The sequence below is a fragment of the Micromonospora sp. NPDC047812 genome (genome assembly GCF_040704175.1).
In the GTDB taxonomy this organism is placed as follows: Bacteria; Actinomycetota; Actinomycetes; order Mycobacteriales; family Micromonosporaceae; genus Micromonospora.
On the sequence record NZ_JBEYRY010000006.1, the window covers coordinates 1 to 55,621 of the forward strand.

Annotated in this window: 55 protein-coding genes, 1 rRNA gene and 1 pseudogene (1 of these 57 cut by a window edge); 26 read left to right on the forward strand and 31 right to left on the reverse strand. The window is 74.8% G+C overall.

The genetic code is table 11. The features are described 5' to 3' along the window. A 5S ribosomal RNA gene (gene rrf / locus AB0883_RS21940) occupies nt 1–93 on the forward strand; the annotation flags it as partial. A 64-nt stretch (nt 94–157) separates the two neighbouring features. Here the strand turns inward: rrf and AB0883_RS21945 are convergent. After that, nucleotides 158–1,234, reverse strand: coding sequence for a spore photoproduct lyase family protein (locus AB0883_RS21945; protein ID WP_366643032.1), 1,077 nt, complete (start codon nt 1,232–1,234; stop codon nt 158–160). A gap of 86 nt (nt 1,235–1,320) precedes the next feature. Here AB0883_RS21945 and AB0883_RS21950 point away from each other — a divergent pair, with 86 nt between their 5' ends. Next, nucleotides 1,321–2,070: a DNA-formamidopyrimidine glycosylase family protein gene (locus AB0883_RS21950; RefSeq protein WP_366643033.1), complete on the forward strand. Its 750-nt coding sequence runs from the start codon at nt 1,321–1,323 to the stop codon at nt 2,068–2,070. Nucleotides 2,071–2,162: 92 nt separating this feature from the next. On the opposite strand, the gene AB0883_RS21955 is transcribed toward AB0883_RS21950, so the two are convergent. The 3 genes from AB0883_RS21955 to AB0883_RS21965 are packed head-to-tail and all read right to left on the reverse strand — an operon-like array spanning nt 2,163 to nt 3,533. Then, the gene (locus AB0883_RS21955) at nt 2,163–2,462 is read right to left on the reverse strand and encodes a BON domain-containing protein (RefSeq protein WP_366643034.1); all 300 of its coding nucleotides are present in this window, start codon (nt 2,460–2,462) and stop codon (nt 2,163–2,165) included. 58 nt (nt 2,463–2,520) lie between these two features. Next, complete coding sequence (locus tag AB0883_RS21960) at nt 2,521–3,165, reverse strand: STAS domain-containing protein (RefSeq protein ID WP_366643035.1); 645 nt, start codon at nt 3,163–3,165, stop codon at nt 2,521–2,523. After that, nucleotides 3,162–3,533: a hypothetical protein gene (locus tag AB0883_RS21965; RefSeq protein ID WP_366643036.1), complete on the reverse strand. Its 372-nt coding sequence runs from the start codon at nt 3,531–3,533 to the stop codon at nt 3,162–3,164. The genes AB0883_RS21960 and AB0883_RS21965 overlap by 4 nt, the downstream gene beginning before the upstream one ends. A 172-nt stretch (nt 3,534–3,705) precedes the next feature. On the opposite strand from AB0883_RS21965, the gene AB0883_RS21970 reads away from it, so the two are divergent. The 4 genes and pseudogenes from AB0883_RS21970 to AB0883_RS21985 all read left to right on the forward strand — a co-directional run. Then, a complete protein-coding gene (locus AB0883_RS21970; RefSeq protein WP_366643037.1) occupies nt 3,706–4,380 on the forward strand; it encodes a response regulator transcription factor in 675 nt (224 codons plus the stop codon). After that, entirely contained in the window at nt 4,377–5,732 is a 1,356-nt protein-coding gene (locus AB0883_RS21975; RefSeq protein ID WP_366643038.1) for a HAMP domain-containing sensor histidine kinase, read from the forward strand. Before AB0883_RS21970 ends, AB0883_RS21975 begins: the two co-directional genes overlap by 4 nt. A 122-nt stretch (nt 5,733–5,854) precedes the next feature. Beyond that, complete coding sequence (locus AB0883_RS21980; protein ID WP_366643354.1) at nt 5,855–6,391, forward strand: GerMN domain-containing protein; 537 nt, start codon at nt 5,855–5,857, stop codon at nt 6,389–6,391. Nucleotides 6,392–6,549: 158 nt separating this feature from the next. Beyond that, nucleotides 6,550–6,645 (forward strand): annotated as a pseudogene (locus tag AB0883_RS21985) (deaminase); the annotation flags it as partial. On the opposite strand, the gene AB0883_RS21990 reads toward AB0883_RS21985, so the two are convergent. Next, the gene (locus AB0883_RS21990) at nt 6,612–7,748 is read right to left on the reverse strand and encodes an FUSC family protein (protein WP_366643039.1); all 1,137 of its coding nucleotides are present in this window, start codon (nt 7,746–7,748) and stop codon (nt 6,612–6,614) included. The pseudogene AB0883_RS21985 and the gene AB0883_RS21990 sit on opposite strands and share 34 nt — an antisense overlap. Nucleotides 7,749–8,093: 345 nt before the next feature. Between AB0883_RS21990 and AB0883_RS21995 the strand changes: the two genes are divergently transcribed. Next, on the forward strand, nt 8,094–12,617 hold the full coding sequence (locus AB0883_RS21995; RefSeq protein WP_366643355.1) for a HAMP domain-containing protein: 4,524 nt from the start codon (nt 8,094–8,096) through the stop codon (nt 12,615–12,617). A gap of 73 nt (nt 12,618–12,690) precedes the next feature. Here the strand turns inward: AB0883_RS21995 and AB0883_RS22000 are convergent, their stop codons facing one another. From AB0883_RS22000 to AB0883_RS22015, 4 genes are all read right to left on the reverse strand, one after another. Then, a complete protein-coding gene (locus tag AB0883_RS22000) occupies nt 12,691–13,257 on the reverse strand; it encodes a GNAT family N-acetyltransferase (RefSeq protein ID WP_366643040.1) in 567 nt (188 codons plus the stop codon). A 135-nt stretch (nt 13,258–13,392) separates the two neighbouring features. Further along, nucleotides 13,393–14,220 carry an ABC transporter ATP-binding protein gene (locus tag AB0883_RS22005; RefSeq protein ID WP_366643041.1) on the reverse strand — a complete coding sequence of 276 codons (828 nt, stop codon included), beginning with the start codon at nt 14,218–14,220 and terminating at the stop codon, nt 13,393–13,395. A 47-nt stretch (nt 14,221–14,267) separates the two neighbouring features. Further along, nucleotides 14,268–15,293 carry an iron chelate uptake ABC transporter family permease subunit gene (locus AB0883_RS22010; protein WP_366643042.1) on the reverse strand — a complete coding sequence of 342 codons (1,026 nt, stop codon included), beginning with the start codon at nt 15,291–15,293 and terminating at the stop codon, nt 14,268–14,270. After that, complete coding sequence (locus tag AB0883_RS22015) at nt 15,290–16,240, reverse strand: iron chelate uptake ABC transporter family permease subunit (protein WP_366643044.1); 951 nt, start codon at nt 16,238–16,240, stop codon at nt 15,290–15,292. The genes AB0883_RS22010 and AB0883_RS22015 overlap by 4 nt, the downstream gene beginning before the upstream one ends. 217 nt (nt 16,241–16,457) lie before the next feature. Here AB0883_RS22015 and AB0883_RS22020 point away from each other — a divergent pair, with 217 nt between their 5' ends. Together AB0883_RS22020 and AB0883_RS22025 are read left to right on the forward strand one after the other, a co-directional pair. After that, on the forward strand, nt 16,458–17,495 hold the full coding sequence (locus AB0883_RS22020; protein ID WP_366643045.1) for an ABC transporter substrate-binding protein: 1,038 nt from the start codon (nt 16,458–16,460) through the stop codon (nt 17,493–17,495). Further along, the gene (locus tag AB0883_RS22025; protein WP_366643046.1) at nt 17,492–18,337 is read left to right on the forward strand and encodes a siderophore-interacting protein; all 846 of its coding nucleotides are present in this window, start codon (nt 17,492–17,494) and stop codon (nt 18,335–18,337) included. Before AB0883_RS22020 ends, AB0883_RS22025 begins: the two co-directional genes overlap by 4 nt. Nucleotides 18,338–18,413: 76 nt before the next feature. On the opposite strand, the gene AB0883_RS22030 is transcribed toward AB0883_RS22025, so the two are convergent. Continuing rightward, nucleotides 18,414–18,899: a GNAT family N-acetyltransferase gene (locus AB0883_RS22030; RefSeq protein ID WP_366643047.1), complete on the reverse strand. Its 486-nt coding sequence runs from the start codon at nt 18,897–18,899 to the stop codon at nt 18,414–18,416. Nucleotides 18,900–19,099: 200 nt separating this feature from the next. Between AB0883_RS22030 and coaD the strand changes: the two genes are divergently transcribed. Further along, nucleotides 19,100–19,564, forward strand: coding sequence for a pantetheine-phosphate adenylyltransferase (gene coaD, locus AB0883_RS22035; protein WP_366643048.1), 465 nt, complete (start codon nt 19,100–19,102; stop codon nt 19,562–19,564). Between the two features lie 137 nt (nt 19,565–19,701). Here the strand turns inward: coaD and AB0883_RS22040 are convergent, their stop codons facing one another. Next, entirely contained in the window at nt 19,702–20,199 is a 498-nt protein-coding gene (locus AB0883_RS22040; RefSeq protein WP_366643049.1) for a DinB family protein, read from the reverse strand. Between the two features lie 102 nt (nt 20,200–20,301). On the opposite strand from AB0883_RS22040, the gene AB0883_RS22045 reads away from it, so the two are divergent. Further along, nucleotides 20,302–20,742, forward strand: coding sequence for a hypothetical protein (locus AB0883_RS22045; protein ID WP_366643050.1), 441 nt, complete (start codon nt 20,302–20,304; stop codon nt 20,740–20,742). A 146-nt stretch (nt 20,743–20,888) separates the two neighbouring features. Here AB0883_RS22045 and AB0883_RS22050 read toward each other — a convergent pair whose 3' ends face one another. Further along, nucleotides 20,889–21,176, reverse strand: coding sequence for a hypothetical protein (locus AB0883_RS22050; protein WP_334523733.1), 288 nt, complete (start codon nt 21,174–21,176; stop codon nt 20,889–20,891). Nucleotides 21,177–21,472: 296 nt separating this feature from the next. On the opposite strand from AB0883_RS22050, the gene AB0883_RS22055 reads away from it, so the two are divergent. Then, complete coding sequence (locus AB0883_RS22055; protein WP_366643051.1) at nt 21,473–22,171, forward strand: class I SAM-dependent methyltransferase; 699 nt, start codon at nt 21,473–21,475, stop codon at nt 22,169–22,171. 65 nt (nt 22,172–22,236) lie between these two features. Here the strand turns inward: AB0883_RS22055 and AB0883_RS22060 are convergent, their stop codons facing one another. Continuing rightward, on the reverse strand, nt 22,237–23,790 hold the full coding sequence (locus AB0883_RS22060; protein WP_366643052.1) for an NAD(P)/FAD-dependent oxidoreductase: 1,554 nt from the start codon (nt 23,788–23,790) through the stop codon (nt 22,237–22,239). 259 nt (nt 23,791–24,049) lie between these two features. On the opposite strand from AB0883_RS22060, the gene AB0883_RS22065 reads away from it, so the two are divergent. Then, on the forward strand, nt 24,050–25,303 hold the full coding sequence (locus AB0883_RS22065) for a hypothetical protein (protein WP_366643053.1): 1,254 nt from the start codon (nt 24,050–24,052) through the stop codon (nt 25,301–25,303). On the opposite strand, the gene AB0883_RS22070 is transcribed toward AB0883_RS22065, so the two are convergent. After that, complete coding sequence (locus tag AB0883_RS22070; protein WP_366643054.1) at nt 25,296–26,342, reverse strand: LacI family DNA-binding transcriptional regulator; 1,047 nt, start codon at nt 26,340–26,342, stop codon at nt 25,296–25,298. The two genes, AB0883_RS22065 and AB0883_RS22070, sit on opposite strands and share 8 nt — an antisense overlap. Nucleotides 26,343–26,638: 296 nt before the next feature. Here AB0883_RS22070 and AB0883_RS22075 point away from each other — a divergent pair, with 296 nt between their 5' ends. The 6 genes from AB0883_RS22075 to AB0883_RS22100 all read left to right on the forward strand — a co-directional run bounded on the left by AB0883_RS22075 (nt 26,639) and on the right by AB0883_RS22100 (nt 33,001). After that, the gene (locus tag AB0883_RS22075; RefSeq protein ID WP_121398816.1) at nt 26,639–27,790 is read left to right on the forward strand and encodes a Gfo/Idh/MocA family oxidoreductase; all 1,152 of its coding nucleotides are present in this window, start codon (nt 26,639–26,641) and stop codon (nt 27,788–27,790) included. 55 nt (nt 27,791–27,845) lie between these two features. After that, entirely contained in the window at nt 27,846–29,003 is a 1,158-nt protein-coding gene (locus tag AB0883_RS22080) for a dihydrodipicolinate synthase family protein (protein ID WP_366643055.1), read from the forward strand. Between the two features lie 38 nt (nt 29,004–29,041). Next, nucleotides 29,042–29,863 (forward strand): sugar phosphate isomerase/epimerase, encoded by an 822-nt coding sequence (locus AB0883_RS22085; protein ID WP_366643056.1) that lies wholly within the window; start codon nt 29,042–29,044, stop codon nt 29,861–29,863. Between the two features lie 54 nt (nt 29,864–29,917). Then, nucleotides 29,918–30,361, forward strand: coding sequence for a hypothetical protein (locus AB0883_RS22090; RefSeq protein ID WP_366643057.1), 444 nt, complete (start codon nt 29,918–29,920; stop codon nt 30,359–30,361). 127 nt (nt 30,362–30,488) lie between these two features. Beyond that, the gene (locus AB0883_RS22095) at nt 30,489–31,874 is read left to right on the forward strand and encodes an FAD-linked oxidase C-terminal domain-containing protein (protein ID WP_366643058.1); all 1,386 of its coding nucleotides are present in this window, start codon (nt 30,489–30,491) and stop codon (nt 31,872–31,874) included. After that, nucleotides 31,871–33,001 carry a (Fe-S)-binding protein gene (locus AB0883_RS22100; protein WP_366643059.1) on the forward strand — a complete coding sequence of 377 codons (1,131 nt, stop codon included), beginning with the start codon at nt 31,871–31,873 and terminating at the stop codon, nt 32,999–33,001. Before AB0883_RS22095 ends, AB0883_RS22100 begins: the two co-directional genes overlap by 4 nt. A 55-nt stretch (nt 33,002–33,056) precedes the next feature. Here AB0883_RS22100 and AB0883_RS22105 read toward each other — a convergent pair whose 3' ends face one another. Genes AB0883_RS22105 through AB0883_RS22115 form a run of 3 tightly spaced genes read right to left on the reverse strand, consistent with a single transcriptional unit; the run spans nt 33,057 to nt 36,528 of the window. Continuing rightward, nucleotides 33,057–35,330 (reverse strand): ABC transporter permease, encoded by a 2,274-nt coding sequence (locus AB0883_RS22105; RefSeq protein ID WP_366643060.1) that lies wholly within the window; start codon nt 35,328–35,330, stop codon nt 33,057–33,059. Then, nucleotides 35,327–36,007 carry an ABC transporter ATP-binding protein gene (locus AB0883_RS22110; protein WP_366643061.1) on the reverse strand — a complete coding sequence of 227 codons (681 nt, stop codon included), beginning with the start codon at nt 36,005–36,007 and terminating at the stop codon, nt 35,327–35,329. The genes AB0883_RS22105 and AB0883_RS22110 overlap by 4 nt, the downstream gene beginning before the upstream one ends. Beyond that, nucleotides 36,004–36,528 carry a PadR family transcriptional regulator gene (locus AB0883_RS22115; protein ID WP_366643063.1) on the reverse strand — a complete coding sequence of 175 codons (525 nt, stop codon included), beginning with the start codon at nt 36,526–36,528 and terminating at the stop codon, nt 36,004–36,006. Before AB0883_RS22115 ends, AB0883_RS22110 begins: the two co-directional genes overlap by 4 nt. 82 nt (nt 36,529–36,610) lie before the next feature. On the opposite strand from AB0883_RS22115, the gene AB0883_RS22120 reads away from it, so the two are divergent. Next, nucleotides 36,611–37,186: a GNAT family protein gene (locus AB0883_RS22120; protein ID WP_366643064.1), complete on the forward strand. Its 576-nt coding sequence runs from the start codon at nt 36,611–36,613 to the stop codon at nt 37,184–37,186. On the opposite strand, the gene AB0883_RS22125 is transcribed toward AB0883_RS22120, so the two are convergent. From AB0883_RS22125 to AB0883_RS22135, 3 genes are all read right to left on the reverse strand, one after another. Then, nucleotides 37,157–37,744, reverse strand: coding sequence for an ATP-dependent endonuclease (locus tag AB0883_RS22125; protein ID WP_366643065.1), 588 nt, complete (start codon nt 37,742–37,744; stop codon nt 37,157–37,159). The two genes, AB0883_RS22120 and AB0883_RS22125, sit on opposite strands and share 30 nt — an antisense overlap. Nucleotides 37,745–37,951: 207 nt before the next feature. After that, nucleotides 37,952–39,511, reverse strand: a complete 1,560-nt coding sequence (locus AB0883_RS22130) for a cellulose binding domain-containing protein (RefSeq protein ID WP_366643067.1) — start codon at nt 39,509–39,511, stop codon at nt 37,952–37,954. A gap of 180 nt (nt 39,512–39,691) precedes the next feature. Continuing rightward, nucleotides 39,692–40,477, reverse strand: coding sequence for an RNA ligase family protein (locus tag AB0883_RS22135; protein ID WP_366643068.1), 786 nt, complete (start codon nt 40,475–40,477; stop codon nt 39,692–39,694). Between the two features lie 168 nt (nt 40,478–40,645). Between AB0883_RS22135 and AB0883_RS22140 the strand changes: the two genes are divergently transcribed. Continuing rightward, a complete protein-coding gene (locus tag AB0883_RS22140) occupies nt 40,646–41,071 on the forward strand; it encodes a type II toxin-antitoxin system Phd/YefM family antitoxin (RefSeq protein WP_366643069.1) in 426 nt (141 codons plus the stop codon). A gap of 21 nt (nt 41,072–41,092) precedes the next feature. Here the strand turns inward: AB0883_RS22140 and AB0883_RS22145 are convergent, their stop codons facing one another. Genes AB0883_RS22145 through AB0883_RS22160 form a run of 4 tightly spaced genes read right to left on the reverse strand, consistent with a single transcriptional unit; the run spans nt 41,093 to nt 44,188 of the window. Further along, nucleotides 41,093–42,157, reverse strand: a complete 1,065-nt coding sequence (locus tag AB0883_RS22145) for an ABC transporter ATP-binding protein (protein WP_366643070.1) — start codon at nt 42,155–42,157, stop codon at nt 41,093–41,095. After that, entirely contained in the window at nt 42,154–42,969 is an 816-nt protein-coding gene (locus AB0883_RS22150; RefSeq protein WP_366643072.1) for an ABC transporter permease, read from the reverse strand. Before AB0883_RS22150 ends, AB0883_RS22145 begins: the two co-directional genes overlap by 4 nt. Then, nucleotides 42,966–43,727: a molybdate ABC transporter substrate-binding protein gene (gene modA / locus AB0883_RS22155; RefSeq protein WP_366643356.1), complete on the reverse strand. Its 762-nt coding sequence runs from the start codon at nt 43,725–43,727 to the stop codon at nt 42,966–42,968. Before modA ends, AB0883_RS22150 begins: the two co-directional genes overlap by 4 nt. A 35-nt stretch (nt 43,728–43,762) precedes the next feature. Continuing rightward, complete coding sequence (locus tag AB0883_RS22160; protein WP_366643073.1) at nt 43,763–44,188, reverse strand: TOBE domain-containing protein; 426 nt, start codon at nt 44,186–44,188, stop codon at nt 43,763–43,765. A 199-nt stretch (nt 44,189–44,387) separates the two neighbouring features. On the opposite strand from AB0883_RS22160, the gene AB0883_RS22165 reads away from it, so the two are divergent. Together AB0883_RS22165 and AB0883_RS22170 are read left to right on the forward strand one after the other, a co-directional pair. Further along, nucleotides 44,388–45,515 carry a transporter substrate-binding domain-containing protein gene (locus AB0883_RS22165; RefSeq protein ID WP_366643074.1) on the forward strand — a complete coding sequence of 376 codons (1,128 nt, stop codon included), beginning with the start codon at nt 44,388–44,390 and terminating at the stop codon, nt 45,513–45,515. Beyond that, nucleotides 45,407–46,513: a hypothetical protein gene (locus AB0883_RS22170; protein WP_366643075.1), complete on the forward strand. Its 1,107-nt coding sequence runs from the start codon at nt 45,407–45,409 to the stop codon at nt 46,511–46,513. Before AB0883_RS22165 ends, AB0883_RS22170 begins: the two co-directional genes overlap by 109 nt. A gap of 64 nt (nt 46,514–46,577) precedes the next feature. On the opposite strand, the gene AB0883_RS22175 is transcribed toward AB0883_RS22170, so the two are convergent. The 3 genes from AB0883_RS22175 to AB0883_RS22185 form a co-directional block, all read right to left on the reverse strand. Then, complete coding sequence (locus tag AB0883_RS22175; protein ID WP_366643076.1) at nt 46,578–46,970, reverse strand: SCO5389 family protein; 393 nt, start codon at nt 46,968–46,970, stop codon at nt 46,578–46,580. A gap of 273 nt (nt 46,971–47,243) precedes the next feature. Beyond that, complete coding sequence (gene smpB, locus AB0883_RS22180; protein ID WP_366643078.1) at nt 47,244–47,738, reverse strand: SsrA-binding protein SmpB; 495 nt, start codon at nt 47,736–47,738, stop codon at nt 47,244–47,246. Between the two features lie 46 nt (nt 47,739–47,784). Continuing rightward, nucleotides 47,785–47,964, reverse strand: coding sequence for a hypothetical protein (locus AB0883_RS22185; protein WP_366643079.1), 180 nt, complete (start codon nt 47,962–47,964; stop codon nt 47,785–47,787). A 68-nt stretch (nt 47,965–48,032) separates the two neighbouring features. Here AB0883_RS22185 and AB0883_RS22190 point away from each other — a divergent pair, with 68 nt between their 5' ends. Next, the gene (locus AB0883_RS22190) at nt 48,033–48,572 is read left to right on the forward strand and encodes an RNA 2'-phosphotransferase (protein ID WP_366643080.1); all 540 of its coding nucleotides are present in this window, start codon (nt 48,033–48,035) and stop codon (nt 48,570–48,572) included. 10 nt (nt 48,573–48,582) lie between these two features. Here AB0883_RS22190 and AB0883_RS22195 read toward each other — a convergent pair whose 3' ends face one another. The 4 genes from AB0883_RS22195 to AB0883_RS22210 form a co-directional block, all read right to left on the reverse strand. Next, on the reverse strand, nt 48,583–49,095 hold the full coding sequence (locus tag AB0883_RS22195; protein ID WP_366643081.1) for an NUDIX domain-containing protein: 513 nt from the start codon (nt 49,093–49,095) through the stop codon (nt 48,583–48,585). Between the two features lie 123 nt (nt 49,096–49,218). Then, complete coding sequence (locus AB0883_RS22200; protein WP_366643082.1) at nt 49,219–49,767, reverse strand: NADAR family protein; 549 nt, start codon at nt 49,765–49,767, stop codon at nt 49,219–49,221. 144 nt (nt 49,768–49,911) lie between these two features. Next, nucleotides 49,912–50,553, reverse strand: a complete 642-nt coding sequence (locus AB0883_RS22205) for an SRPBCC family protein (protein WP_366643083.1) — start codon at nt 50,551–50,553, stop codon at nt 49,912–49,914. Then, nucleotides 50,550–50,930 (reverse strand): metalloregulator ArsR/SmtB family transcription factor, encoded by a 381-nt coding sequence (locus tag AB0883_RS22210; RefSeq protein WP_366643084.1) that lies wholly within the window; start codon nt 50,928–50,930, stop codon nt 50,550–50,552. The genes AB0883_RS22205 and AB0883_RS22210 overlap by 4 nt, the downstream gene beginning before the upstream one ends. Nucleotides 50,931–51,115: 185 nt before the next feature. Between AB0883_RS22210 and AB0883_RS22215 the strand changes: the two genes are divergently transcribed. Together AB0883_RS22215 and fxsT are read left to right on the forward strand one after the other, a co-directional pair. Continuing rightward, the gene (locus AB0883_RS22215; protein ID WP_366643085.1) at nt 51,116–52,348 is read left to right on the forward strand and encodes a TIR-like protein FxsC; all 1,233 of its coding nucleotides are present in this window, start codon (nt 51,116–51,118) and stop codon (nt 52,346–52,348) included. A 22-nt stretch (nt 52,349–52,370) separates the two neighbouring features. Next, nucleotides 52,371–55,621: the 5' portion of an FxSxx-COOH system tetratricopeptide repeat protein gene (gene fxsT, locus AB0883_RS22220; RefSeq protein ID WP_366643086.1), read on the forward strand. The gene runs 655 nt beyond the window's last position; the window shows 3,251 of its 3,906 coding nt (coding positions 1–3,251); its start codon is at nt 52,371–52,373; its stop codon lies beyond the right edge, outside the window.

Genomic DNA, 55,621 nt, shown 5'->3' on the forward strand with positions numbered 1-55,621 from the left:
ACGCCCGGTTACATTCCGAACCCGGAAGCTAAGCCCTCCAGCGCCGATGGTACTGCACTCGGGAGGGTGTGGGAGAGTAGGACACCGCCGGACAATCTTTCAGTTCAGGGCCACCCTTCGGGGTGGCCCTGAACTGCATTCTGTGGAAGAGCGCCGGTCAGAACGCGTAGCGGACGCGGCAGTACGGCGCCTTCGCGGCGATCAGGTCCGTCAACGCCGCCACGTAGGCGCCCTTGCTGCCGGTGCGGTACCGCACGTTCCAACCGCCGGTCTGCGACCGCTTCGGCTGCTGGAGATCCGGCCGCCAGAGGATCTCCTCGGCCTTCGGATGCCACCCGAGGTTCACCTCGTGCAGCCGGTCGTTGTGGGTAAGGAAGATGACCTCGGCGGCGAGCTGCGCCTTCGCGCGGGGCCCGAGCGCGTCGTCGAGCTGGTCGAGCAGCTCCGCCCAGTCGTCCAGCCACCCGTCGCGGACCACCACCGGGCTGAGGTTGACGTGCACCTCGTAGCCGGCCGCGACGAAGTCGTCAACGGCGGCCAGCCGCTCCGCGACCGGAGAGGTCCGGATGTCGAGCAGCTTCGCGTCCCGGGCCGGCATCAGCGAGAACCGGACGCGGGTCCGGCCCCGGGGATCCCAGTCGAGCAGGTCGCGGTTGACGTGCTTCGTGGCGAACGTGGCCTTCGCCGTCGGTAGGTCCCGGAACAGCGTCACCAGGTCCCGGACGTTGTCGGAGACGCGGGCGTCCAGCGAGCAGTCGGAGTTCTCGCCGATGTCGTACACCCAGGCGGCGGGGTCGCACTGGTTCGGCTCTCCCTTGACGCCCTGGCGACCCACGTGCCGGCCCAGGTAGCCGGTGATCCGGTCGATGTTGGCGAAGACCGTCACCGGGTTGCTGTAGCCCTTGCGGCGCGGCACGTAGCAGTAGGCGCACGCCATCGCGCAGCCGTTCGCCGTGGACGGGGCGATGAAGTCGGCCGAGCGGCCGTTCGGGCGGGCGGTGAGGGACTTCTTGACCCCCAGCACCAGGGCCTCCGTCTTGATCCGCACCCACCGGGCCACGTTGGTCTCGTCCCCGTACAGCTCCGGGATGCGGGAGTGGCTCTCGACCTCGACGCGCTCCGCGGCGGGAAAGCGCTCCAGCACCGCCCGCCCACGGGGCAGCGCGGCGGCCTCCGGCTCCACGTAGATCCGCCGGATGTCGAACAGCCGGGAGTGCGGGACAGCGTCGGTCATGAAAGGGGACAACTGCGGACCGATCGGCGTTGTTCCCGCGCCCGGGGCGCGCCGTTTCCGCGCCCGGGCCGCGGGTACCCGGACGCATGCCCGAGGGCCACCTCGTCCACCGGTACGCGCGCGAGCAGCACGCCGCGCTCGCGGGGCAGGTCCTCGCCGCCTCCAGCCCGCAGGGTCGCCTGGACACCGGCCCGTACGACGGGCGGCGGTTGCGCGCGGTGGAGGCGTACGGCAAGCACCTGCTCTACCACGTCGACGACGCGCCGGCCCTGCACGTGCATCTCGGCATGCGTGGGCTGTTCCTGCGCCACGACGACCCGGCCGTCCCGCCCCGTGGGGGCGTCCGGCTGCGCCTGGCCGGTGCCGGCGTCGCGTACGACCTGATCGCGCCCATCCGCTGCGAACCGCTCCCGGGCGACGGCGAGCGCGCGCTGCGGGCCTCGCTGGGCCCGGACCCGCTGCGCGCCGACGCCGACGCTGAGGAGGCCGTACGACGGCTCGGCGCCGCCAGGGGCGCGGTCGGCGCGGCGCTGCTGGACCAGGCGGTGTGGGCGGGCCTCGGCAACGCCTGGCGGGCGGAGCTGCTCTTCCTCGCCGGCCTCGACCCGGACGCCCGGGCGGTCGGGCCGGCGCCGGCCCGCCGGCTGTGGGAGCTGGCCGTCGGGTACCTGGCGCTGGGCCGCGACGCCGGCCAGGTGGTCAGCGACCCGGCGGCACCCGACGAGCGGTGGGTCTACAAGCGGCCGACCTGCCGGCGCTGCGGCGCCCGGGTGCGCACGTGGCAGCTGGGCGGTCGCACGGCGTACGCCTGCCCGGTCGACCAGCCCGCGGCCTGACCCGACCCGCGGACGCCGGTCCGCCGGGCTCTCCTTCGACCGGGAGAGACCCACCTGGCCCGGACGCCGTCGCCGTTCGTCGGGGCCGGCGCTCAGCGGCGGGGCCGGCGGGGGCCGGCGAGCCGCAGGGCGTTGCAGACGTCGACCACGCCCTGAACGTCCCAGGCGATCTCGCCGGCCACCCGCCGGGTGTCCGGGCCGGCCACGATGCCCGCGAGGATGACGACGCGGTTCTGCACGGTCACCACGATCTGCTGGCGACGGGTGGTCCAGTCGCTGCTCAACCGCTGGGCGACCAGCGCCGCCAGCCGGCCGTCCCCGTCGTCCGGCGGGGGGTCCGGCGGCCCGGCAGGCAACCCGCCCTCGTCCGGGTACGGCCAGGGGATGAGCATGGCGCGCTTCCTCTCGATGGTTCTGCCGACCGGGGGCCGTCCGGGCCCGGCGGTCGGGTCAGCGGGACGACGCCTCGGACACCGCCGCCGGGGAGAGGCGGCGCGGATCCGGCCCGGGCGTGTCACCGGCACCGCCCGGGGACAGCCGGCGGACCGCCTCCTGCGGGCTCGCGAAGACCGGGAACAGCCCGTCGAGCCGCATGGTGTGCAGCACGGTGCGGATGAAGCGGGACGGAGCGGCCAGGCAGAGCACGGCGCCCCGCTCCCGGGCGTCGCGGTGGGCCCGGACGAGCAGCCCGAGCCCGCCGGCGTCGATGAGGTGCACCCGGGTCAGGTCGACCACCACGTGCCCGTGGACGTCCACCGCCTGCCGCAGGGCGGCCCGCAACTCGTCGGCGGTGTCGACGTCGATGTTCCCGGTGGTCGTATTCACCGCGACGTCGTCGAGGTGGTCGACGCCCAGCACCCCGCCCCCCGACTGACCGCCCTGGGCGGCGGCGTCGCCGCCGATCCCGAGACCCGGCAGGCTGCACCGGGGACAGCGGTGCGGGCCCGTGGCGAACGGCGAGCCGCTCCAGCCGTGTTCGGCCACCAGGGTCCAGACGACCTCGGCGTCGGGCAGGACGCAGGCGGTGCCCGTGGTCGTGTCCCCGCAGCTGTCGCAGATCAACGTCATCAGGTGCTCGTCCGGTACGACGGTCATCGTGTCTTCCTCCACGGGAGGTCGGGCCGTGCCACGCGCCGGCCCGCGACCGGCGGCGTCTGGGCGGTGTCGAGGTCCGGCCCCGTCCCGCCCGGCGGGGCGTCGGCGCGCCGGGGACCGGCCGTGGCCGTCACCAGGGCGACGCCGACGACGGCCGAGCCGGCCGGCACGCCGACGCGCCACGCGGCCGACCCGTCGGTGTCGAGGCCGACGATGCGGGCCAGGATGACGCCGGACAGCGCGGTGACGATCCCCGCCACGAGGGCCAGCCAGACCGGCACCCCCCGCCGGCGCGGGTTCACCCGCCAGCCCGCCCCGGCGACGAGGAGGCCGACGGCGAGCGCGGTGAGGAGACCGGCGACGGTCATCTGATCCCTCCTGCGGGCCGGCCGGCCGACGGCAGCCGGCCCACGGTTGTTCCCCACCACCCTCGGCGTCGCCCGTGGCGCCGGTCACGCGGTTGTATGACAGTTGCGTGACAAAACCGCCGGACGCCGGACACGGTTGGGCACCCGCCGCCGCCTTGGGGATGATGCCGGTATGACGGACGTGCTGGTGATCGAGGACGACGACCGGATCCGTCTGGCGTTGCTGCTCGCGCTCGAGGACGAGGGCTACCGCGTCCGGGGCGTGGCCACCGCCGAGGAGGGCCTGCTGCGGCAGCGCCGGGAGCCGGCCGACACCGTACTGGTCGACCTGATGCTGCCGGGCGTCGACGGCTTCGAGTGCATCCGGCGGCTGCGCCGCGACGACGACGTGCCGATCGTGGTGGTCAGCGCCCGCGACGACACCCACGACATCGTCGCGGCACTGGAGGCCGGGGCCGACGACTACGTGGTCAAGCCGGTGGCGGTCAAGGAACTGTCGGCGCGGCTGCGCGCCCTGCGGCGCCGGGCCCGGGCGGCGCCCGACCCCGTACCGGTGCTCACCTTCGGGCAGCTGGAGATCAGCCCGGACGCCGGGGAGGTACGCCTGGGCGGGCGGCCGGTGCCGGTCACCCGCACCGAGTTCCGGCTGCTGTGCGAGCTGGCCGAGCACGCCGGCCGGGTGCTGTCGCGCCACCAGCTGCTGCAACGGGTCTGGGGCTACGACACCGGTGACGAGCGGCTCGTCGACGTGCACGTGGGTCGGCTGCGGCAGAAGATCGAGGACGATCCGGGCAACCCCCGGCACCTGGTGACCCTGCGCGGCCTCGGCTACAAGCTGACCCGGTGAGGCGCCTCGGACTGCGGGCCCGGGTGTCCGCCGGGTTCGCGGTCGGCGCGTTGCTGCTGTCCGCCTCGATGGCGCTGGTCTCGTACGAACTGACCAGGCGATCCCTGCTGGACGAGCGGGAGCGCACCGCCGTGCGGGCGGCGTACTTCGACGCGGCGGTGGTGCGTGCCGGCCTGGACACGGACGCGCCCGACGTGGTGGAGGTGCTGCGGTCGCTCGACACCGGCGGCATCCGCCGGCCGCTGCTGCACCGTGGCAACGACTGGTACGCCCGCACGGCCGACGCCGGCCTGACCGCCGCCATCCCGGTCGACCTGCAACAGCTCGTCCACGCCGGGGAACCGGCCGTGCAGCGGGTCCGGGTCAACGGCCAGCCCACCCTGCTCGTCGGCCTGCCGTTGGCCCCGTCCACCAGCTACTACGAGCTGACGTCGCTGCGGGAGCTGGACCAGACCCTGCGGGTCCTGGCGCTGGCGCTGACCGCTGTGGCCATCGTGGTCGCCGGGTCCGGCGCCGCCCTTGGCTGGTACGCCACCCGGCACAGCCTGCGGCCGCTGACGGCGGTGGCAGACGCCGCGCAGGAGATCGCCGCGGGCAACTTCTCCGCCCGGCTCGCCGCGACCACCGACCCCGACCTGACCCGGCTCTCCACGTCCTTCAACCACATGGTCGACCAGCTCTCCCGGCGCATCGAGCGGGACCGCCGCTTCGCCGCCGACGTCAGCCACGAGCTGCGCTCGCCGTTGCAGACCCTCTCGGCCGCGGCCAGCGTCCTGGCCCGTCGCCGGGCCCACCTCGACGAGCGCACGGCCACCGCCGCGGGCCTGGTGGCCGACGAGATCACCCGGTTCCAGCAGCTCGTCAACGACCTCATCCAGCTCGCCCGCAGTGACCAGCCGGTCGACCGGGCGCCGGTCGACGTGGCGGCGCTGGCCCGCCGCGCCTGTCAGGTCCGCGGGCTGCCGGACACGCTCGTCCGGGTCGACGCGGGTGTCGCCCCCACCTGGCTGGTCGACGAGCGTCGGATCGAGCAGATCCTGGCCAACCTGGTCGACAACGCGCTGCGCCACGGTGGCGGCCCGGTGGCCGTGCGGCTGTCGCAGCGGGACGGGACGGGGATCGTCGAGGTCGACGACGAGGGGCCGGGCGTGCCGCCGGAGGACCGCGACCCCATCTTCGACCGCTTCGTCCGTGGCCGGGCCGCGCACTCGCGTGGCTACGGCGACGGCACCGGGCTCGGGCTGGCCATCGTCGCGCAGCACGCCGCCGCGCACCGGGGGCGGGCCGGCGCGGGCGACCGCCCCGGCGGGGGAGCCCGCTTCCGGGTCGAGCTGCCCGGGGTGCTGCCGTGATCCGCCGCGCGCCCGGGCGTCCGCCGCCCGCCGGGACCGGCCGCGACCCCGCGAGCCCTGTGCCCGCGTCCCGCCGGCGGGGCCGGTGGCCCGGCGTCGGCGGCGCGCTCGTCGTCCTCGGGCTGCTGGGCGGCTGCGGCGTGCCGACCGAGGGCGCCCCGCGCGCCGTGGCACCTCCGCCCGGGCCGTTCCCCTCGCCGGGGGCGGTCGTGGCGACGCCGACCCCCACCCTGACGGCCGGGCGGACGACGGAGGTCCTCTGCTTCGTACGCGACGACCGGCTGGTCCGTGTCGAGCGGCGGGTCGACGGCACGCCCACCGTCGACGCCCAGCTCCAGCACCTGCTGGCCGGCCCGAGCACCGCCGAGCGCGACGACGGCCTCACCACGGCGCTGCCCGGGGCCGTGCCGGTCGCCGCCGCCCGGCCCCGGGGCAACGAGGTCGACGTGGAGCTCGGCGGGGCCGGCGACGAGACGGGCCGCAGCGACGAGGTCCTCGCCTTCGGGCAGATCGTCTGCACCCTGACCGCCCGCTCCGACGTCGACACCGTGGCCTTCTTCCGGGGCGGGGCCCCGCTGGGGGTCCCGCGTGCCGACGGGTCGCTGTCCCGGCGGCCCCTGGCCGCCGACGACTACGCCGGCCTCGTGGCCCCCCGCTGACGGGACCGGCCCGTGCCGCCGCCACCCCCCTCCGGCCAGGGCCGGGTGACGGCCGGCATCACGCCCACCGTGCGCCAGTCGGCCCGCCGGAAGGCGCCGCCCAGCGTCAGCCGGTCGCTGGCCAGCAGGCTGCGGTGCCGCTGGTCGTCGTCCACCCGCATCCCGGCCACCGGGCGCGGGTGGCGGAGACCCGCCAGATCGGCGACGTCGTGCTGGTCCGCTACGCGCTGTCGGAGCGCTGCGACGCGGGCTGAGCGGGCACCACCCCGAGCGCCTCGTCCACCCGCTCCAACACGGCCGCGTCGTCGTGGCCGACGCCGCGCAGCAGGTCAATGGCGGTCGCCCGGATCTGGCCGACGATCATCGTGGCGGGCAGCGCCGGGTCGGACGCGAGCAGCCGGCCGGCGACGCGTACCGCCGTCATGGCCGCCTCGTCGGCCCGCGCCGCGTGGCGGTCGGCGTCCTCGCCGGTGAGGTCGGTCGCCACCGCCTCGCCCGCGGCGCGTACGGCGGCGGCCAGGGCGGGCAGCGCGTCGCCCAGCTCCGGCGGCGTCCCGGTGTGCAGCCGGGTCAGCGTCACCCCGGCGCGGGCCAGCACCCGGACGTTGCGCACGGCGTAGTCCAGCTGCCGGGTGGTCGCCTCCACGTCCCGCACCTGCCCGGCGTGCCGCCGCCGGCGGACGTGGAACCGCAGCGTCTCCCCGGTGGCCCGGACCGCCGTGCGCAGCCGGTCCACGCAGTCGTCCAGCTCCCGGGCCCGGTCCAGCGCCGCCCGGGCGGCGGTCTCGTCGCAGCGGGCGAGCGCGTCGTCGAGCGCGTCGAGCACCCCGGCCAGGTCGGCGAAGCTCTGCCGGGCCTGGCTGATCAACGGGGCGAGCGGGTCGCGGGACGCCAGGAGCTGGCTCGCGGCCAGCGCGACCGCGCCGCCGATCAGCGCGTCGACGAACCGGAAGGGCATCAGGGTGCCGCTGGGCGCGGCCACCGCCACCAGGTACATCGCGGAGACCGCCGCCTGCACCACGAGGGTGGTGCGTGCCCCGATCGCCACCATCAGGCCGGTGGTCAGCGTCAGCACCAGCAGGACGGTGCCGGTGCCGGGGCCGAGCGCGTAGACCAGCAGTTCGGCGACGAGCACGCCGGCCGCGACCCCGAGCAGGATCTCCACCGTCTGCCGGACCCGCCGCCCCCGCGCCTCGCCCAGGACGACCAGCGCCGCCGTGGGGGCGAAGAACGGGTCCGGGTGACCGATCACCCGGGCGGCGAGGATCCAGGCCACCGTCGCGGCGAGGGCCAACTCGACCACCGTCGTGCCGTCGCGCCGGAGCCGCCCGCCCACGCCCCGCCACCACTGTCGCACCGTCCGTACCCCTTTCCGGTGGGGCGCGGTCCACACCGGACCCGTTGGCCGGGCCGGCGTCGAGGACCGCCCCGGCGAGTCCCCCGTTCCGGTCGGACCGGTTCGCGCGTCGCCTCTACCCGCGCCGTGCCCTCGGTAACCGTGCTGGTCACCGTGCCGCGGCGCGGCCGCCGGCCGGCGGGCGTCGCGGAGCGCCGGCCGGCGCGCGTGCGACGAGCGGGCTGTGCATACTTGCGCGGTCGATGTTGTGCCGGCGGGCGGGCCCCCCGGCCGTTCCGCGAGGTGGTTGTGGTGGTCGAGAAGACGGCGTCGCGGCGCAACCCGGCGACCGGTGGGGCTGCGGCGATGGCCGACCCGGGGCTCCGGCAGCTGCTGGCCGGCCTGACGGCGGTGCGGGACGGCGACTTCGGCACCCGGCTGCCCGAGGACGCCGACGGCCTGCTCGGGGAGATCGCCACCGTGTTCAACGGCATGGTCGACCAGTTGTCGCTGTTCACCTCCGAGGTGACCCGGGTGGCCCGGGAGGTGGGCACGGAGGGGCAGCTGGGCGGCCAGGCCGAGGTGCCCGGGGTGTCGGGCACCTGGAAGGACCTCACCGACTCGGTCAACGCCATGGCGGGCAACCTGACCGACCAGGTCCGCGACATCGCCGAGGTCGCCACGGCGGTGGCCCGGGGCGACCTGTCGCAGAAGATCACCGTGGACGTGCGCGGCGAGATCCTGGAGTTGAAGATCACCATCAACACGATGGTGGACCAGTTGTCGTCGTTCGCCGACGAGGTGACGCGGGTGGCCCGGGAGGTCGGCAGCGAGGGCCGCCTCGGCGGACAGGCCGAGGTGCCCGGCGTGGCCGGCACCTGGCGCGACCTCACCGACTCGGTGAACTTCATGGCCGGCAACCTGACCAGCCAGGTCCGCAACATCGCCCAGGTCACCACCGCCGTGGCCCGGGGCGACCTGTCGCAGAAGATCACCGTCGACGCCCGGGGCGAGATCCTGGAGCTCAAGAGCACCATCAACACGATGGTGGACCAGCTGTCGTCGTTCGCCGACGAGGTGACCCGGGTGGCCCGCGAGGTCGGCACCGACGGGCGGCTCGGCGGTCAGGCCCAGGTCAGCGGCGTCGCGGGCACCTGGCGCGACCTCACCGACTCGGTGAACTCCATGGCGGTCAACCTCACCGACCAGGTGCGCAGCATCGCGCAGGTGGCCACGGCGGTGGCCCGGGGCGACCTGTCGCAGAAGATCACCGTCACCGCGCACGGCGAGATCCTGGAGCTGAAGAACACCATCAACACGATGGTGGACCAGTTGTCGTCGTTCGCCGACGAGGTGACCCGGGTGGCCCGCGAGGTCGGCACCGAGGGTCGCCTCGGCGGCCAGGCGGACGTCAAGGGCGTCTCCGGCACCTGGAAGGACCTCACCGAGTCGGTCAACGTCATGGCGGACAACCTCACCGCCCAGGTGCGCAGCATCGCCGAGGTGACCACCGCCGTGGCGAAGGGCGACCTGACCCAGAAGATCCGGGTCGACGCGCGCGGCGAGATCCTGGCGCTGAAGGAGACCATCAACACGATGGTCGACCAGCTCTCCGCGTTCGCCGACGAGGTGACGCGGGTGGCCCGGGAGGTGGGCACCGAGGGCCGCCTCGGCGGCCAGGCCCGGGTCTCCAACGTCGGCGGGACCTGGAAGGACCTCACCGACAACGTCAACGAGATGGCCAACAACCTCACCAACCAGGTGCGCTCGATCGCGCTGGTCGCCACCGCCGTCGCCCAGGGCGACCTGAGCCGGCAGATCACCGTGGAGGCCAAGGGCGAGGTGGCCGTGCTCGCCCAGACCATCAACACGATGGTCGGCACGCTCGGCGCGTTCGCCGACGAGGTGACGCGAGTGGCCCGCGAGGTGGGCACCGAGGGCCGCCTCGGCGGGCAGGCGCGGGTGCCGAACGTGGCCGGCACCTGGAAGGACCTCACCGACAACGTCAACTCGATGGCGAACAACCTCACCGGTCAGGTCCGCAACATCGCCCAGGTCACCACCGCGGTGGCCCAGGGCGACCTGACCAAGAAGATCGACGTCGACGCGCGCGGCGAGATCCTGGAGCTGAAGACCACCATCAACACGATGGTGGACCAGCTGTCGTCGTTCGCGGCCGAGGTGACCCGGGTGGCCCGGGAGGTCGGCAGCGAGGGCCGCCTCGGCGGCCAGGCCGAGGTCGAGGGCGTCTCCGGCACCTGGAAGCGGCTCACCGAGAACGTCAACGAGCTGGCCGGGAACCTCACCCGCCAGGTGCGCGCCATCGCCGAGGTGACCAGCGCCGTCGCCACCGGCGACCTGACCCGCTCCATCACCGTGGACGCCCCCGGCGAGGTCGGCGAGCTGAAGGACAACATCAACTCGATGGTGGAGTCGCTACGCGAGACCACCCGCACCAACCAGGAACAGGACTGGCTCAAGACCAATCTGGCCCGCATCGCCGGCCTGATGCAGGGCCACCGCGACCTGGACGTGGTCGCCGGTCTGGTGATGAACGAGCTGGCCCCGCTGGTCTCCGCGCAACTCGGCACGTTCCTGCTGGTGGACGACGGCCCTGGCGGGACGGGCCTGCGGGTGGTCGGCGGGTACGGGCACGACACCTCCGGCCGCCGGTACGCCCTCGGCGACTCGCTCGTCGGGCAGGCCGCGGTGAGCAAGCGGGCCATCGTGGTGGACACCGTGCCGGCCGACTACGTCACCGTCTCCTCCAGCCTCGGCGCCGCCGCCCCGCTGCACCTGGTGGTGCTGCCGATCCTCTTCGAGGACCAGGTGCTCGGCGTCATCGAGCTGGCCAGCATGAGCCGCTTCACCGAGGTGCAACGCGACTTCCTCGACCAGCTGACCGAGACCATCGGCGTCAACGTCAACACCATCGTCGCCAACGCCCGCACCGACGTGCTGCTCACCGAGTCGCAGCGCCTCGCCGCGGAGTTGCAGGCCCGCTCGGAGGAGCTGCAGGCCCGCTCCGAGGAACTCCAGCGCTCCAACGCCGAGCTGGAGGACAAGGCGGCCCTGCTGGCCCGGCAGAACCACGACATCGAGACGAAGAACTCCGAGATCGAGCAGGCCCGGCAGGAGCTGGAGGCCCGAGCCCAGCAGCTCGCCCTCGCCTCCAAGTACAAGTCGGAGTTCCTCGCCAACATGAGCCACGAGCTGCGTACGCCGCTGAACTCGCTGCTCATCCTCGCCCAGCTGCTCGCGCAGAACCCGAACCGCAACCTGACCGCCAAGCAGGTCGAGTACGCCACGGTCATCCACTCGGCCGGCACCGACCTGCTCCAGCTCATCAACGACATCCTCGACCTGTCCAAGGTGGAGGCGGGCAAGATGGACATCAACCCGGAGACCTTCGAGCTGGCCGCGCTGCGCGACTACGTCGACGCCACCTTCCGGCCGCTGACCACCCCCCGGGGCCTGGAGCTGGAGATCAGCACCGGGCCGGGCGTGCCGACCGAGCTGCACACCGACGAGCAGCGGCTGCGGCAGGTGCTGCGCAACCTGGTCTCCAACGCGGTCAAGTTCACCGAGAAGGGGCAGGTGCGGCTGCGCATCGAGCGGGCCGCGCCGGGCGAGTTGCCCGAGGGGCTCGCCCCGACGGACACCGTCATCGCGTTCCGGGTGATCGACACCGGCATCGGCATCGCCGAACAGCACCTGACCGCCATCTTCGACGCCTTCCAGCAGGCCGACGGCACGACCAGCCGCCGGTACGGGGGCACGGGCCTCGGGCTGTCCATCAGCCGGGAGATCGCCCACCTGCTCGGCGGCCGGATCCAGGCGCACAGCGTGCTCGGCCGGGGCAGCACGTTCACCCTCTACCTGCCCGTCGGGCCGGTGCCCGCCGGGACCGGCGACGCGGCTGCGGACGACCGCCCGACCGGCCCGCCGGCAACGGGCCGTGCCGGCGCGCTGCCCTGGACGCCGCCGGCCACGCTGCCCTGGGCGGCCCCGGCCACCCTGCCGTCGGCCGTGACGCTGCAGCCCGGCGAGGTCCGCCGGATGCTCGTGCTGGAGCGCCACGACAAGGGGCTGCTGACGCTGCTCGCCCAGGGCGTCGCGGCGGACCTTGGCGGCGCGCACCCGCCGGTGGAGATCTCCACCGCGGTGGACGTCGCCTCGGCGCTCGAGGCGCTCGCCGGCGGGCGGCACCACGTCCTGGTGCTCCAGCTCGACCTGCCCGGCGACGGCGGTACGAACCTGCTGAAGGCGCTGCACGACGATCCGGCGCTGCGCGGGGTGCCCGTGCTGGCGTACCACGGCCACCCGCTGCCGTCCGGCTCGCAGGCCCTGTTGCAGGCGCTGGCCCACGAGCGGCCGCTGGAGGTCCTGCGCAGCCTGGACGACCTGCGCGAGCGGATCGCCCTGCACCTCACGGCGGTGACCCCGGAGCGGGTGCTGCCGTTCGCCCCGGTGGTGCCCGACGTCCGCCCCGCCGTCGACGCCCTGCCCGCCGACCTGGCCGGCCGCAAGGTGCTGGTGGTGGACGACGACGCGCGCAACGTCTTCGCGCTGACCAACATCCTGGAGCTGCACGGGCTCGACGTGGTCTACGCGGAGAACGGCCGGCAGGGCGTCGAGACGCTGATGCGCCACGACGACATCGACCTCGTGCTGATGGACGTCATGATGCCGGAGATGGACGGCTACGCCGCGACGGCGGCGATCCGCGCCATGCCCCGCTACGCCGACCTGCCGATCATCGCGGTGACCGCGAAGGCGATGCACGGCGACCGGGAGAAGAGCATCTCCTCCGGCGCCAGCGACTACGTCACGAAGCCGGTCGACGCCGCCGACCTGTTGCAGTGCATCCACCGCTGGCTGCACGGCTGAGGCATGCCCGGGCGGGCGGTCCCCGGTGTTCCCCGGGCGGGCGACCGCCCGGGGAGTACCGGTCGGCGTACGCTCAGGGGCGGCCGGCCTCGAACGTCTCGCGGTCGAGGAAGAGCAGCCGGGCCCGCTTGCCGTTCACGTCGACCAGCGGACCGGCGACGAAGCCGGTGCGCAGGAGCCGCTCCACCGCCTTGTCGTTGCGCGCGTCCGGCTCCATCACGACGCGCCGGTGTCGCGGGTCGGCGAAGACGAAGTCGAGGAACACGCGCAACAGGGTGCCGGTGAAGCCCCGCTCGACCGTGTCGGGCGGGCCGATCAGCAGGTGGGCCCCGTGGTCGCCGGGCTGGACCGGGTAGCACTCGCCGACCGGGTCGGCGGCCGGCTCGTAGGTCTGGAACAGCGCCACCGGCGTGCCGTCGCGGTGTGTCAGCCAGGCGTGGTGGGTGGGCAGCGAGTCCAGGTAGCGGTAGATCTCCCCGACCCGGTCCCGGCCGGCCTCGCGCATGCCCCAGAAGCGGGCGCGTTCCTGGCTGACCCAGGCGTGGATCAGGTCGATGTCGGTGTCGGGGTCGACGGGGCGGATGGTCACCCGGCCGAAGCCGTCGACGTCCTGGCGGTAGGTGCTGGCGAGATCACGCATCGTGTGCCACCGTACGATGATTCCGGTCGATGCGCGAGTAGGCCGTCCCCCGGCGCGGCGCGGGCGGCCCGCCGGCCCCGGCCGGCGGCGCGAACGCCCCTCACCCGCCCACGCCCGTCACCCCGCCCACAGCTCTCACCCGCCGGCGGCGGCGACCGTCGGGGCGCTCGCGGTGGCCCGGCGGCGGGCGGCGGGGACCACCAGCGGGGTGCCGCTCTCCGGGTCGTCGATCACGCGGCAGGGCAGGCCGAAGACCTCCTCGACCAGCTCGGCGGTGACCACGTCCCGGGGCGCGCCGGCGGCGACCACCCGCCCCTCGCGCATCGCGATCAGGTGCGTCGCGTAGCGGGCGGCGTGGTTGAGGTCGTGCAGCACCGCCACCAGGGTGCGGCCCTGCTCCTCGTGCAGCCGGGCGCAGAGGTCGAGGATCTCGATCTGGTGGGCGATGTCCAGGTAGGTGGTCGGCTCGTCGAGCAGCAGCAGGGGGGTCTGCTGGGCGAGCGCCATCGCGATCCACACCCGCTGCCGCTGCCCGCCGGAGAGTTCGTCGACGGCCCGGTCGGCCAGGTCGGCGACCCCGGTGGCGGCCATCGACTCGGTGACCACCCGCTCGTCCTCGCGCGACCACTGCCGCAGCAGCCCCTGGTGCGGGTACCGGCCGCGGGCGACGAGTTCGGCGACGCCGATGCCGTCCGGCGCGACGGACGTCTGCGGCAGCAGGCCGAGGGTGCGCGCCACGCTGCGGGCGGGCTGCCGGTGGATGTCCTCGCCGTCGAGCAGCACCGCCCCGGCGGCCGGCTTCAGCAGCCGGGACAGGGCCCGCAGCAGGGTGGACTTGCCGCAGGCGTTGGGGCCGATGATGACCGTGAAGGACCGGTCGGGCACGGCGACGCTCAGGTCCTGCGCGATGGTCCGCCGCTCGTAGGCGAGGGTCATCGCGGTGCCGCTCAGCCGGGACTGCATGCTCGGTGCTCCGTTCTCGTCGTGGGTGGCCCGCCGGCCGGGCCCGGTCACAGCCGGCCGGCCCGGCGCTCGGTGGCCAGCAGCCAGACCAGGTAGGCGCCGCCGAGCACGCCGGTCACCACGCCGACCGGCAGCTGGTGCCCGGGGAAGGCCCGCAGCGCGAGCTGGTCGGCGGCGACCAGGAGAACCGCGCCGACGGCCGCCGAGGGCAGCAGGTTCGGCCCCGGGGCGCGGGTCAACCGTCGCGCGAGGTGTGGCGCGGTGAGGGCCACGAAGTTCACCGGCCCGGCGGCGGCCGCCGCGAGGGAGACCAGCAGCACCGCCGCCGCCAGCACGACCAGGCGCAGCCGCTCCACGCGTACGCCGAGGGCGGCGGCGGTGTCGTCGCCCATCTCGACCAGCCGCATCGCCGGCCCGTAGCCGGCCAGCATGAGGGGCACCAGCACGCCCAGCGCGATCAGCAGCGGCAGCGCGTTCGACCAGCCGCGGCCGTCGAGGCTGCCGGTGAGCCAGAGCACGGCGCGGGCGGCGTCCATCAGCGGCGCCCGGGTGAGCAGCCAGCCGTTGACCCCGGTGAGGATCGCCATGGTGCCGATGCCGACCAGGATCAGCCGGTACCCGTGCACGCCGCGCCGCCAGGACAGCGCGTAGACGAGCGCGCCGGTGACCAGCCCGCCGACCACCGCCGACGAGGCCAACGCCAGGCTGCTGCCGCCGAGCACCACCACGACGAGCGCCCCGGTGGCCGCGCCCTGGGTGAAACCGAGCATGTCGGGGCTGCCCAGCGGGTTGCGTACCAGTGACTGGAAGACCGCGCCGGCCAACGCCAGCGCGGCGCCGACGCAGAGCGCGGTGACCACCCGGGGCAGCCGCAGCTCGGTGACGATGAACTCCTCGGCCGGGGTGCCCCGGCCGGTGAGGGCGCGCAGCACGTCGGCGGGGCTCATCGGGTAGTCGCCGTTGCCGATCGCGAGCACGCTCAGCGCCAGGGCCAGCAGCACGCAGGCGACGCCGACGGCGACGGCGCGGGGACGCAGCCGCAGGGACAGGCCGCGGGTACGGAGGGTGATCACGGGTGGGCCACCCGCCCGCGCTGCACCAGCCAGAGGAAGAGCGGCCCGCCGGCCACGGCGGTCACGAGCCCGACCTGGAGCTCGCCGGGGCGGCTGAGCACCCGCCCGAGCACGTCGGCGCCGAGCAGCAGCACCGGCGCCAGCACCAGGCAGTACGGCAGCAGCCACCGCAGGTCCGGCCCGGTGAGCGCGCGCACCAGGTGCGGCACCAGCAGCCCGACGAAGACGATCGGCCCGCAGGCGGCGGTGGCGGCGCCGCAGAGCAGCGTGATCGCCAGGATGACCGCGCCCCGGATCAGGGCCGGGCGGGCGCCGAGCGCGCGCGCCGCGTCGTCGCCGAGCGCCAGCGCGTTGAGCGGGCGGGCGACGGCCAGGGCGACCAGCAGGCCCGCCGCCATGAACGGCGCGACCGTGCGGACGGTCGACGGTTCGGCGCTGGACAGCGACCCGACCGTCCAGAACCGCAGCCGTTCCAGCGAGGCCGTGTCCACCAGCATCACCGCGCTGACGTACGAGTAGAGGGTGGCGTTGAGCGCCGCGCCGGCCAGCGCCAGCCGGGCGGGGGTGGCCCCGCGCCCGCCGCCGACGGCGTACACGGCGGCGGTGACCGCCGCCGCGCCGAGCAGCGCGAACCACACCTGCCCGCCGACGCCGCCGATGCCGAACAGCAGCGCACCGGTGGCCACCGCCGCCGCGGCGCCGGCGTTGATGCCGAGCAGGCCGGGGTCGGCGAGCGGGTTGCGGGTCAGCGCCTGCATCACCGCGCCGGCGACGCCGAGCGCCGCCCCGGCGAGCAGGCCGAGCAGCGTACGCGGCAGCCGCATGCGGTGCACGACGGCGTACTCGGCGGCGTCGCGGTCCAGCAGGCCCTGCCACACGTCGGTGAGGGGGAGCTGTTTGGCGCCCACGGCGATGCTGAGCACCGCGACGGCCGCGAGCAGCAGCACCGACGCCGCGAGCCCGGCGGCCCGCAGCGTGGTCCGGCCGGGCCGGCGTACGGCCGGCGGTGCCGGCGGCGCGCCGACGCGGGGGGAGAGGGTGGCGGACAGTGTGGGCTCCGATGTGGTGCGGAATTCCGAACGGGACTTGACAGCCGTTTAGGTTAGGTTAACCTAACCCCGCTGTCCATGGTCATTCGCCCGACCCTGATCGAAAGACACCACCATGCCGCATCCCGTGTCCGCCCGCCGCCTCTCCCGCCGGGGCCTGCTCGCCGCCGGTGGCGCCGCCACCCTGGCAGCCCTGCTCGCCGGCTGCGGCGGGGACGAGGACTCCGCCACCCCCGCCGCCAAGGACTCCGGTGGGCCGTGGTCGTTCACGGACGACCGTAACGAGAAGGTGAGCGCCGACGCGCGCCCGACCCGGGTGGTCGCCTTCACGGGGGTCGCCGCCGCGCTGGTGGACTTCGGGCTCGACAAGCAGATCGTCGGGGTGTTCGGCGAGACGAAGCGCGCCGACGGCACCGCCGAGCCGCAGGCCGGCGACCTGAACGTGGAGTCCGTGCAGATCCTCGGCAACGTGTGGGGCGAGTTCAACCTGGAGAAGTACGCCGCCCTGCAGCCCCAGCTGCTCGTCACCCACATGTACGACCCGGGCGCCCTCTGGTACGTGCCGGACGAGAGCAAGGGCAAGATCCTCCCGCTCGCCCCCAGCGTCGCGATCACCACCGCCCGGGTGCCGATGACCAAGCCGATCGAGCGGTACGCGCAGCTCGCCGAGTCCCTCGGCGCCGACCTGTCCGCGAAGAAGGTCACCGACGCCAAGGCCCGCTTCGAGGCCGCCGCCGAGTCGGTCCGCCAGGCGGTCAAGGCGAACCCGGGGATCAAGGTGATGGCCTGCTCCGGCAGCCCCGACCTGTTCTACGTCTCCAACCCCAAGGTCAGCACCGACCTGATGTACTTCGCCGAGCTGGGCGTCGACATCGTCGTGCCCACCAAGCTCGAGGCCGGCGACTACTTCGAGGCGCTGAGCTGGGAGAACGCCGGCAAGTTCCCGGCGGACCTGATGCTGCTCGACAACCGCGCCTCGGCCCTGCAGCCCAAGGACATGGCCACCAAGCCCACCTGGCAGCAGCTCCCCGCGGTCAAGGCCAACCAGATCACCGCGTGGGACGCGGTGCCCCGCTTCTCGTACGCCGGCGCCGCGCCGCTGCTGGAGAACCTGGCCACCGCCATCAAGGGCGCGAAGAAGGTCACCCCGTGACCACCGCCGTCGCCGTCCAGTACCGCCTCTTCGCCGCGCAGGTCGTCGGCGCCCGCCGCGTCGGCGCCTCCCTGGTCCGGGTCACCTTCGGCGGGCCGGAGCTGGCCGACTTCGCCGGTGGCGGCCGGGACCAGAGCGTCTCGCTGTTCCTGCCGCACCCCGGCCAGCCCGAGCCGGTGCTCCCCGTCGGGGCGGGGGAGGACTGGTTCGGCGCCTACCGGGCCATGGACCCCGACGTGCGCGCGGTGATGCGCTCGTACACCATCCGGGAGCAGCGGCCCGAGGTGGCCGAGGTCGACATCGACTTCGTCAGCCACGGCGACACCGGCCCCGCCTCCCGCTGGGCCCGGCACGCCCTGCCGGGCGACCGGGTGGTGCTGCTCGGCCCGGCCGTGCACGACAACCGCAGCGTCTGCTTCCGCCCCCCGGTCGGCACGGACTCCGTCCTGCTGGTGGCCGACGAGACGGGGCTGCCGGCCGCCGCCGGGATCCTGGCCTGGCTGCCGCCCGGCACCCCGGTGCGGGCCTGGATCGAGGTCCCCGACGCGGGCGACATCCAGGAGCTGCCCAGCGAGGCGCGGGCCGAGGTGCGCTGGATCGTGCGCGGCGGCACCGCCCCCGGCAGCACCCTGCTGGCGGACGCGGTGCGCGCCGCCCGGCTGCCGGCCGGCACCCCGTACGCCTGGATCGCCGGCGAGTCCTCGATGGTGCGCTCGGTGCGCCGGCACCTCGTCGGCGAGCGCGGCCTGGACCGCCGCCACGTCACCTTCTCCGGCTACTGGCGCCGGGGCGCCTCCGAGGAGGACCTGCGCGCCGAGGCCGTCGCCAAGGCCGCCGTCTGACCGACGCCGCCGTCGCGCCGGATCCCACCCGCCGGGGGTGGGCGTCCCGGCGCGACGGCGGCGTCCGTCGTGCCGGTCAGAACTCCCGGTACATGACGTGCAGGCCCACCCGGCCGACGGTGGGATGGCGGAACGCGCCGGGCACCGTGCCCACCACGGCGAACCCCTCCCGCCGGTACAGCTCCACGGCGGTGGCGTTGCTCGCCACCACGGCGTTGAACTGCATCCCGGCGTACCCCCGCTCCCGGGCCCAGTCGACGGCGTGCCGGCACAGCGCGGTGCCCACGCCCCGCCCGCGCGCCGGGCGGGCCACCATGAAGCTCGCGGTGGCGACGTGCGAGCCCGGCCCGGGGCGGTTGGTGCCCATCTTCGCGGTGCCCAGCACCGCGTCGCCGTCGACCGCGACCACCGTCCGGCCGGGCGCGGCCTCCACCCACATGTCGTACGCCTGGTCGGCGGTCAGCTCCGGGTCGTAGGGGAAGGTCTCCTGCGCCCGGACCACCTCCTGGACGATCGGCCACACCCGGGCCCAGTCGGACTCGTGGAACTCGCGGATCCGCATCCGGCGGATGCTATGGGCGGCCCGGGGCGGCGGCAAGGCGTTTACCGGCCACGGCACCGGCGCGCCGTCGCGGGCTCGGTCGAGGTGGCGGGGTCCGCCGGCCCCCGGCCAGGCGGGTGCCGGACGTGTCCACGGCGCTGTGACACACTGCCCACCCCCGGGGGCCCGCGGATCCGGCAGCCGATACCTACAGTCGGGCCATGAGCACTTCGACAGCACGCACCCCCGGTCGCGTACGCGTGCGAGCCGTCTACCCCGGCAGCTTCGACCCCTTCACTCCCGGGCACCTGAACGTGGTGAGCCGGGCACGCGACCTCTTCGACGAAGTGGTCGTGCTCGTCGCGGTCAACAGCACCAAGCAGCCGAGCGCCGACGAGGAGGCGCGAGCGGCCGCTGTCCGGGCCATGCTGCCGGTCGGGTGGACCTCCGTCACCGTCGCGGCCTGGAGCGGGTTGACCTCCGCCTACTGCCGTCGCCACGACGTGGGAGTCATCGTCCGCGGCGTGCGTAACACCACCGACCTCCAGGCCGAGTACCGGCTCGCCGCGATGAACCAGTCGTTGGGCGTCCCCACGGTGTTTCTGCCCGCGCAGCCCGAACTGGCCGCGGTGTCCTCGACCGCGGCGCGCACGCTGGGGAAGTTGCCTCCGCCCACCCGGCCGTAGGCTGCCGGACATCGGCGCACCCTCGTCGGAGCGCCGCCGGATGATCCTTGAGCTGCCGCGTCGGGACCAGGCGACGTGGAGCGCCAGGGCGGCACGCCGGCGACGCGTGCTCCGCGGCACGAGCGGGCGTCCGCGCGCTACCCGTCGACGAGTTGCTCTCGGAGAATGTCCGCGTGCCCACAGTGCTGGGCGAGCTCGCGCAGCATGTGGAGATACACCCACCGCAGCGGAAGGGGGCCCCGCCGGTTGCCGTGCAGGATGTCGTCCAGACCCAGGGACGCCGTCGCACGGCGTGATGCCTCGCAGGCTTCGCGGTGTGCGCGCTGGACGGTGGCGATCGTGTCGTCGTCATCGAGGACGAACGACTCGTCCGGCGTCGCGGGGATGCCGATCTCAGCGCGCGACCGGCACGTGACGGCTTCGTCGAACCAGACCTTCTCGACGAAGGTCACGTGCTTCACAAGGCCCAGCAGCGTGGTCCGGGAGGCCACCAACGACCGGCGCGCCTGTTCCTCTGTCAGCCCGTCCAGGCAGCCGTTGAGGGCGCGACGGTGCTCGTCGAGGAACGCCTCGAACTGGGCGCGGGCTGGCTGGGTGACGACCTGGTCGGCGAAGGTGGGTGGGTAGGAGGGCATGGGAGAAGCATTCCAGACCGTCGCCCGGGAGCAGTGCCGGACATCGGCGGGTGGCCCGGGCCGAGTGCGGGTGGTTCGGCTGGCACGGGCTAGTTTGCTCGGATGAGTTCCCTCGATGACGTCGCGAGGCGTGACGGTTGGCGATGCTGGGTGTGCGACGAGCCGGTCGACGCCGGCATGTCGGTGAACGACCCGCGTGGTCCCAGCGTCGACAGCCGCACCGCCGACAAGAAGGCCAAGGTCGCCGAGCGACTCGCGCACCGTGCCTGCAACACCCGCAAGGGCGCGGTAAGGGTGGTCATCGCCTGGCCGGAGCACCTGCACGTGGTGGAGCCCGCGCCACTGATCACCGTCGCCGAGCGACTCGAACGCAAGGGTGGCCGCGAGCTGGTCGCCCGCTGCCCGAGCGAGAAGGACGCCCGGGCGGCGGCGGACTGGCTGGTCGACCGGTTCTCCCGGCTGGTGCCCGGACTGCCGGTGACCGCGAGCGTCGACGCAGGCGGCGGACAGTATCTCGTCGCCCTGGCCGCCGGCCGCCGCTGACCGGTGACCCTGGTCGGCGGGCCGCCGGCCAGGGTCCGATCCGTGAGCGTCCGGCAGCCCGGGACCCGGGCCGCCACCGCCGCTGCGGCGCACCGCGCGTACCGGCCGTCTCCAGCCGGTGACGGCAGTGGGCGATCAGTTCCCGATCAGAAGGGGGGTGCGTCCTCGCCCATCAACGCCAGCACGACGCCTCCCTTCCCGCTCTTGAGGCCCTGGACCACGACCTTGCCGGTGCTGCCGTCGGGCAATTCCAACGTGAAGGTCTTCCCGACCGCGTTCTTGGGGCCGTTGCCGGCGCTGTTGGCGGGTCGGAAGTCGCCCGCCCACGGGGGGATCCCACCCCTGCGGGCGGGCTCGGCGAAGAGCGCGGCGGTGCCGGGGGTCCGGGTGCCGTCGGAGGAGAGGAGCACTGAGGCGCTGCGATAGGTAGCCATATGCGGCAAGGCTATCCCGGACCGTGCCCGTTCGCGCCATCACAACTGCCGGGTAACGCGAACGGTTTCGAAACGACCGTGACCTCGTCCCACCCCTCGTGCCGATCCTGGACCTCGATCTCTCACCCGCCGCCGCGACCAGCTCGCCGACTCGGATCGGCCCTGTCGGATCAGCCGGGGCGTTGACACGAGCGAGCCCAGCCGATTGATCCCGCGCGGCAGGGGCAACTGGTGTCTCCGCCCTCATGGCAGGATCGTGCGTTCGCCCCGGAGCGTCTGGTTGGGAGCCGAACCTGGTGAAGGCCGATCACTACGACAGTTTCGCCGAGCGCTACTCCGTCGACAACGAAGCCAACCTGATCAACGGCCACTACGAGCGGCCCGCGATGATCGGACTCGCCGGGGACGTGAACGGCCGACGGATCCTCGACGCCGGCTGCGGTTCAGGTCCCCTGTCCGCGGCGCTTCGCGAGCGAGGGGCCATCGTGACCGGCTTCGACGCCAGCCCCGCGATGGTCGAGCTGGCCGAACGGCGACTGGGCGAGGACGCCACGCTGCTGGTCGCCGACCTCAGTGAGCCGCTGCCCTTCGCCGACGGTGCGTTCGACGACGTCGTCGTGTCCCTGGTCCTGCACTACCTGAAGGACTGGACTGCGCCCCTGGCCGAGCTGCGACGAGTCCTGAGACCAGGGGGGCGCCTCATCCTGTCCGTGAACCACCCGATGGTCTACACGGCAGTGCACCCGGACGCCGACTACTTCGCCCTCGCCCGGTGGTCGGAGGACTACACGTTCGACGGGCACAGCACGGAGCTGACCTACTGGCACCGGCCGTTGCACGCGATGACGGATGCGTTCGCCGACGCGGGCTTCCGCGTGTCGGTCGTCAGCGAACCCCCCATGTCTCCCGAGACTCCGCGCGAGATTCTGCCTCCGCATCTCGTGGGCCGCACGTCGTTCATCTGCTTCATCTTCTTCGTCCTCGAAGCGCGCTGAGTCCGGGCCGGTCCGCCGCCGGGCTTCGAAGGCCCCGGCTCGGGCCACCGGCACGCGCCGGCTGCTCAGCCGAGGCGTACCTGGGCCGGTCGTTCGGGCCGGGCGGCGCCGTCGAGCGTCGTGCCGACCGGGCCGGCGGGCCGGGCCGGTACGACGGGCGCGTCCCGGCCGGTGCCCCGGTGTCCGTCCCCGTCGTGGCTCGACTCCTCGTGGTAGTCCTGCTCCACGTTGACCGACCACACGTCGTGCCGGGTGCCGCAGGCGATGTTCTCGGCGGTGAGCATCGCCGTCAGCATCGAGTGGTCCTGGTTGTTGTAGCGGTGCATGCCGTTGCGGCCCACCGGGTGCACGTTGGGCACCTCGCGCGCCAGCCAGTCCCGGATCACGTCGACGTTGTGCTGGTAGCGCTCGTCGTAGACCGGGTACGCCTTCGGCATCCGCACCACGTACCCGGCCTCCACCACCCCCGGCCGGACCAGGCCGAGCCGCTCCAGTTCGGCAGTCGCGGCGGCGATCAGCTCGGCGTCCGGCGTACGCCAGGTCTCGTCGTCCTCGAACACGAAGTACTCCAGGCCGAGGCAGGTGCGGCCGTCCTTGACCAGGTGCGGCGACCAGGAGCCGAAGTTCTGGATCCGGCCCACCTTCACCGCCGGGTCGTGCACGTAGATCCAGTTGTCCGGGAACGAGAACTCCTCCGGCACCACCAGCGCGACGGTCAGGAAGTCCCGGTACCGCAGGTCGGCCGCGGCGGCCAGCACCTCCGGCGGGGCCGCCGGGCGCAGCGCGGCGACCAGCTCGGAGATCGGCATCGAGGAGACGACGTGCTCCGCCGGCTCGCTACGCTGTCCGCCGGCCCCGTTGACGGTCACGGCGACGGCCCGGCGGCGCTCCGGGTCCCGGTGCACGGCGGTCACCCAGGTGCCGGTCTCCACCCGGCCCCCGCGCCGGCGCACCTCCTCGGCGCAGCGTTCCCACATCATTCCCGGGCCGAGCTTCGGGTACTGGAACTCCTCGATCAGGCTGGTCACGTCCTTGCGGTTGCGTCTGGGCAGCACCGCGTTGCGGACCGCCTTGGCCAACGACAGGTTCTTGATCCGCTGCGCGGCCCAGTCGGCCTGCAACCGGTCGGCCGGCATGCCCCAGACCTTCTCGGTGTACGTCTTGAAGAACATCGAGTAGAGCCGCCAGCCGAACCGGGCCGAGACCCAGCCCTCGAAGTGCGACTGGTCCTTCGGCGGGCGCAGCCGGGCCCGCGCGTACGAGCCCATGCACAGCACGGCCTCCCGCACGCCGAGGTTGCGCAGGGCGTTCGTCGCGCTCAACGGGTAGTCGAACAGGGCGCCCCGGTAGTAGATGCGGCTCATCCGGGGCCGCAGCAGGAAGTCCTCGTCGGGCAGGATCTCGTGCCAGAACTCCTCGACCCGGGCCACCTTCGTGAAGAACCGGTGCCCGCCGATGTCGAAGCGCCACCCGTCCCGCTCGACGGTGCGGCTGATGCCGCCCACCACCTCGTCGGCTTCGAACACCCGGACCGGGCTGTCCCGCCGGAGCAACTCGTACGCCGTGGTCAGTCCCGCCGGCCCCGCGCCGATGACCACCGTGCCGCGCTCTTCGCCCATGCCCGTCGCCCCCTGCTTCCGCCTCCCGGAGGCGGCCCGCTTACCCGGCACCGGCCCGAACTCACCCCGGATTCCCGTCCGCTCCAGGGACGCCCCGACGGGACGGGCCGCCCGGGAGGGCCCCCGACGCGCCCGGCGCCCGGTTCCGCAGCCCCGGTGCCGGAGCGGCCACGGCGGCGGCCCGGGGTCGCGCGGACGTGTCAACGGCCCGGGAACGGGGATGTGGCACCGTTCGGGCGGCCGGATCGGGAGACACGTGATGGACAGTGGGCGGGCCGTCTCGGACCGGCGGTGGCGCGCCCTGCCCGCCCGGCTGGCCGGGCGCGGGCACGACCTGCGGCGAGGGGCGTCGCGGGCCGCCGGGCGGATACCGACGCCGTGGCTGTTCGTCCTCGCCGTCTTCTTCGGTACGAAGATCGTGCTCAGCGCCCTCGGGGTGCTCGCGCTGAGCGCGTTCGACGACGTGCCCTGGGCCCCGCCGCCGGACGAGACGACGATGCGCGAGCAGCAGCGGGCGGTCTCCGGGCACCGCGCGGTCGCGCTCTGGTTCGCCTGGGACTCCTTCCTCTACGACCGCCTGGCGCAGCTTCCGCTCGACGAGCCGTGGCGCGACTTCGGCTTTCCTCTGCTCTATCCGTTCCTGGCCCGTCCGCTGGCCCCGCTGCTGGGCGGGGACACCGCGCTGGCGTTGCTGCTCGTCGCCAACGTCGCGTTCCTGCTGATGCTCTTCTACGCCCACCGGCTGGGGGAGCGGCTGCTCGGCGACGACGCCGCCGCCCGCCGGTTCGTCCGCTACCTCGTGCTGCTGCCGGCCGGGTTCCTGTTCCAGGCGGCGCTGACCGAGTCGCTGTTCCTCTGCCTGGCGCTCGCCGCCTTCCACCACGCGGAGCGGCGGCGCTGGCTGCTCGTGGGCGTCGTCGGCTTCTTCCTGGCGATGAGCCGCTCGGTCGGGTTCCTCGTCGTGCTCCCGCTGGCCCTGGTGCTGCTGCGGCAGCACGGCTACCGGCTGGGCCCGCGCGCGTGGTGGGCGTACGTCCGCGTCGGCTGGCCGCTGGCGCTGGTGCCCGCCGGCTGGCTGGCCTTCATGGCGTTCTGCCGGTGGCAGAGCGGCGACTGGTTCGCCTACAAGCACGCCCAGGAGACGGGCTGGGGCATCCGGGTGCAGAACCCGCTGGCGGTGCTGTGGCACGGCCTGACCGACACCCCGTCCCGCGACGCCCTGCGGGTGTGGATCGCCGTGCTGGTGCTGGCGGTCCTGCTCGCGGGTGCCCGCCGGCTCGGGCTGCCCTATCTCGTGTACGGGCTGCTCATGGTCCTGGTGCCGCTGTCGATGGGCCCGCCGGTGTACAAGAGCCTGCTGCGCTATCTGCTGGCCGTCTTCCCGGTCGCTCTCGTGCTGGCCCGCTGGGCCCGGCACGCGGGCGCCGACGCCTGGCTGACCGCCGCCCTGGCCCTGCTCCAGGGCGCGCTCTTCGTGACCTGGCTCGCCTACTGGACCCACTTCATCATCTGACGTCCCGGGGGCGGGCCGGGGTGACCTCGGGGGCCGGCCCGGTGCTGTCCCGGCGCACCACCTCGGCGGGCAGCACCTCGACGCGGGGTGCCGCGGCCCCCGGGTCGAGCGCCAGCGACATCGCGCGGGCCCCCATCTCGACCAGGGGCAGCCGGACGGTGGTCAGCGCCGGGGTGACGTCCCGGGCGATCGGCATGTCGTCGAAGCCGATGACCGACATCTGCCGGGGCACCGCCACCGACCGGGAACGCAGCAGCGCCAGCGCGCCGATCGCCATCGAGTCGTTGAGCGCCACGACGGCGGTCAGTTCGGGGTCGGCGTCGAGCAGCGCGGCGGTGGCGGCGACGCCGCCGTCGCGGTCGAACTCGGCGTGCCGCACGCGGTGCTCGGGCAGGCTCAGCCCGTGCGCGGCGAGGGACTCCCGGAGCCCGGTGAGCCGGTCGGTGGTGGTGGTGAGCACCGCCGGCCCGGCCACCACCCCGATCGCGCGGTGCCCCAGCTCGTACAGTTCCGCGCCGATCAACCGGCCGCCGGCGCGGTTGTCCGGCATCACCGCGTCGCCGGAGTGCTCGTGCCGGCCGATGACCGCGACCCGTCCGCCGGTCGCCTCGTACGCGGCGAGCTTCTCGTTGAGCAGGCGGGTGAAAGTGGCGTCGTGGTAGCCCGAGCCGGCCAGGATGATCGCGGCGACCTGCTGACCGCGCAGCAGCTCGACGTACTCCAGCTCGCGGTCCGGGTCGCGGTAGCTGTTGCAGATCATCAGCAGCCGGCCCTGGTCAGTGGCGACCCGTTGCAGGCCCCGGGTGATCTCGGCGAAGTAGGGGTCGGAGACGTCGTGCACGATGACGCCCACCGCCACGCGGTGCGAGCGGGCCAGCAGCTGGGCGTGCGCGTTCGGCACGTACTGCAGTTCGGCAACGGCGCGGAGCACGCGCTCGCGGAGTTCCTCGGTGACGGGCTTGCTGCTGCCGTTGATCACCCGGGAGGCGGTCGCGGGCGAGACCCCCGCCCGCCGGGCCACGTCGGACAGGGTCGCCACTGCCGCCCCCTCGGTCGCTTCTCGACGGCCGCGCCCCGGTGCCGGCCATCCGTCACCGTACCGCAGCGAGAGCGCTTCCCCGTTCCGGCGCCCGCCCGCGTGGCCCGGCGGGCGACGCCGGCCGCGTGACGGGGCGGACAGCCCCTTGCCTGAGGAGGGAGGCGTTACCTACGCTGCCCAGGAAAGCGCTTGCCTGAGATCCGCCGCCGGGGGCCTCCCGGCGGCGGCGCAGGCGTGGAACAGGTCGCCGCCCGCCGCCGTCCCGGTCGGAGGCGCCCGCGGAGGGAAGGAACACCATGACCCGCAGGTCGATAGGCATCATCGTCAACGGCGTCACCGGCCGGATGGGCTACCGGCAGCACCTGGTGCGCTCCCTGCTCGCCATCCGCGAGCAGGGCGGCGTGCCCCTGGCCGACGGCACGTCGATCTGGCCCGAGCCCGTCCTGGTCGGGCGCAGCGAGACCAAGCTCCGCGAGATCGCCGAGCGGCACGGGCTGACCGACTGGACCACCGACCTCAGCGCCGCGCTGGCCCGCGACGACGTCGAGATCTACTTCGACGCCCAGGTCACCCAGCAGCGGGAGAAGGCGATCCGCCGGGCGCTGGACGCCGGCAAGCACATCTACACCGAGAAGCCGCTGGCCGAGGACACCGAGGGCGCCCTCGACCTGGCCCGGGCGGCGCGCGCCGCCGGCGTGCGTACCGGGGTGGTGCAGGACAAGCTCTTCCTGCCCGGGCTGCGCAAGCTCAAGCGGCTCATCGACGGCGGCTTCTTCGGCCGGATCCTGTCGGTGCGCGGGGAGTTCGGCTACTGGGTGTTCGAGGGCGACTGGCAGCCGGCCCAGCGCCCGTCCTGGAACTACCGCAGCGAGGACGGCGGCGGCATCGTCGTGGACATGTTCCCGCACTGGCAGTACGTGCTGGAGGAACTCTTCGGCCGGGTGCGTACGGTCTCCTGCCTGACCGCCACGCACGTGCCGCAGCGGGTCGACGAGGCGGGCCGCACGTACCCGGCGACGGCCGACGACGCCGCGTACGGCATCTTCGAGCTCGACGGAGGCGTGGTCGCGCAGCTCAACTCCTCGTGGTGCGTCCGGGTGCACCGCGACGAACTGGTCGAGTTCCAGGTCGACGGCACCGAGGGCAGCGCCGTGGCCGGGCTGCGCAGCTGCCGGGTGCAGCACCGGGCGGTCACCCCGAAGCCGGTGTGGAACCCCGACCTGCCGGTCACCGAGCCCTTCCGGTCGCAGTGGACGGAGGTGCCGGACAACGAGGAGTTCGACAACGGCTTCAAGGTGCAGTGGGAGGCGTTCCTGCGGCACGTCGTCGCCAACGAGCCGTTCCCGTGGGACTTCCTGGCCGGCGCGCGCGGCGTGCAGCTCGCCGAGCTGGGCCTGCGGTCGGCGCGCGAGGGCGCCCGCCTGGACATCCCGGAGCTGGAGCTGTGAGCGCGAGGAGTGAGCCGGGGTTGCGAGCCCCGCAGTCGCGAACGGAGGGGGAGCTGTGAGCGCGACCGATGAGGTGGTGCTGCCCGGTGGTCGGCGGTACCGGCTGACCGGGGGCGCCGGCTTCCCGCGCCCCGCCGGTCCGCCGACCAGCCGGATCGCGTACGCCGCCGCGCACGTGGTGGCCGATCCGACGGCCGAGAACGTCCCCGGCGCCCCGGCCGTGCTGGACTGGGACCGCACCCTGGCGTTCCGGCACCACCTGTGGTCGTACGGCTTCGGGGTGGCCGAGGCGATGGACACCGCGCAGCGCGGCATGGGCCTGGACTACCCGGCCACCCGCGAGCTGATCCGGCGCAGCGCCGCCGAGGCCCGCGCCGTGGGCGGACGGATCGTCGCCGGCGTCGGCACGGACCAGCTCCCGCCCGGCCCGGCGACCCTGGCCGAGGTCACCCGCGCCTTCCGCGAGCAGCTCGACGACGTGCGGGCCGCCGGGGCCCGCCCGGTGCTGATGTGCAGCCGCCACCTGGCCGCCGCCGCCCGCAGCCCGGAGGACTACCTGCGGGTGTACGACGAACTGCTGAGCGCCGCCGACGAGCCAGTGGTGCTGCACTGGCTCGGCCCGATGTTCGACCCGGCGCTCGCGGGCTACTGGGGGTCGACCGACCTCGACGAGGCCGCCGACGCCGTGATCGGGCTGATCAAGGCCCACGACACAAGGGTGGACGGGATCAAGGTCTCCCTGCTGGACGCCGACCGCGAGGTGGCGCTGCGCCGCCGGCTGCCCGCCGGGGTGCGCCTCTACACGGGCGACGACTTCCACTACCCGGAGCTGATCCGGGGCGACGCGGGCGGCCACTCCGACGCGCTGCTCGGGGTGTTCGCCGCGATCGCGCCGGCCGCCGCCGCGGCGCTCGCCGCGCTGGACCGGGGGGAGCTTGAGGCGTACGACGCGATCTTCGCACCGACCGTGCCCCTGGCCCGGCACATCTTCGCGGCCCCCACCTGGCACTACAAGACGGGCATCGTCTTCCTGGCCTGGCTGGCCGGGCACCAGGACCACTTCACGATGGTCGGCGGCGCGCAGACCGGCCGCTCGCCGGCGCACCTGGCGACCCTGCTCACCCTCGCCGACGCCGCCGGGCTGCTGCCCGACGCGGACCTGGCCGCCGCCCGCGCCCGGGCGCTGTTCACCGTCGCGGGGGTGCCCCAGTGAGCGCCGGGCCTGCGAGTCCCGCGGTCGGGGGTCGCCCGGTGAGCAGAGCTGGCGCGGACGCTCTGCGGCGGTTCTCGTTCAACCAGGCCACGTCGCAGCACTGGCCGCTGCCCGAGGTGGTCGCCGGTTGCGTCGCCGCCGGCGTGCCGGGGATCGGGTTGTGGCGGGAGCCGGTCGCCGAACACGGGTTGGCCCGCGCCGCGAAGCTGGTCCGCGACGCCGGCCTCGAGGTGACGTCCCTCTGCCGGGGCGGCTTCTTCACCGCCGACGGCTGGCGGGAGGAGAACCTGCGGGCCATCGAGGAGGCCGCCACCCTCGGCACCTCGGTCCTCGTGCTGGTCTCCGGCGGTCTGCCGGCGGGCAGCCGGGACGTCGACGGCGCCCGCCACCGGGTGGCCGACGCGATCGCCGAGCTGGCCCCGCACGCCGCCGCGGCGGGGGTGACGCTGGCGATCGAGCCGCTGCACCCGATGTTCTGCGCCGACCGCTGCGTGGTGTCCACGCTCGGCCAGGCGCTCGACATCGCCGAACGGTTCGACCCGGGCGTGGTCGGGGTCGTCGTCGACACCTACCACGTGTGGTGGGACGACACGGTGTACGCGCAGATCGCCCGGGCAGGGGCGCGGATCGCCGCCTTCCAGGTGTGCGACTGGGTCACCCCGCTGCCCGAGGGGGTGCTGCTCGGCCGGGCCCTGCCCGGGGACGGCTGCATCGAGCTGCGCCGGCTGCGGGAGGCCGTGGACGAGGCCGGCTACACCGGGCCGGTCGAGGTGGAGGTCTTCTCGGCCGAGGTGTGGGCCCGGCCGGGCCGGGAGGTCCTGGACGCGTCGGTCGCGGGCTACCTGCGCCACGTGGCCTGACGGCGGGTCCCGGCCGGTCGGGCGGCCGGCCGGGATCCGGGCGAGGATGAGGGGGTGACCGACCGACGGGTGCACCTCGACGACCTCGGCGCGTGGCTGATCAAGGGCAACGCGGACCGGGTCGACCTGGCCGGCCGCTTCGCCCGCGATCCGCGGGTGACGGGCTGGTGCGTACGCCCCGGCTACCGGGCCCGGCTGATGCGCGCCGGTCAGCCGGTGGTCCTCTGGGCCAGTGGCAGCCGCGGGCGGCTCGCGTACGGCGTCTGGGGCGTGGGGCTGGTGGCCGCCGCCGCGGTGCCGGGTGAGCCGGGCGCGGCCTGGACGGTGCCGTTGGACCTGACGGTCCTCGACGAGGCGCACCGGGTGCCCCGTGAGTGCTTCCGGGGCGACGCGCGGCTGGCCGGCGCGGAGGTGTTGCGGCAGCCGCAGGGGGCCAATCCGTCCTTCCTCACGGTGGCCGAGTTCGCCGCGCTGCGCGAGCACCTGCCGCCGCGCTGACGGCAGGACGGGCCGCCGTCTTCACCCGAGCTGCCCGGCTCTCTATGATCGGTGAAAACTGTCGCCAGGCAGTTGGTCATGGACCGGCAAAAAGCTACAGGCGCGACCGGCGCCGGGAAGGGTGGACATGGCGCTGTCCGCGACCGTCCTCGCCGAACTGCGCGGCATCGTCGGCCCGTCGCACGTGCACGACGCGGCCGGCGATCTCGTGGCGTACGCCCGGGACGCGACGCCGCTGTTCTCGCACCGGCCGGACGCGGTGGTCTTCCCGGCCGACACCGCCGAGGTCGCCGCCGTGCTGGCGCTGGCCACCCGGCACCGGGTGCCCGTGGTGCCCCGCGGCGCGGGCTCCAACCTCTGTGCCGCGACCGTGCCGCTGCGCGGCGGGATCGTGCTGGTGCTGACCCGACTCGACGCCATCCTGGAGGTCAGCGCGGACGAGCTGCTCGCCCGGACGCAGCCGGGCGTGACCAGCGCCGCCCTGGCCGACGCGGCCGCCGCCCGGGGCCTGCTCTGGGCGCCCGACCCCGGCAGCCGGACCGTCGCGACGGTCGGCGGCACCATCGCCACCTGCGCGGGCGGCCTGCGCGGCCTGAAGTACGGCGTGACCCGCAACTACGTGCTGGGCCTGGAGGCGGTGCTGCCCACGGGCGAGGTGATCCGCACCGGCGGGCGGCTGTGGAAGGACGTCGCCGGCTACGACCTGACCCGGCTGCTCACCGGCTCCGAGGGCACCCTCGCCGTGATCACCGAGGCGACCGTGGCGCTGCTGCCCGCCCCGGCGTCGACGAACACCGGCGTCGCGTACTTCCCGACGCTGGCCGACGCGGGGGAGGCCGTCGCCCGGGTGATCCGGGCCGGCGTGGTGCCGGCGACGCTCGAGTTCCTCGACCGGGCCTGCATCGGGGCCGTGGAGGACTTCGCCCACCTGGGGCTGCGCGCCGACGCCGGTGCCCTGCTGCTCTTCGGCGACGACGGCCCGCCGGACCTGGTCGCCGCCCACCTGGACCGGATCGGCGCGGCCTGCGTCGAGGCCGGCGCGGTGGAGGTCACCACGGCCCGCGAGGTCGCCCAGGCCGAGGCGCTGCTGGCCGCCCGGCGCTGCGCGCTGCCGGCGCTGTCCCGCCGGGGCGGGGTGACCATCCTGGAGGACGCGACCGTGCCCCGGCCACGCATCGCCGAGATGGTCGACCGGATCGACGCCGTCGCCGCCCGGCACGACGTCGCCATCGCCACCTTCGGCCACGCCGGTGACGGCAACCTGCACCCCACCTGCGTGCTCGACTCGGCCGAGGACCACGAGGCGGTACGCCGGGCCGAGGCGGCCTTCGCCGACATCTTCGCCGCCGCGATCGACCTCGGCGGCACGATCACCGGCGAGCACGGGGTGGGGGCGGCGAAGCTGCCGTTCCTCGCCGCCCGCCTCGGCGAGGACCAGCTCGCCCTGCTGCGCCGGATCAAGGGCGCCTTCGACCCGGCGGGCGTCCTCAACCCCGGAAAGCTGGGATCATGACCGGCGACGTGTTCGACCCGGAGCAGCTGTCCCGCTGCATCTCCTGCGGGTTCTGCCTGCCGGCCTGCCCCACGTACGCGATGACCGGCGACGAGGCGTCCTCGCCGCGCGGGCGGATCACGTTGATGCGGGCGTTGCAGGACGGCACCCTGCCCCCCGACGACGGCACCCTCGCCGAGCAGTCCTCGTTCTGCCTGGGCTGCCGGGCCTGCGAACCGGTCTGCCCGGCCGGGGTGGAGTACGGCAGCCTGCTGGAGCAGTGGCGGGTGCACCAGTGGCGGGGCTGGCGGCGACCGCTGGTGGCCCGGGCGCTGATGCTGCTGGTCGAGCAGCGGTGGCTGCTGCGGCTGTCCGGCCTCGTCCGTCGTGCCGCCCGTGGCCGGGCCGTCACCCCACGCCAGGCCGGGCCGGCCCCGGCCGCGGCACCCGCTCCGGTGGCCGCCCCCGGGTCCGCCGCCCCCGGCGGGCCGGGCGCGCAGCTCATGCTGGGCTGCGTCGAGCGGGGGCTCTTTCCGGCGGTCAGCCGGGGGGCGCACGCGCTCGCCCCCGAGCTGAGCGTGCCCACCGCCCAGGGCTGCTGCGGCGCGCTGCACGCGCACAACGGCGACCTGGCCGGCGGCGAGCGGCTGGCCGAGCGGCTCGGCGAGGACCTGCCCGGCACCATCGTCACCACCTCCGGCGGCTGCGCCGCGCACCTCGCCTCCGTGCTCGGCCGGGACCGGGTGCGCGAGCTGTCCACCTGGCTCGCCGACCGGCCCGCCGGGGCCGAGCTGCGGGTGGGCGGGCGGCGCGCCCGGGTCGCCCTCCAGGACTCCTGCCACCTGCGCAACGGCCTCGGCGTCTTCGCGCAGCCCCGGGCGCTGCTGAGCCAGGTCGCCGACTACGTGGAGCTGCCCTCGGCGGCCACCTGCTGCGGGGCGGCCGGCACGTACTCGCTGCTGCGGCCGAAGGAGTCGCGGCGGATCCTGGACGCGAAGCTCGACGAGATCGAGGCCGCCGGGGTGGACCTGGTGGTGGCGGTCAACCCGGGCTGCCTGCGGCAGCTGCGCACGGGCCTGCGCCGGCGCCGCTCGGCCGTGCGGGCCGTGCACCTCGCCGAGTTGCTCACCCGCGTCGAGGCGCCGTAGCGGCACGCAACCCGGGAGGTGACGGTGTCCGCGTCGGCCGCCTGTGGACGCCGCCCTACTCGGTACGGATGCCGTCGGGTCGGGTCAGCCGCCACAGCACCGGCAGGCTGAGTCCCGTCACCAGCAGCACCACCGCCGCCCCGAGGCCGGTGGAGATGCCCAGCGCCGGCCAGGCGACCGCCACCGGCGTCTGCACCATCCGCAGCAGCACCGCGCCGAGGCCGAGCCCGAACACGACCGCCAGGGCGAGCCCGATCGCCACCGGCACGGCGCTCTGCCACAGCACCGACCAGCTCAGCGTGGAGCGCCGGGTGCCCACCGCGACCAGCATCGCCAGCAGCCGGCGGCGCTCCCGCAGCTGCTCCAGCACGCCGACCAGCATGCTGGCCCCGATCAGCAGCAGGGTGACCACCGCGCCGACGTACAGGCCGCGCTGGACGTTGACGAACTGGCTGGCCTGGCGGTTCTCGGTCAGCGTGAGCACCGAGGCGTACGGGTCGGCCCCGATGGCGGCGTTGCGCACGTGCTCCACCGCGTCCGGCTGGTCGGCGGCGAGGCGCAGGTACGCCTCCGCGCGCAGCGGCCCGAGCCGGGCGGCGTCGACCGCGCCGGGAGTGACCAGCACCCCGCCTTGCCGGTAGCCGGACGGGTCGCTGCGCACCGGCGCCTCCCGGGCGGTGGACGGCACCCGCCAGGTCACCCCGTCGGCGGCGGCGACCACCACCGTGGCGCCCGGCCCGACGCCGGCCGGCTGACCCTCGGAATCGCGTACCAGGAACACGTCGCCGTCGGCGCACCGGTCGAGCCGGGCGAACTCGGCCAGCGCCGCGCAGTCGCCGATGCGCAGCGTGCCGTACGCGTCGTCTGCCGTGATCGAGGCGGTCAGGGTGGCGGTGCTGGCGGTCACCCCGGGCACGTCGGACAGCCGGTCCAGGGCCGCCGGGGCGTCCGGTCGCCCGGTGAACTGCACCTGCACCTGCGCCCGGGAGGTGTCCTGCCCGGTGTCGAAGGTGAACCGGCCGGCGACGCCGGCGAAGAGCATCTGCAACCCGATGGTGCCCGCCACGGCGACCGCGATGCCGTTGACCAGCCGCGCCGAGGCGGCGCTGTCGAGCTGGAGGCGGCGCACCGCGAGCTGCCACGCGACGGGGCCGCCGCGCAGCCGGCGTACGAGCAGGTCGGTGAGCCAGGGCAGCAGGGTGACCACGCCGACCAGCAGCAGCACCGCGCCGGCCGCGGTCTGCCGCTCGCTGCCCAGCGGCGCGATTCCGGCGCCGCCGGCCAGCAGCAGCCCGAGCCCGGCGGCCGGCAGCAGCAGCCGCCACCCCAGCCGGCGGCGCACCGGCGTGGCGCGCCGGGTCACCCCGAGCGGCTCGACCAGCACGGCGCGCATCGACACCAGCGTCACCACGACGGCGAGCGCCGGCACCGCCAGCACGACGGCGGCCACCAGCGGCAGCGGCGGGCGCACGTCGGCGGCGTACACGCTGAGGTCCATGAGGGTGACGAGCGGGACCACCTGCCGGCCGAGCGCGAAGAGCACGCCGCCGGCCGCGACGCCGAGCAGCGCGCCGGCGGCGGCCTCCCCGGCGGCGATCCGGCGGACCATCGCGGCGTCCGCGCCGACCAGCCGCAGCGCGGCCAGCCGCCGGTCGCGCCGCTCGCCGCCGAAGCGCACCGCCGCGCCGAGGAACACCGCGATGGGCAGCAGCAGGACCACGAAGATGACGACCACCAGCACCATCAGCACCGGGTCGAAGGCCTCGCCGGGCAGCCCGCCGCCGAACGCGTCCAGCCGGGTGGCGTCGTCGGCGGCGAGGGTGTCGCTGCCCAGGTAGTAGGCCAGCTCGCGCGGACCCGCCAGGCCCTCGTCGGCGATGACGCCGGTGACCGTGGCCCCGCCCAGCCGGGGGGCGAACAGCGCGCCGTCGGCGGAGCCGAGCAGGTCGCGCAGGGCGGGGGAGACCAGCACCTCGCCGGCGCGGGGCAGCGCCGACACCCCCGGCGGGACCGGCGCGGCCGGTCCCTCGGGCCGCAGCACCCGGCCGCGCACCGGCTGTCCCCGGAACTCGGTGTCGGTCGGGCGGACCAGCAGGGTGTTGGCGGCGGCCGGGATCTTCTCGCCCATCCGCAGGTCGTCGCGGGCGTCACCGCGCGCCTGCCGGGCGTCCAGCGCGCCGGGCACCGCGGCGGCGAGCAGCAGCATCGCCACCCCCACCCCGACGCCGACCGCGGTGAGCACGGCCCGCAGCCAGCCGTCCCGGCCGCCCGTGAACGCCATCCGGGCGCCCATGACCAGGTCGGCCGCGCGGTCGCGCAGCCGCGTCACGCCGCGACCTCCAGGTCCCGGGTGCGGCCGTCGCGGACCACGACCTCCCGATCGGAGTACGCGGCCACCCGCGCCTCGTGGGTCACCAGCACCACGGCCGCCCCGGTGTCCCGGGCGGCGGCGGTGAGCAGCCGCATGACCCGTTCGCCGTTGAGCGAGTCGAGCGCGCCGGTCGGCTCGTCGGCGAAGACCACCCGTGGCCGGGTGACCAGCGCCCGGGCGACCGCCACCCGCTGCCCCTGCCCGCCGGAGACCTCACCGGGCCGCTTGCCGGCCACCTCGGCGACCTCCAGGCGGTCCAGCCACTCGGCGGCCCGCCGCTCCGCCTCGCGGCGGCCGACCCGGGCCAGCCGCAGCGGCAGCGCGACGTTCTCCAGGCAGGTCAGCTCCGGCACGAGCTGACCGAACTGGAAGACGAAGCCGAACTCCTCCCGGCGCAGCGCGCTGCGCTCGGCGTCGCTCAGCGCCGTCAGGTCGCGGCCGGCGTAGTGCACCCGGCCGGAGTCGGGCCGGGTGATGCCGGCGAGGCAGTGCAGCAGCGTGGACTTGCCGGAGCCCGACGAGCCCATGACGGCCAGCACCTCGCCCGGGTGCACGCGCATGCTCGCCCCGGCGAGCGCCCGGGTCGGCCCGAACGAGCGGTGCAGGTCCTCGGCGAGCAGCAGCGGCGCGCTCACGACCGGACCGCCGCGGCGAGTTCGTCGAGGCGGGCGGCGGTCAGCTCCAGCCAGCGCAGGTCGGCCTCCAGGTGGAACAGCGCGTGGTCGCAGACCAACTGCTCGGCGAGGTCGCCGTCGCGCTTGCGCCGGGTCAGCTCGCGCATCATCCGCAGGTGCTCGGAACGCTGCACGTCGAGCACGTCGGCGGCGGGGCGGCCGGTCAGCAGGGCCAGCACCACCTTGGTGTAGAGGGTGCTCTGCAGGTACGGCTCGGGCTTCTCGGCCCGCGCCAGCCACTGCGCCACGTCCGTGACGCCCGCCTCGGTGATCGCGTACCGCTTGCGCTCCGGGCCCTCGCCCGGCTCCACCGCGTCCACCTCGACCAGGCCGCCGCGCAGCAGCCGGGACAGGGTGGCGTAGACCTGCCCGTACGCGAGCGGGCGGGCGTGACCGAAGCGCTCGTCGTAGAGGCGTTTGATGTCGTAGCCGTGGCGGGGGGTGGCCTCCAGGAGGCCGAGGAAGGTCTGTCCGATCGACATGGCCGGGACTATACACACCGCGTATACCCCGTGTGTATACCGGTACAGTGCCGGCTCACCGTCTCTGCACCGGGAGGTCACCGTGTTCGCCCTGTCCCTGACCGAGGACGCCGAGCTGCGTCCCCTGGAGCCCTGGCGGGCCGGGGAGTTCCTCGCCCACCTCGACCGGGCCCGCGCGCACATCGAGCCCTGGGTGTCGCCCTCGTTCGTCGTCGGCGACCTCGACTCCGCCCGGGCCGTGCTCCAGAGCTACGCGGACCGGTGGGCGCGCGACGCCGGCGGCATCTGGGGCATCTGGCGACGGGGCGACCTGGTCGGCGGGGTCATGTTCGTCTCGTTCGACGTCGCCCGGGGCGTCTGCGAGGCGGGCTGCTGGCTGGAGCCGGCCGGGGAGGGCCACGGGCTGGTCACCCGGGCGGTCGGCCGGATCGTCGACTGGGCGGTGCGGGAGCGCGGCATCCACCGCGTCGAGTGGCGCACCAACGCGCGCAACGCCCGCAGCATCGCCACCGCCCGGCGGCTGGGCATGCGCCTCGACGGGACGCTGCGCGAGGTCTACCCGGGGCCGGCCGGGCGGATCGACCTCGAGGTGTGGTCGGTGCTGGCGCACGAGTGGCGCCGCGTGCGCTCAGACGCGGGCGAGCACCGCGTCGAGTGAGCGGGGCACCCGGTCCGGCTCCAGCGCCGCCACGAGCAGTCGCGCGTACGCGCTCTTGCGGCCGGACCGGGTGCCGAGGAAGCGGCGCAGCTGCGCCTCGACGGCGCGCCCCCGCTGGGCCGGCTGCCGTTGGAAGAGGTCGAACGAGCGCAGCTCGCCCTCGGCGGCGAGCACCGCCCGTACCCCGGCGACGCCGACCGCGCGGATCAGCTCGTCCTCCAGGTCGGCCACGCAGACGTGGAACCCGAGGGCCGCCAGACCGGCGCGGGACAGGTCGGCGCCGAGGCCGCAGCGTTCCAGCCCGCGCCGGAAGTAGCCCTCCTCGGCCTCGTCGTAGAGGCCCGCCAGCCGCAGCCCGCGTCCCGCCGGGCCGAGCTGGTCGAGGAAGTGGCCGATGTTCGTCGCGCCGCCCATGGCCACGACCCGTACGCCGTCGGCGTCGAGGTCCCGGCCGCGCCGCGCGGCGAGGGTCTCCAGGGCGACCCGGTCGCTCGTCCCCTCGACGAGCACCACCGCACGCGCGTCGATCCCGGCCGCCAGTTCACGGATGCCGCGCACGCTCGCCTCCCGCCCCGGACGCCGCCGCGCCCGGCCGCTCGGCCGGGCGTCGCTGCGGGTGGTCCGGTCCCGTGTCCGCCACGCGATGGTGGGCCGGACCGGCCCGGCGGCGCAACCGGGTTCCGGCGCGCGGACGGGCGTGCCGGCCCCGTCCGTCGTCGGGTCGGGCCGCCGTCCGGGCCGGGCGGCCCGGACGGCGGCACCTGTTCAGGGCAGCGCCCGCAGGAAGGGGCCATGGCTCAGCCGGAACTCCCAGGCGTAGAACCGGTCCCAGTTGATCGACCAGGTCATCAGGCCCCGGAAGGCGGGGTTGGTGCCGCTGCGCGGGGTGTACGGGCCGCAGCCCTGCCCCTTCACCAGGCAGGTCACCGCCGCCTGCACCCCGGCCGGGGCGAGGTATCCGTTGCCGGCGCTGGGGGAGGAGGGCGCGCCGAAGGCCACCTGGTCCTCGCGCAGCGGCGGGAAGACGCGGTCGGGGTTGCCGGCGACGGGGAAGCCCGCGAGCAGCATGTCGGTCATCGCGATGTGGAAGTCCGCGCTGCCCATCGTGTGGTACTGGTTGTCGAGCCCCATGATCGGCCCGGAGTTGTAGTCCTGCACGTGCAGCACGGTGAGGTCGTTGCGCAGCGCGTGGATCACGGGCAGGTACGACCCGGCGCGCGGGTCCTGCCCGCCCCACGGGCCCGACCCGTAGAACTGGTAGCCGAGCTGGACGAAGAACGTCTCCGGCGCCATCGTGAGCACGAAGCCCGCCCCGTACCGCTGCTTGAGGGTGCGGATCGCGGAGATCAGGTTGACGATCACCGGCGTGGTCGGGTTGCGGAAGTCGGTGTCGCCCGCGTCCAGATAGAGCGAGTGCCCCTCGAAGTCGATGTCGAGCCCGTTCAGGCCGTACCGGTCGATGATGGCCGACACCGACCGGACGAAGGTGTCCCGGGCGGCGGTCGTGGTGAGCTGCACCTGGCCGTTCTGCCCGCCGATGGAGAGCAGCACCTTCTTGCCCTGCGCCTGCTTGGCGCGGATCGCCGCGGTGAACTCGGCCTCGGTCTCGACGCCCGGGCACTCACTGGCCGGGCAGAGCTGGAACCGGATGTCGCCGGAGGTGACCGTGGTGGGCTCGCCGAAGGCGAGGTTGACGATGTCCCAGTCGGCGGGCACGTCGGCCATCCGCAGGTAGCCCGAGCCGTTGGCGAAGCTGGCGTGCAGGTAGCCGATCAGCGCGTGCCGGGGCAGCGCGCCGGGCGGGGGAGTGGTGGGCGGCGGGGTGGTCGGCGGCGGTGTGCTGGGCGGCGGGGTGGTCGGCGGTGCCGTGGTGGGCGGGGCGGTGGTGGGCGGTGCCGTGGTGGGCGGGGTGGTGGGCGTGCCGCCCGAGCAGGGCGCGCCGTTGAGCGTGCAGTCGGTGGGGGAACCGGAGCCGGTGGCCAGGAAGCCGAACGACACCGAGGCGCCGGGGGCCACGGTGCCGTTCCAGGAGCGGTTGGTGAAGGTGTGCCGCTGACCGACGCTGCTCACCGTGGCATCCCAGTAGGAGCCGAGTGTGGTGCCCGCGGGCAGGGTGAAGGCGACCTGCCAGCCGGTGATGGTGCTCGGCCCGCCGTTGGTGACGGTGTAGCGCCCCTCCCATCCGGTGCCCCAGTCGGCGGTCTTGACGAAGGTGGCGGTCGGGCCGGCGGCGCGGGCCGGCGCGGCGAGGGTCAGCGTGGTGGCGGTGACGGTGGCGAGGGCCGCCACGGCGGCCAGCAGCAGGTTTCGGGCAGGGCGACGCATCCGGACCTCCCGGGTACGAGGGCCGTCGGATCGACGGATGCACAATTATTAGGATTGTTAACTGTAATTGTCCAGGCGTTCGGGCAGGGCTTTCCCGTCGCGTCCCCACGCCCGCCCGTCGACGCCCCGCCTCCCGGCCGGTCCGGCGGCGCGCCTACCGGGCGCGCCACCGAACCGTGGTCAGCGCCGGCCCTCGCGGCGCTTCAGGGTGCGCTCGTAGTCCTGGAACCGCGCCTTGGCGATGGCCGAGCGGTCCGCCGCGCGGAACACCAGCCCCTCGGACCTGCCGGCCGGTCCGTCCATGGCCACCAGGGTCCGGGGCAGGTGACCGGTGAGGAACGCGTGCGTCCCGGCGATGTCGTGGGGCAGGTCCCCGGCGGGGACGGTGGCCAGCCGGGGCACGGTCGGCAGGCCCAGCGCGTCGGCCCGCCCCACGAGGTCGGCCTCGCCGAGGAAGCGCTGGCCGCCGCCGTCGCGCCAGGCCGAGATCCGCGGGGTCGGCCAGTCGAGCATCGGCGCGGGGTCGTCCAGCACGGCCACGTCGAAGAGCCGGTGCCCGACCCGGCGCTCGGCGGTGTAGTGCCGGGCGGCGGCGGTGACCCTGCCGCCGTACACCTCCAGGTAGAACACCGTGATCCGGTCGTCCGCCGCCGCGACGGTGAGCCGCTCGGCCACGTCGCGCAGGGCGTCGACGATGCCGAGCGCGGGGTTGCCGATCAGGTCGCCGCGCGCGTACAGCAGTTCCTCGCGGCTGCCGATCAGGTACGCGCCGCCGGGCAGGACGACGATCCGGGCGTTCGTCCCGTCGATCTTCTCGGTGAGGGTGACCGGCCCGGTGAACGCCACGCACTCCGCCAGCAGGCCGCCGTCGCGGGGGTCCAGGGCGTGGTAGGTGGGGATGGACGGGTACTTGGTCAGTGAGTTGATCGTCCGCAGGTCGACCGTCCGGACGTCGAGGCGGGACACGGCAGCTCCTTCATGGTGGCGGGGTCCGCCGCGCCGGTTCGCGGTGCGGCGTCGGGCGGGCAGCGTATCCGCCGCGAGCGCCCCGGCTCGCGCCAGTTTTTCGGCCCGCGCGTCCAACCTGGACCGTCGGCGTGCGGAAATGTCGTACCCGGCGGCGACCATCCATTCATGGCTGTCCCCGCTCTCACCCCGCACACCGACCAGCCGCGTTCGGTGCCGCTGCGCGAGGCGCGCACCCGGCTCACCCAGCTCGTCGCGCTGGCCGAGTTGACCGACACCGTCACCGTCGTCACCCGCGACGGCGATCCCCGCCCGGTGGCCGCGATCGTCCCGGCGGCCGCCGCCCGCAGCGCCGCCCAGGCGCGTGCCGACACCGATCGCCTCGCCGCCGTCACCGCCGGCTGGGCCCGGCGCCTCGACGAGGCGCACCGGCGCAGCAGCCGCCGGCACGCCGCCGAGCTGCGCGCGGTCACCGCCGCCCTCGCCGAGGTCTGGGCCGAGCTCGACCGCCGGGTCACCCCGGGCAGCGACCCCGGTCTCGCCCGGCTCCGGGCCGCCCACGCCGACCTGCTGGCCGCCGACCCCGCCGCCTGACCCCGCTCCGGGCCGGGGGCGTCAACCGGCGGGGTACGCGTGGGTCTGCGCCGCCTTCACCGCCGCCCAGACCGGCTGGCCGGGGGCCAGTCGCAACTGCGCGGCGGCGGCCGGCGTGACGTCCGCGGACACCCCGATCGGCCCGTCGAGCTGCACCCGCAGGTCGTCGCCGTGCCGCTGCACGCCGGCCACCGTCGCCGCCCAGGTGTTGCGCGGGCTGCCCTCGGGACGCGACGGGTGCAGGGCCACCGCCGAGGGCCGGAAGGCGACGAAGACCTCCCCGGCGAGCCGGTCGGCGACGGTGAGGGTCAGTCCGTCGGCGACCCGGACCAGGTGCCCGTCGGCGTGGCCCCGGTGCAGGTTCAGCCCGACGAGCCGGGCCACGTAGTCGGTGCGTGGCCGCGCCGTGACGGTCGCGGCGTCCCCCTCCTGCACCACCCGGCCCTCCTCGACGACCACGAGCCGGTCGGCCAGCACCAGCGCGTCCAGCGGATCGTGGGTGACCAGCAGGGTGGCCCCCCGGTGCGCGGCGAGGTGCCGGTGCAGCTCGGCCCGGGTGTCCAGCCGGGTGCGTGCGTCGAGCGCGGCGAGCGGCTCGTCCAGCAGCAGCAGCGCCGGCTCGACGGCGAGCGCGCGGGCCAGCGCGACCCGCTGCGCCTGCCCGCCGGACAGGTGCCGGGGCCGGCGGTGGGCGTGCCCGGCCAGGCCGACCCGGTCCAGCCAGTCGTGGGCGGTCCGCCGGGCGGTACGCCGGTCGACGCCGTGCCGCCGGGGCCCGAACGCCACGTTCTCCAGTGCGCTCAGGTGCGGGAAGAGCAGGTAGTCCTGGAAGACCACGCCGATCGGCCGGCGCTCGGTCGGCGTCCAGGCGCGTCGCTGCGGCCGGTCCAGGTCGACGCCGTCGAGGGTGAGGTGCCCGGCGGTCAGCGGGAGCAGTCCGGCGAGCGCGCGCAGCGCGGTGGTCTTGCCCGCCCCGTTGGGGCCGAGCAGCGCGACCACCTCGCCGGCGGCGACCCGCAGCGCGACGTCGAGACGGAAGGCGTCCCGCTGCACCACGAGGTGCGCGTCGAGCAGGGGCGCGTTCACGGGCTGGTGATCCAGCGGTCGCGCAGCCCGGCGAGGATGGCCACCGAGACGGTGAGCAGCACGAGGCTGAGCACCACGGCGGCCTGCACGTCCGTCTCCAGCGCCAGGTAGACCGCCAGCGGCATGGTCTGCGTCCGCCCCGGATAGTTGCCGGCGAAGGTGATGGTGGCGCCGAACTCGCCGAGCGCCCGGGCCCAGCACAGCACCGCACCGGCCGCCAGGCCGGGAGCCACCAGGGGCAGGGTGACGTGGGTGAACGTCGTCCACCGGCCGGCGCCGAGGGTCGCCGCCGCCTCCTCGTACCGGCCGTCGGCGCCGCGCAGCGCCCCCTCCACGGCGATCACCAGGAACGGCATCGCCACGAACGCCTCCGCCAGCACCACACCGGCGGTGGTGAACGGCAGGGTGATCCCGAAGGTCGCGTCGAGCCAGCCGCCGAGCAGGCCCCGCCGGCCGAAGACCAGCAGCAGCGCCACCCCGCCGACCACGGGCGGCAGCACCAGCGGCACGGTGACGAGGGCGCGTACCAGGCGGCGGCCGGGGAACTCGACGCGGGCGAGCAGCCAGGCCAACGGCACCCCGAGCAGCAGGCAGAGCAGCGTGGCCAGGGTGGCGGTCAGCAGGGACAGCCGCAGCGCGGTGAGCACGCCCGGTGCGGCGAGCCGCTGCGGAAGGGTGGCCCACGGCGTACGGGCCAGCAGCCCGAGCAGCGGCAGGACGAGGAAGACCACGCCCAGCACGGCCGGCAGCAGCAGCGCGACGGGCACCCCGGCGCCCCGCCGCCGGGCCGTCCGGACGTGGATACGCGTCACGGGGCCTGGAACCCGGCCTCGGTGAGCACCGCGCGCCCCCGCTCCGAGCGGACGTACGCGACGAACGCCCGCGCGCCGTCGCGGTTCGGCGCGTCCCGCAGCGCGACGATCGGGTAGTCGTTGACGGCGCGGGCGGACTCGGGGAACTCGACGGCCGTCACGTCGGCCGCGGCGGCCAGGGCGTCCGTGCGGTAGACGAGGGCCGCGTCGACCTCGCCGAGCCGCACCTTGGACAGCGCGCCCCGCACGTCCTGCTCCAGGGTGACCGGGGTGAGGGCGACCGAGGCGGCGTCGAGCGCCGTCCGCGCCGCCGCCCCGCAGGGCACCTGCTCGGCGCAGAGCGCGACCTTCACCCCCGGCCGGGCCAGGTCGGCCGGCCCCGCGACGCCCCGCGGGTTGCCCTTCGGCACGGCGACGACGAGCTGGTTGCGGGCGAAGACCACCGGGTCGCCGTCGGCGTTGCCCGCTCCGGTGACCGTGGCCATGTTCCGCGTCGCCGCCGAGGCGAACACGTCGGCGGGCGCGCCCTGGTTGACCTGGGCGGCCAGCGCCGCGCTGCCGGCGAAGTTGAGCACGACGGTGGTGCCAGGGTGGGCCGCCTCGAAGTCCCGGCCCAGCCGGGTGAACGACTCGGTCAGCGAGGCCGCGGCGAACACGGTCACCGTGCCGCCGGCACCCGGGCCATCCGCCGACCCGCCGCCGGAGGCGCTCACGCCGCCGCAGCCGGCCACGGCGGCGAGGGCCAGCACCACCGCCATCACGCCCGCCGTCCCGCGGCGCGGCCGTTGCGCCCTCACGAGCCCTGCCTCCCCCGGGAGGCCCCCGGCGGGGAGGCGCGTTCCACCACCACCGTGGTCGACTTGATCACCGCGACGGCCAGCGAGCCGACCCGCAGGTCCAGCTCGTCGACCGCCTCGCGGCTCATCAGCGAGACGATCCGGAACGGCCCGGCCTGGATGTCGACCTGCGCCATCACCGTGTCCTTGACGACGTTGACCACGATGCCGCGCAGGCGGTTGCGGGCCGAGGAGGCGTCCGACCGGTCGTCCGGGTCGGCGGCCTGACCGCGCGCGAACGCCGCCAGGTCGACCCCGTCGATCGCCCGGTGCCCGTGCGCGTCGCGGCCGGCGGCGAGCCGCCCGGCGTCGACCCACCGGCGTACGGTGTCGGCGCTGACCCCGAGCAGCTCGGCGGCCTCTCCGATGCGGAACGTCGTCACCGGCCCACCCTACCGGCCGGCAGATGCGAGGTCGGAAAGCGGGCGGCTCCCGTGGTTGCTGCCGCGAGTGGCCACCAGGCCTGGCGTACGCGGCGGCGGGGGCCGGCGACACGACCGCCCCTGTCGCATGCTGTCGCGGCGCGGCGGGATAGACCACAATGAAGGGCTCGCACGGGGGACGGCGACGGGGAGGGCCGAGTTGGGTCGGGACGACGAGACCAGCAGCACCCCACCGGCGCCGGCGTCGGCGGCACCCGCCCGCGCGTCCCGGTCCCGGCAGGTGCGCCTGGCGGCCCTGCTGCTCCTGCTGGTGGTGGTCGTGGCGGCCACGGTACGGGTGGTCGTGGCCACCGGCCCGCCCACCTGGGACGAGCTGCGCGAGCGGGCCGGGCTGACCAACCGGGACAGGCTCGTGATCGGGGTCAAGGACGACCAGCCGGGCGTGGCGCAGAAGCTGGAGAACGGCGCGTTCGAGGGCTTCGACATCGACATCGCGTACATGATCGCCGAGGACCTGGGCTTCGACGCCCCGGAGGTGACGCTGCTGTCGATCGAGAGCGAGGACCGGGCCCGCCGGCAGGCGCGCGACGCCAACGGCAGCTTCGTCACCGTCGACCTGGTGATCGCCTCCTACAGCGTCACCGAGCAGCGCCGGGACCAGGGCGTCGTCTTCTCCTTCCCGTACCTGGAGACCGAGCAGTCCGTGCTGACGCTCGCGTCCGATCCCCGACAGGTCGCCAGCCTGCGCGACCTCGACCGGGCGAAGGTCTGCACGCTGGGCACGTCCACCTCGGAGCAGCGCCTGCGCGAGGCGGGCGCGAACCCGATCGGCCGCAACCGGATCAGCCAGTGCGTCCAGGCGCTCTACGACGGCGAGGTCGACGCGGTCACCACCGACGCGGCCATCCTGGCCGGCTTCGTGGGCCCGCGCCCGCCGGGCGAGCTGCCGCCGGCGACGAAGCTGCTGCGACGCAAGGAACTGAGGCACTGGGACATCGGCGCGGAGGCGGCGGAGAAGTGGGGCGTGAACACCGGCCCCAATCCGGCGATGCGGGACCTGGTCAACCTCTCCCTCTACCAGTCGGCGAAGGGCCCCGACGGCGACCGGTGGAAGGCGGCGTTCGACCGGTACCTGGCCTCGGAGCAGCAGTACAGCAACCCGCAGCAGGTGGCGGTCGGTCGGCAGCCGGAGCCCGAGGAGACGGTGGAGGTGCGGCAGTGGCCGTGGGAGAGATGGGCCCTGCCGTCTCCGAGCCGGCCGCGATCGGTCGCGCCGACCGCCGCCCGGGCACCAAGCAGGCGCAACAGGCGCAGCAGTGGCTGCTGACGCTGCTGCCGGCGTTCCCGGTGCTGCTGCTGGTGCTGCGGCTCTGGCGACTCAGCCGGCAGGACATGCCGACGATGCTGCTGCTGGTGCAGTACGTCAGCCCGCTCGGGCTGCTCAGCGCCCTGCTGATCGCGCTGGTGTGGGCGTTCCCGCTGGTGGTGCTGGTGCTGGCCGTCCTCGGTCGGCTGCTCCAGGTGAGCGCGCCTGACCGGTTCGACCCGGAACGCTCGCTGCTCGCCTACGGCACCGTGCGTACCCCCGGTTGGGTGCTGGTGGCGGCGACCGCCCTGGCGGCGCTCACCTGGCAGCTGCGGTTCCTGCCGCTGCTGATGATGCTCGCCCTCTGGCTGCTGGCGCTGCGGACCCGGCTGCGTCATCCGGACCGGCCCCGCCTGCTCCTGCTCGCCACCCTGGTGCTGCCGGTCGTGGCGGCGACCGCGAGCTACGCGTGGCTGGCGCCCGCCGTGCCGGCCGCGATCCGCGACGGCGAGCTGGCCACGGCCCTGCTGCTGGTCGTGCCGCCGCTGGGAGCCGTGGTGCTCACCGGCCCGGTGCCGCGCCCGGTCGCCCCGGCGCTGACCCGCGTCCTCGCCTACGTGGTGGCGGCGGTGGTGCCGCTGGTGACGGGCGTGGTCTTCCTGCGGGTGCCGCTGCTGCCCGCGGTCGCCGTCGAGGTCGGCCCGGAGGCGGGCCCGGTCCGGGAGGTGGTACGCGGCCAGGCGGTCACGGTGACCGACCGGATGACGATCGTGCTCGACGGGCGGGGCGCCGTGCGCTTCCTGCCCAACGACCACGTGCGCGGGCAGCTCCTCTGCCCCGACCCGGGGCGGATCCCGGTCACCCGCGTGGACGTGTACGGCTGGCACGTGGAGGAGACGGCGCTGGACTGGATGATCCCCCGGCAGCCGGTGGGGCGGCCGGACCCGCGCTGCCTGGGCCGGCTACCGGCCGGGGACCCCGCCGACCCGGCCGCGCCGCCGTCTCCCGGCCCCCGCTGACGGCCCGGCGGGCGGGGCGGGCCCTCGACGCCCCGTCCCGCCCGCCGGCCCCGATCCGGCGGAATCAGCAGTTGCGCAGCTCGGGGGACTGGTTGAGCAGCTGGCCCCGGGCGGAGACGAACCGCCGGTACGCGTCGGAGTCGACGGCCGCCGGGCGGAACGCGGCGACCCGGTGGCAGTTCTGGAAGGCGAGCTTGACGTCGAAGTGCCGCTCCAGGCCGGCGCGGATGGCGTCGCTGGCGAGCGCCCGCAGCAGCTGGCCGCGTTCGGCCTCGGTGGGCGGCGGGATGACGTTGTCGGCGTGGTCCGCGCCGGTGGACGCCAGTTCGGCGGCCACCCGGCTGACCGTCTGCCAGGCGTACGGCAGCGAGTCGCGGACGCAGGCGACGAACTCGGCGTCGTCGACGGGGCCGCGCTCGGCGGCGTCGAGCAGGGCGGGCGGGACGGTGAGAGACATGCCTTTCCTCCGTTCAGTGATAATGACTACTGTTTTCATTACCGCGCGGCAGAGGGAGCACATCACGATGGGGGCGTCGCGTCAACGACTGTCCGGCGTGCCGCGCCGACCCACCGTGACGGCGATGGCCGGACGCGGTGGTCCTCGGCCTGCGATCGCCGGTGACGACGTGCGGAGCGAACGCCGACGGGCCGGAACGGCGCCCGGGCGGCCGAGGGGACGGTCGACGCGTCGGCCCGGTGCGTGGCCGGCGCGCGGAGGCGACGGGAGCGGTCAGCCCCGCCGCGGGGAGCGGCCCTTGAGGTGGCGCCCCAGCTCCCGGGCGATCTCCCGCTCGGCGTCGCGCTCGGCGAGCGCCTGCCGCTTGTCGTACGACTTCCTGCCCTTCGCAAGGGCCAGCTCGACCTTCGCCCAACCGCCCGAGAAGTACATCGACAGGGGCACCAGGGTCAGGCCGCCCTCGCGGGTCCGCTCCAGGATCCGGGCGATCTCCACCCGGCGCAGCAGCAGCTTGCGGGTGCGCCGGGGCGCGTGGTTGGTCCAGCTGCCGAAGCCGTACTCGGCGATGTGCAGCCCGTACAGCATCAGTTCGCCGTCGCGCTCCTGGGCGAACGCGTCGACCAGCGACGCCCGGCCCTCGCGCAGCGACTTGACCTCGGTGCCGGCCAGCACGACGCCCGCCTCGTAGGTCTTGAGGATCGTGTAGTCGTGCCGCGCCTTCTTGTTGGAGGCGATCAGCCTGCGCTCGGTCTGCCGGGCCGCGTTCACCCGGTCGAGGATATCGGCCGCCCGCCGGCGCGACAGGCCGGGCGGATCAGGCGGGCGGCGGCGCCTGCCGGCGCGGCCGGTCGGCCAGCTCCTCCACCGCCGCCGCGAAGCGCACGTCGGGCTCGTCCGGCCAGTGCCCCAGGATCGGCGGCGGGACGCTGTCGCTCGGCGGGGCCACCACCTCCCACGGGTCGCGCAGCGGGGTGCCGCCGCGTGGTCCGTCCACGCCGAGGACGCGGCGCGTCCGGCCGAATCCGATGGCGCCGGCGGTGCCCGGCGGGGGAGACTCCGCCAATGGATCACCGGGCGATGGTGCGGCTGAGCAAGCGGATGTCCCTGGCGTTGCGGCACGAGCCCGCCCGGTTCGGCCTCGTGCCCGACCGGGCCGGCTGGGTGTCGGTCGACGACCTGCTCGCCGCGCTCGGGATGGAACGCGCCGACCTGGACGCCGTGGTGGCGGGCAACGACAAGCAGCGCTTCGCCGTGGAACGCGGCGCCGACGGCGTCGAACGGATCCGGGCCAACCAGGGGCACTCGATCCCGGTCGACCTGGAACTGGCGCCCAGCCCGCCGCCGGCGCGGCTCTACCACGGCACCAGCCGTGTCGCGCTCGACTCGATCCGGGCCACCGGCCTGCACCGGGCCGGCCGGCACCACGTCCACCTGTCGCCGGACGTGGCGACCGCCCGGCGGGTGGGTGCCCGCCGGCCGGGCGAGCTGGTGGTGCTGACCGTGGACGCGGCGGCGATGGCCCGCGACGGGCACGCCTTCTACCGCAGCGCCAACGGCGTCTGGCTGACCGACGCGGTGCCCGCCCGGTACCTGACCGACTGAGCGGTCCGGCTCAGCCCGCGCGCCGGGCGAGGAAGTCGGCGAGGACCCGGGTGTGGGTCGAGAAGGCCAGCTCCGTCGGCTCGGTGAGCACCAGCCACTCGGTGGCCTCCTCGGTCGGCGCCGACGGCGGCAGCGTGTCGGCCCGCCGCTCGGGCAGCTCGCCGAAGACCATCATCGTGCCGCCGGCCGGGGCGCCGTGCACCGCGAGGAGCCGGGCGTCGGCGGCGTCGGCGCGCAGGCCGGTCTCCTCCCACAGCTCCCGGACCAGCGCCTCCTGCCACTCCTCGCCGTACTCGATGAAGCCACCCGGCAGCGCGAGCTGGCCGCGGGCGGGCTCGATGTCGCGGCGCACGACGACCACCCCGAGGCCCCGGGCCGTGCGGACCGGCAGCACCGCCACCGCGACGGGCAGCGGGTTGCGCCACACCGTCCCGCCGCAGGCCGCGCAGACCCGCGGCCACCCGGCCGCCGCCGGATAGGCGGCGCCGCAGAAGGAGCAGTGGGAGTACGCCACGGCGGTCATGCCGCAGCACGTTACCCGGCGCACCCGCGGCCGCCGCGACGTCCCGCCGGGGCGGGCGCCGACGGGACGTCGCGGCGGGCCCCGGCGCTCACCGGGCGCCCTCGAACGGCCCGGCCCCGGTGCTCACCGCAGGGCGTCGCGGGCCGCCATGAGGGCGAATCCGAGCAGGTTGGCGCCCTGCCAGCGCGCCGGATCGTCCGCGCGCGGGTCGTCGGCGGCCAGGCCGATGCCCCAGACGCGGTCGAGCGGGCTGGCCTCCACGAGCACCCGTTCACCGGTGCCGAGCAGGAACGCCCGCAGGTCGTCGTGCTGGCCGAACTTGGCGACGCTGCCCGCCACCACGATGTCGTGCCGCCGGGCCTCCCAGGTCACCTGGTCGAAGCCCCGCACCTGGCGGCCGATCGACTTGGCGCGCTGGGGATGCCCGGCGGCCAGGATCCTGTCGGCGGCCGGCGCGTCGCCGAACAGCATCGCCTTGTGCCACATCATCCAGTGCTCGGCGGTGGCGTACGTCCGCTCGCCGTCGGTGAACGGGGCCGGCCACCACTGGCTCAGGCAGCCGGGCCCCACGCTGCCGTCACGCTGCGGTCGGTGCCCCCAGAAGTGCAGGTAGCGGATCTTCTCGCCGGCGTGGACGGCGGCGACGAGCTCGGCGACGGATCGTGGCGACATGGCGGCGAGTCTGCCCGAGGGGCCCGACGCGACGCGCGCGCTTTTCCGGCCGCCCGCCCGACGTGCGGGGCGGGGCGGTCGCCGCGCCGACCGCCCCGGGTGCGCGGCCGGCCGCCGCGCCGACCGCCCGGGTGCGCGCGGCGGTCAGGCCGTCGGCGCGCCGGTGTAGAAGGCGGTGGTGCGCTCCACGGCCCCCCGGGCGGCCTCGGCGTCGGTGCCGTCGGCGACGCTCGCCTCGCCCCACCGCTCGCTGCTCGCCGTCACGAACTGCCGGCCCTGCTCGGAGACCGACCAGGCCTCGCTCTCCTCGGGGGTGACCCCGCTGCCGTCGGCGGCCAGGTGCGACGCCAGGCCGAGCAGCGCCAGGTCCCAGCCGACCCCGAGGGCGCCCGGACCGAACTGGTCCCAGCGCTCCTGGTCGACGTGCGCGACGTGCTCCAGCTCGAACCGGGTCCGGTCGTCCTCGACCGGCGTCAGCCGCACCTCGATCCAGCTCACCTCGCCGCCGAACTCCCAGGTGGCGGCGAACCCCTTCGGCGGGTCGCAGCGCTCGATCGTGCCACCGGCGTTGCCCTCCAGCTGGTAGCGGCCGTCCAGCCGCAGGTCACCGGAGACCGGCATGAACCAGCGGGGGATCCGTTCGGCGTTGGTGCAGGCGTCCCAGACGTCCTCCAGCGGCGCGTCGTACGTCTGGCTGATGGTCATCACCCGGGCCTCGCCGGCCTCCAGCACCCGCCGGCCGAGCTGGCGGCGTACGGCGTTGATCTGCTCGGTCGCGTCGATCATCGGTCTCTCCCGTGGTCGGTCGTGTCGTCTGTCGTGGGCGGCTGCTCGCGCAGCCGCCGTTCGCGCTTGCCTCGGGCCAGCTCGGTGGCGAGGGCGTGCAGGGGCGGCGTCCAGAACCGCCGGAAGTTCTCGAGCCAGCGGTCGACCTCCCGCAGCGGCCGGGGATCGACGGCGTAGAGACGCCGGGTCCCCTCCGCCCGCACGGTGGCGAAGCCGTTGTCCCGCAGCACCTTCAGGTGCTGGGAGACGGCCGGCTGGGAGATCCCGAACTCCCGCCGGATCACGTCGCACAGCCCGCCGGCGGTCGTCTCGCCGTCGGTGAGCAGTTCGAGGATGCGGCGCCGCACCGGGTCACCGAGTACGTCGAAGGCGTGCACGGACCGTTTGTATCACGCCTGACTTATTTAAGCGAATGGTGATGACGTGCCGCGCCGCCCGGCACCCGGAAACCGTCGGGGATACGACTCTCCGCAGGGCCGGTGCGAAGATCGCACGAGACTACCCTGGCATCGACGGACTTATAATTTCCGTACGGTCGTGGAACCCGTGAGCGGAGGCGGGCGTGCCACTCTTCTTCCTGAGCTACGCCCACGAGGACAACCGCAACGGGCAGGTGCAGGAGTTCTTCGGCGACCTCAGCGAGGCGGTGGCCCGGCTGGCCGGCGTGGGATGGGACGAGGCAGGATTCATCGACGGGCAGCTGCCGCTCGGCGCGACCTGGTCGCACGAACTGGCCGACGCGCTCGCCGCCAGTTCCTGCCTGGTGGCGCTGACCTCTCCCCGCTACGTGGTGAGCGACTACTGCGGACGCGAGTTCCGCGTCTTCGCCGACCGGGTGGACGCGCACGAGCGGGAGTTCCGCCGCCGTCCCCCCGCAGTCCTGCCGATCCGCTGGATCCCCTGCGACCGCATGCCCGAGGCGCTGACCGGCTTCCAGCACAAGAACTTCCCGGCCGGCGCGGTGTACGCCCAGGACGGGCTGCTCACCCTCAAGCAGCGTCGCCGGCACCACGACGACTACCAGGACTTCGTCGACGCGCTGGCCAAGCACATCGTGCAGACCGACCGTGACCACCGACTCGCCCGCCCCGCCCGGCGTCCGGTGCTCGCCGAGGTCACCAGCGCCTTCGAGGCGCCGCGCCGGCGGCCGGCGGCCGGGTCGCCGGCCGCGCGGGTGCCGCGCGCGACCAGCGCCCGGCACGTCTGGTTCGTCCTGGCCGCCGGCAGCTCGGCGGAGCTGGCCGGCACCCGGCCGGGGGCGGAGGAGCGCTACGGCGCGCTCGCCCGGGACTGGCGGCCGTACCGCCCCGAACTGGAGGCGCCGATCGGCAGCTACGCCGGGGCCATCGCCACCACCAAGAGCTACGGCTGGACGGTGGAGGACGCCGCCGACCTCGCCGAGGTGCGGGAGTGGGCCCGGGCGCACAACCAGATCGTCGTGCTCGTGGTGGACGTCTGGTCGGCCGGCCTGCCACGCTACGAGCTCACCCTGGTCGGCTACGACCGCGACCCCGACACCACCACCCCGGTGCTGGTGCCCTGGACGGCCGCCGACGACGCGGCGGCCGACGGCAACCAACGGATGTGGGAGACCCTGGCACGCGTCCTCTCGCACCACGTGGTGCGCAACGATCCCGCGATGTGGCGACCCGAGATCAGCACCGCCGGCCGCTTCCACGCCGAGCTGGAGGACGCGCTGGTCGTGGCCCAGAGCCGCATCTACCGTACGGGGACGGTCTACCAGGAGCCGCCGTCGGACGGCCCGGTGCACCGCCCGATCCTCGAAGGTCCCTGATGGAGGCGGGTAGCCGATGGCGGTGAACGACACGGCACGTGGGCAGATCGTCACGTTCTACTCGTACAAGGGCGGCACGGGACGCACGATGGCGCTGGCCAACGTCGCCTGGATCCTGGCCAGCCAGGGCCTCCAGGTCCTCGTGGTGGACTGGGACCTGGAATCGCCGGGCCTGCACCGCTACTTCCACCCGTTCCTGCGCGACTCCGAGCTGCGGGCCACCCCCGGGGTCATCGAGATGATCTGGGACTACTCGATGGCGACCATGCAGCGCACCCCCGCCGACGACCCGCAGGAACTGCTCGCCGGGCACGCCAAGATCCAGCGGCGGGCGGTCTCGCTGAACTGGGAGTTCCCGCACGGCGGCGTGATCGACTTCGTGGCGGCGGGCCAGCAGGACGCGGCGTACTCGCGGCTGGTGAGCACGTTCGACTGGTCGAACTTCTACGAACGCCAGGGCGGCGCGGCCTTCTTCGACGCGGTCCGCGCCCAGATGCGCGCCGAGTACGACATCGTGCTGGTCGACAGCCGGACGGGCCTGAGCGACGTCGCGGGCATCTGCACCGTGCAGCTGCCCGACACCGTCGTCAACTGCTTCACCATGTCCACACAGAGCATCCGGGGCGCGGCGGCCGTGGCCCGCTCGATCCGCGCCCAGCGCCCGGACGACCCACCGCTGCTCGTGCCCGTGCCGACCCGGGTGGAGGACGCCGAGCTGCGCAAGCTGGAGACCGGCCGGGACCTGGTCCGGGCGGAGTTCGCGTCGTTCCTCGACCACCTCTCCGACGCCGCGCGGGCCCGCTACTGGAACACCATCGAGGTGCCGTACCGCACGTTCTACGCCTACGAGGAGATCCTCGCCGCGTTCGGCGACCGCCCGGAGCAGTCCGGCACCCTGCTCGCGGCGTACGAGCAGCTCGCCTCCGTGGTGACCGGGGGCCGGGTCACCCGGCTGGAGCCGATGCCGGAGGAGGAGCGGCGCCGGTCGCTGACCGCGTTCGAGCGTTCCCGGCTCACCGCCGAGCAGACCGTGCTGGTCGGCTACGCCTCGATGGACCGGCTCTGGGCGGAGTGGGTCAGCGACCAGCTCGAGGAGGCCGGCCTGCGGGTGGACCGGCGCGCGGTCGACGTACCCGTCCGGGCGGGTGGGCGGGCCGAGTTCGACCGCGCGCTCGCCGCTGCCAGCCGGGTGCTGGTCGTGCTGACCCGGCACTTCGCGGCCACTCCGCTGGCCGGGGAGGCCTGGAAGGTCGCCGCCAGCCGGGACCAGATCGCCGGCGCCGGCGTCCTGGTGCCGCTGCGCGTCGACGAGTCCCGGCTCACCCTGCCCTACACCGACCGTACGCCGGTCGACCTCACCGACGCCGACGCCGGCACCGCCCGGGCCCTGCTGCTCGAGGAGGTCGGCGCACCCGCGCACGCGGTCACCGGCCGGGCGGTCGGCCGGTTCCCCGGATCGTTCCCCGGGGTCTGGAACGTGCGCCAGCACGGCACCACCTTCGTCGGCCGGGCGGCGCAGTTGGAGGCGCTGCGCGACCGGCTGACCGCCTCGCCCGCCTCCGGCGTGCAAGTGGTCCACGGTCTGGGCGGGGTCGGCAAGACCCAGCTCGCCGCCGAGTACGCGCTCCGCTTCGCCCGCGACTACGACGTGGTCTGGTGGATTCCCGCCGACAGCGAGGAGCGGATCCGGGGTGGACTGGCCGACCTCGCCGAGGCGATGGGGCTCGGCACCGGCGGCGGCGGCGAGGCGGTCCGGCGGGTGCTCGACGCGCTGCGCCGGGGCGGCCCCGGCCGGCGTTGGCTGGTCGTCATGGACAACGCCGACGAACCGTCCCGGGCCACCCGGGCGCTCATCCCGCAGGGCCCGGGCCACGTCCTGCTCACCACCCGCGACCAGACCTGGAGCGAGTACGCCACGGCCACCGAGCTGACGGTCTTCGACCGGATGGAGAGCGTCCAGCTGCTGCGCGAGCGCGTCCGGGGGCTCACCGAGGACGAGGCGACCCAGGTCGCGGAGAAGCTCGGCGACCTGCCGCTGGCGGTCGAGCAGGGCGCGGCCTACCTGCGGGCCACCGCGTTGCCGGTGGAGCAGTACCTCGCGTCGCTGGACACCCCCGGCCTGCTGCGCATCCTGGAGGGCCGGCAGTCGGCCGGCTACTCCAAGGCGCTCGCCGCGACCTGGCTGGTGACCCTGCGCCAACTGCGGCAGGAGAAGCCCGCCGCCGCGCGCCTGCTGGAGCTGTGCTCGTACTACGCCCCCGAACCGATCCCGGTCGCGATGCTCACCGGCGAGCGGTTCGCCGTCTTCATGGCCCCGTTCGACCCCACCCTCACCGACCCGATCCTGCAGGGACTGGTCACCGCCGAGCTGGGGCGGTACGGCCTCGCCCAGGTCGACGCGGAGAACAACACCGTCCGCATCCACCGGCTCGTGCAGCTGGTCATCAAGGACCAGCTCGACGATCCGGCCGAGACCCGCCGCCAGGCCCAGCTGCTGCTCGCCGCCGCCAGCCCCCGCGACCCGGACAAGCCGGCCAACTGGCCGCGTTACGCCGAGCTGTGGCCGCACGTACGGCCCTCGGCGCTGCACGAGTCGACGGCCGAGGAGGCCCGCCAGCTCGTCGCCGACACGGTGCGCTACCTCTACCGGCGCGGGGACTACGAGACCGGGCGTTCGCTGGCCGAGGACGCGCTGGACCGCTGGCGCGACACCGACGACGACGACCCGACCAAGCTGCGGATGCGGTTCCACCTGGCCAACGTCCTTCGGGCACAGAGCCTCTTCGACCGGGCCTTCGAGATCGACCAGGACGTCTACGACCGGCAACGGCGGATCTTCGGCGAGCAGCACCTCTACACCCTGATGACCGCCCGCAGCCTCGGCGCCGACCTGCGCGCCCAGGGCCGCTACCACGACGCCGAGCAGCGCGACCGGCGCACCCTGGAGCTGAGCATCCGCAGCTTCGGCGAGGACAGCGGCCGTACCCTCACCGCCGAGAACAACCTCGCCGTCTCGCTGCGCCTGGTCGGCCACTTCCGCGAGGCGGCCCAGCTCGACCAGCACATCTACGAGCGGCGCCGGGAGCGCTTCGGCGAGGAGGACCCGTCCACCCTCGCCTCGGCCAGCAACTACGGTCGGGGGCTGCGCGACACCGGGGAGCTGTGGCGCTCGCACAGCGTCCTGCAACGCACCTCCGCCACCCAGCAGAAGGTCATCGGCCCCGACCACCCGGAGACCCTGCGTACCGCCAAGGAGCTGGCGCTGACCCTGCG

Bases quoted from the DNA above. Each gene is read 5' to 3' on its own strand.
- AB0883_RS22040 (WP_366643049.1), bottom strand. From the start codon at position 20,199: ATGCCCTCCTACCCACCCACCTTCGCCGACCAGGTCGTCACCCAGCCA.
- modA (WP_366643356.1), bottom strand. From the start codon at position 43,727: ATGGCGGTGGTGCTGGCCCTCGCCGCCGTGGCCGGCTGCGGCGGCGTG.
- AB0883_RS22205 (WP_366643083.1), bottom strand. From the start codon at position 50,553: ATGATCGACGCGACCGAGCAGATCAACGCCGTACGCCGCCAGCTCGGC.
- AB0883_RS22030 (WP_366643047.1), bottom strand. From the start codon at position 18,899: ATGCGGATCCGCGAGTTCCACGAGTCCGACTGGGCCCGGGTGTGGCCG.
- AB0883_RS22050 (WP_334523733.1), bottom strand. From the start codon at position 21,176: ATGGCTACCTATCGCAGCGCCTCAGTGCTCCTCTCCTCCGACGGCACC.
- AB0883_RS22200 (WP_366643082.1), bottom strand. From the start codon at position 49,767: ATGTCGCCACGATCCGTCGCCGAGCTCGTCGCCGCCGTCCACGCCGGC.
- AB0883_RS22095 (WP_366643058.1), top strand. From the start codon at position 30,489: ATGGCGCTGTCCGCGACCGTCCTCGCCGAACTGCGCGGCATCGTCGGC.
- AB0883_RS21965 (WP_366643036.1), bottom strand. From the start codon at position 3,533: ATGACCGTCGCCGGTCTCCTCACCGCGCTCGCCGTCGGCCTCCTCGTC.
- AB0883_RS22175 (WP_366643076.1), bottom strand. From the start codon at position 46,970: ATGTCTCTCACCGTCCCGCCCGCCCTGCTCGACGCCGCCGAGCGCGGC.
- AB0883_RS22195 (WP_366643081.1), bottom strand. From the start codon at position 49,095: ATGACCGCCGTGGCGTACTCCCACTGCTCCTTCTGCGGCGCCGCCTAT.
- AB0883_RS22020 (WP_366643045.1), top strand. From the start codon at position 16,458: ATGCCGCATCCCGTGTCCGCCCGCCGCCTCTCCCGCCGGGGCCTGCTC.
- AB0883_RS21950 (WP_366643033.1), top strand. From the start codon at position 1,321: ATGCCCGAGGGCCACCTCGTCCACCGGTACGCGCGCGAGCAGCACGCC.
- AB0883_RS21960 (WP_366643035.1), bottom strand. From the start codon at position 3,165: ATGACCGTCGTACCGGACGAGCACCTGATGACGTTGATCTGCGACAGC.
- AB0883_RS21955 (WP_366643034.1), bottom strand. From the start codon at position 2,462: ATGCTCATCCCCTGGCCGTACCCGGACGAGGGCGGGTTGCCTGCCGGG.
- AB0883_RS22060 (WP_366643052.1), bottom strand. From the start codon at position 23,790: ATGGGCGAAGAGCGCGGCACGGTGGTCATCGGCGCGGGGCCGGCGGGA.
- AB0883_RS22190 (WP_366643080.1), top strand. From the start codon at position 48,033: ATGGATCACCGGGCGATGGTGCGGCTGAGCAAGCGGATGTCCCTGGCG.
- AB0883_RS22000 (WP_366643040.1), bottom strand. From the start codon at position 13,257: ATGCGTGATCTCGCCAGCACCTACCGCCAGGACGTCGACGGCTTCGGC.
- AB0883_RS21970 (WP_366643037.1), top strand. From the start codon at position 3,706: ATGACGGACGTGCTGGTGATCGAGGACGACGACCGGATCCGTCTGGCG.
- AB0883_RS22005 (WP_366643041.1), bottom strand. From the start codon at position 14,220: ATGCAGTCCCGGCTGAGCGGCACCGCGATGACCCTCGCCTACGAGCGG.
- AB0883_RS22075 (WP_121398816.1), top strand. From the start codon at position 26,639: ATGACCCGCAGGTCGATAGGCATCATCGTCAACGGCGTCACCGGCCGG.
- AB0883_RS22045 (WP_366643050.1), top strand. From the start codon at position 20,302: ATGAGTTCCCTCGATGACGTCGCGAGGCGTGACGGTTGGCGATGCTGG.
- AB0883_RS22100 (WP_366643059.1), top strand. From the start codon at position 31,871: ATGACCGGCGACGTGTTCGACCCGGAGCAGCTGTCCCGCTGCATCTCC.
- AB0883_RS21945 (WP_366643032.1), bottom strand. From the start codon at position 1,234: ATGACCGACGCTGTCCCGCACTCCCGGCTGTTCGACATCCGGCGGATC.
- coaD (WP_366643048.1), top strand. From the start codon at position 19,100: ATGAGCACTTCGACAGCACGCACCCCCGGTCGCGTACGCGTGCGAGCC.
- AB0883_RS22130 (WP_366643067.1), bottom strand. From the start codon at position 39,511: ATGCGTCGCCCTGCCCGAAACCTGCTGCTGGCCGCCGTGGCGGCCCTC.
- AB0883_RS22065 (WP_366643053.1), top strand. From the start codon at position 24,050: ATGGACAGTGGGCGGGCCGTCTCGGACCGGCGGTGGCGCGCCCTGCCC.
- AB0883_RS22140 (WP_366643069.1), top strand. From the start codon at position 40,646: ATGGCTGTCCCCGCTCTCACCCCGCACACCGACCAGCCGCGTTCGGTG.
- AB0883_RS21995 (WP_366643355.1), top strand. From the start codon at position 8,094: ATGGCCGACCCGGGGCTCCGGCAGCTGCTGGCCGGCCTGACGGCGGTG.
- AB0883_RS22115 (WP_366643063.1), bottom strand. From the start codon at position 36,528: ATGTCGATCGGACAGACCTTCCTCGGCCTCCTGGAGGCCACCCCCCGC.